The organism is Streptomyces sp. 4N124 (genome assembly GCF_052245395.1).
Taxonomy (GTDB): domain Bacteria; phylum Actinomycetota; class Actinomycetes; order Streptomycetales; family Streptomycetaceae; genus Streptomyces.
This window is the reverse complement of the sequence record NZ_JBQQBS010000022.1, coordinates 1-55,133: the sequence shown is the minus strand read 5'-3', so window position 1 is coordinate 55,133 and position 55,133 is coordinate 1. Positions and strand designations below refer to the sequence as shown.

The 55,133-nt window shown below is 68.4% G+C and carries 49 protein-coding genes and 6 pseudogenes (1 of these 55 running past the window's edge); 26 read left to right on the top strand and 29 right to left on the bottom strand.

Annotated elements, in window-relative coordinates; genetic code table 11:
* Nucleotides 1-300: the 3' portion of a type II toxin-antitoxin system PemK/MazF family toxin gene (locus tag ACTWQO_RS22765; RefSeq protein ID WP_443239181.1), read on the top strand. Its footprint begins 99 nt before the window's first position; the window shows 300 of its 399 coding nt (coding positions 100-399); the start codon falls outside the window, past its left edge; its stop codon occupies nt 298-300.
* 248 nt (nt 301-548) lie between these two features.
* On the opposite strand, the gene ACTWQO_RS22760 is transcribed toward ACTWQO_RS22765, so the two are convergent.
* Complete coding sequence (locus ACTWQO_RS22760; protein WP_443239255.1) at nt 549-1,154, bottom strand: lytic polysaccharide monooxygenase auxiliary activity family 9 protein; 606 nt, start codon at nt 1,152-1,154, stop codon at nt 549-551.
* A gap of 360 nt (nt 1,155-1,514) precedes the next feature.
* Nucleotides 1,515-1,739 carry an IS3 family transposase gene (locus tag ACTWQO_RS22755; RefSeq protein ID WP_443239180.1) on the bottom strand — a complete coding sequence of 75 codons (225 nt, stop codon included), beginning with the start codon at nt 1,737-1,739 and terminating at the stop codon, nt 1,515-1,517.
* A 167-nt stretch (nt 1,740-1,906) separates the two neighbouring features.
* Between ACTWQO_RS22755 and ACTWQO_RS22750 the strand changes: the two are divergent.
* A pseudogene (locus ACTWQO_RS22750) lies at nt 1,907-2,071 on the top strand (IS5 family transposase); the annotation flags it as partial.
* Nucleotides 2,072-2,321: 250 nt separating this feature from the next.
* Here ACTWQO_RS22750 and ACTWQO_RS22745 read toward each other — a convergent pair.
* Together ACTWQO_RS22745 and ACTWQO_RS22740 are read right to left on the bottom strand one after the other, a co-directional pair.
* Complete coding sequence (locus ACTWQO_RS22745) at nt 2,322-2,525, bottom strand: hypothetical protein (RefSeq protein WP_443239179.1); 204 nt, start codon at nt 2,523-2,525, stop codon at nt 2,322-2,324.
* The gene (locus tag ACTWQO_RS22740; protein ID WP_443239178.1) at nt 2,516-2,746 is read right to left on the bottom strand and encodes a hypothetical protein; all 231 of its coding nucleotides are present in this window, start codon (nt 2,744-2,746) and stop codon (nt 2,516-2,518) included. Before ACTWQO_RS22740 ends, ACTWQO_RS22745 begins: the two co-directional genes overlap by 10 nt.
* 44 nt (nt 2,747-2,790) lie before the next feature.
* Between ACTWQO_RS22740 and ACTWQO_RS22735 the strand changes: the two genes are divergently transcribed.
* Nucleotides 2,791-2,967, top strand: coding sequence for a hypothetical protein (locus tag ACTWQO_RS22735; protein WP_443239177.1), 177 nt, complete (start codon nt 2,791-2,793; stop codon nt 2,965-2,967).
* Between the two features lie 468 nt (nt 2,968-3,435).
* Here the strand turns inward: ACTWQO_RS22735 and ACTWQO_RS22730 are convergent, their stop codons facing one another.
* The 4 genes from ACTWQO_RS22730 to ACTWQO_RS22715 all read right to left on the bottom strand — a co-directional run bounded on the left by ACTWQO_RS22730 (nt 3,436) and on the right by ACTWQO_RS22715 (nt 6,234).
* On the bottom strand, nt 3,436-4,092 hold the full coding sequence (locus ACTWQO_RS22730) for a hypothetical protein (RefSeq protein WP_443239176.1): 657 nt from the start codon (nt 4,090-4,092) through the stop codon (nt 3,436-3,438).
* 94 nt (nt 4,093-4,186) lie between these two features.
* Nucleotides 4,187-4,972 carry an SDR family NAD(P)-dependent oxidoreductase gene (locus tag ACTWQO_RS22725; RefSeq protein WP_443239175.1) on the bottom strand — a complete coding sequence of 262 codons (786 nt, stop codon included), beginning with the start codon at nt 4,970-4,972 and terminating at the stop codon, nt 4,187-4,189.
* A gap of 160 nt (nt 4,973-5,132) precedes the next feature.
* Nucleotides 5,133-5,891 (bottom strand): SDR family NAD(P)-dependent oxidoreductase, encoded by a 759-nt coding sequence (locus ACTWQO_RS22720; RefSeq protein ID WP_443239174.1) that lies wholly within the window; start codon nt 5,889-5,891, stop codon nt 5,133-5,135.
* 76 nt (nt 5,892-5,967) lie between these two features.
* A complete protein-coding gene (locus ACTWQO_RS22715; protein WP_443239173.1) occupies nt 5,968-6,234 on the bottom strand; it encodes an Atu4866 domain-containing protein in 267 nt (88 codons plus the stop codon).
* Nucleotides 6,235-6,375: 141 nt separating this feature from the next.
* On the opposite strand from ACTWQO_RS22715, the gene ACTWQO_RS22710 reads away from it, so the two are divergent.
* Both ACTWQO_RS22710 and ACTWQO_RS22705 read left to right on the top strand, forming a co-directional pair.
* A complete protein-coding gene (locus tag ACTWQO_RS22710) occupies nt 6,376-7,224 on the top strand; it encodes a helix-turn-helix domain-containing protein (protein WP_443239172.1) in 849 nt (282 codons plus the stop codon).
* A gap of 146 nt (nt 7,225-7,370) precedes the next feature.
* Entirely contained in the window at nt 7,371-7,730 is a 360-nt protein-coding gene (locus ACTWQO_RS22705) for an NADPH-dependent FMN reductase (protein WP_443239171.1), read from the top strand.
* 126 nt (nt 7,731-7,856) lie between these two features.
* Here ACTWQO_RS22705 and ACTWQO_RS22700 read toward each other — a convergent pair.
* The 4 genes and pseudogenes from ACTWQO_RS22700 to ACTWQO_RS22685 all read right to left on the bottom strand — a co-directional run.
* A pseudogene (locus ACTWQO_RS22700) lies at nt 7,857-8,066 on the bottom strand (DUF5996 family protein); the annotation flags it as partial.
* A 176-nt stretch (nt 8,067-8,242) separates the two neighbouring features.
* Nucleotides 8,243-8,302, bottom strand: a pseudogene (locus ACTWQO_RS22695) (hypothetical protein); the annotation flags it as partial.
* 23 nt (nt 8,303-8,325) lie between these two features.
* Complete coding sequence (locus tag ACTWQO_RS22690) at nt 8,326-8,736, bottom strand: (4Fe-4S)-binding protein (RefSeq protein ID WP_443239170.1); 411 nt, start codon at nt 8,734-8,736, stop codon at nt 8,326-8,328.
* 31 nt (nt 8,737-8,767) lie between these two features.
* Nucleotides 8,768-9,076 carry a GNAT family N-acetyltransferase gene (locus ACTWQO_RS22685; protein WP_443239169.1) on the bottom strand — a complete coding sequence of 103 codons (309 nt, stop codon included), beginning with the start codon at nt 9,074-9,076 and terminating at the stop codon, nt 8,768-8,770.
* A gap of 242 nt (nt 9,077-9,318) precedes the next feature.
* Between ACTWQO_RS22685 and ACTWQO_RS22680 the strand changes: the two genes are divergently transcribed.
* Nucleotides 9,319-9,786, top strand: coding sequence for a MarR family winged helix-turn-helix transcriptional regulator (locus ACTWQO_RS22680; protein ID WP_443239168.1), 468 nt, complete (start codon nt 9,319-9,321; stop codon nt 9,784-9,786).
* Nucleotides 9,787-10,153: 367 nt separating this feature from the next.
* Here the strand turns inward: ACTWQO_RS22680 and ACTWQO_RS22675 are convergent, their stop codons facing one another.
* The gene (locus ACTWQO_RS22675; protein WP_443239167.1) at nt 10,154-10,471 is read right to left on the bottom strand and encodes a nuclear transport factor 2 family protein; all 318 of its coding nucleotides are present in this window, start codon (nt 10,469-10,471) and stop codon (nt 10,154-10,156) included.
* Between the two features lie 488 nt (nt 10,472-10,959).
* Here ACTWQO_RS22675 and ACTWQO_RS22670 point away from each other — a divergent pair, with 488 nt between their 5' ends.
* The 5 genes and pseudogenes from ACTWQO_RS22670 to ACTWQO_RS22650 form a co-directional block, all read left to right on the top strand.
* Nucleotides 10,960-12,030: an LLM class flavin-dependent oxidoreductase gene (locus ACTWQO_RS22670; protein ID WP_443239166.1), complete on the top strand. Its 1,071-nt coding sequence runs from the start codon at nt 10,960-10,962 to the stop codon at nt 12,028-12,030.
* Complete coding sequence (locus ACTWQO_RS22665; protein WP_443239165.1) at nt 12,027-12,692, top strand: NADPH-dependent F420 reductase; 666 nt, start codon at nt 12,027-12,029, stop codon at nt 12,690-12,692. Before ACTWQO_RS22670 ends, ACTWQO_RS22665 begins: the two co-directional genes overlap by 4 nt.
* Complete coding sequence (locus ACTWQO_RS22660; protein ID WP_443239164.1) at nt 12,689-13,081, top strand: GNAT family N-acetyltransferase; 393 nt, start codon at nt 12,689-12,691, stop codon at nt 13,079-13,081. Before ACTWQO_RS22665 ends, ACTWQO_RS22660 begins: the two co-directional genes overlap by 4 nt.
* A gap of 77 nt (nt 13,082-13,158) precedes the next feature.
* The gene (locus ACTWQO_RS22655; protein WP_443239163.1) at nt 13,159-14,001 is read left to right on the top strand and encodes an alpha/beta fold hydrolase; all 843 of its coding nucleotides are present in this window, start codon (nt 13,159-13,161) and stop codon (nt 13,999-14,001) included.
* Between the two features lie 244 nt (nt 14,002-14,245).
* Nucleotides 14,246-14,587 (top strand): annotated as a pseudogene (locus ACTWQO_RS22650) (GPP34 family phosphoprotein); the annotation flags it as partial.
* A 125-nt stretch (nt 14,588-14,712) separates the two neighbouring features.
* On the opposite strand, the gene ACTWQO_RS22645 reads toward ACTWQO_RS22650, so the two are convergent.
* From ACTWQO_RS22645 to ACTWQO_RS22635, 3 genes are all read right to left on the bottom strand, one after another.
* A complete protein-coding gene (locus ACTWQO_RS22645; protein ID WP_443239162.1) occupies nt 14,713-15,369 on the bottom strand; it encodes a hydrolase in 657 nt (218 codons plus the stop codon).
* A gap of 220 nt (nt 15,370-15,589) precedes the next feature.
* Nucleotides 15,590-16,897, bottom strand: coding sequence for an RICIN domain-containing protein (locus ACTWQO_RS22640; protein WP_443239254.1), 1,308 nt, complete (start codon nt 16,895-16,897; stop codon nt 15,590-15,592).
* Between the two features lie 101 nt (nt 16,898-16,998).
* Nucleotides 16,999-18,429, bottom strand: coding sequence for an endo-1,4-beta-xylanase (locus ACTWQO_RS22635; RefSeq protein ID WP_443239161.1), 1,431 nt, complete (start codon nt 18,427-18,429; stop codon nt 16,999-17,001).
* 679 nt (nt 18,430-19,108) lie between these two features.
* Here ACTWQO_RS22635 and ACTWQO_RS22630 point away from each other — a divergent pair.
* The 9 genes from ACTWQO_RS22630 (at nt 19,109) to ACTWQO_RS22590 (ending at nt 31,693) form a co-directional block, all read left to right on the top strand.
* Complete coding sequence (locus ACTWQO_RS22630) at nt 19,109-20,581, top strand: non-reducing end alpha-L-arabinofuranosidase family hydrolase (protein ID WP_443239160.1); 1,473 nt, start codon at nt 19,109-19,111, stop codon at nt 20,579-20,581.
* Nucleotides 20,582-20,806: 225 nt separating this feature from the next.
* Entirely contained in the window at nt 20,807-21,433 is a 627-nt protein-coding gene (locus ACTWQO_RS22625; RefSeq protein WP_443239159.1) for a hypothetical protein, read from the top strand.
* Nucleotides 21,434-21,465: 32 nt separating this feature from the next.
* On the top strand, nt 21,466-22,275 hold the full coding sequence (locus tag ACTWQO_RS22620) for a universal stress protein (protein WP_443239158.1): 810 nt from the start codon (nt 21,466-21,468) through the stop codon (nt 22,273-22,275).
* Nucleotides 22,276-22,542: 267 nt separating this feature from the next.
* Nucleotides 22,543-23,592 (top strand): NAD(P)-dependent alcohol dehydrogenase, encoded by a 1,050-nt coding sequence (locus tag ACTWQO_RS22615; protein WP_443239157.1) that lies wholly within the window; start codon nt 22,543-22,545, stop codon nt 23,590-23,592.
* Between the two features lie 53 nt (nt 23,593-23,645).
* A complete protein-coding gene (locus tag ACTWQO_RS22610; RefSeq protein ID WP_443239156.1) occupies nt 23,646-25,475 on the top strand; it encodes a glycoside hydrolase family 15 protein in 1,830 nt (609 codons plus the stop codon).
* Entirely contained in the window at nt 25,472-26,830 is a 1,359-nt protein-coding gene (locus tag ACTWQO_RS22605) for a glucose-6-phosphate dehydrogenase (protein WP_443239155.1), read from the top strand. The genes ACTWQO_RS22610 and ACTWQO_RS22605 overlap by 4 nt, the downstream gene beginning before the upstream one ends.
* Nucleotides 26,830-27,354 carry a gluconokinase gene (locus ACTWQO_RS22600; protein WP_443239154.1) on the top strand — a complete coding sequence of 175 codons (525 nt, stop codon included), beginning with the start codon at nt 26,830-26,832 and terminating at the stop codon, nt 27,352-27,354. Before ACTWQO_RS22605 ends, ACTWQO_RS22600 begins: the two co-directional genes overlap by 1 nt.
* Before the next feature lie 162 nt (nt 27,355-27,516).
* On the top strand, nt 27,517-27,933 hold the full coding sequence (locus ACTWQO_RS22595) for a DUF7144 family membrane protein (protein ID WP_443239153.1): 417 nt from the start codon (nt 27,517-27,519) through the stop codon (nt 27,931-27,933).
* Nucleotides 27,934-28,348: 415 nt separating this feature from the next.
* On the top strand, nt 28,349-31,693 hold the full coding sequence (locus ACTWQO_RS22590) for a S8 family peptidase (RefSeq protein WP_443239152.1): 3,345 nt from the start codon (nt 28,349-28,351) through the stop codon (nt 31,691-31,693).
* Nucleotides 31,694-31,769: 76 nt separating this feature from the next.
* Here ACTWQO_RS22590 and ACTWQO_RS22585 read toward each other — a convergent pair whose 3' ends face one another.
* From ACTWQO_RS22585 to ACTWQO_RS22565, 5 genes and pseudogenes are all read right to left on the bottom strand, one after another.
* The gene (locus tag ACTWQO_RS22585) at nt 31,770-32,537 is read right to left on the bottom strand and encodes an NPP1 family protein (protein ID WP_443239151.1); all 768 of its coding nucleotides are present in this window, start codon (nt 32,535-32,537) and stop codon (nt 31,770-31,772) included.
* 26 nt (nt 32,538-32,563) lie between these two features.
* A pseudogene (locus tag ACTWQO_RS22580) lies at nt 32,564-33,315 on the bottom strand (glycoside hydrolase family 19 protein).
* Nucleotides 33,227-33,535 (bottom strand): ricin-type beta-trefoil lectin domain protein, encoded by a 309-nt coding sequence (locus ACTWQO_RS22575; RefSeq protein WP_443239150.1) that lies wholly within the window; start codon nt 33,533-33,535, stop codon nt 33,227-33,229. Before ACTWQO_RS22575 ends, ACTWQO_RS22580 begins: the two are co-directional and overlap by 89 nt.
* 88 nt (nt 33,536-33,623) lie before the next feature.
* Nucleotides 33,624-35,837, bottom strand: coding sequence for an RICIN domain-containing protein (locus ACTWQO_RS22570; protein ID WP_443239149.1), 2,214 nt, complete (start codon nt 35,835-35,837; stop codon nt 33,624-33,626).
* Nucleotides 35,838-35,883: 46 nt separating this feature from the next.
* Complete coding sequence (locus tag ACTWQO_RS22565) at nt 35,884-37,242, bottom strand: lectin (protein WP_443239148.1); 1,359 nt, start codon at nt 37,240-37,242, stop codon at nt 35,884-35,886.
* Between the two features lie 597 nt (nt 37,243-37,839).
* Here ACTWQO_RS22565 and ACTWQO_RS22560 point away from each other — a divergent pair.
* Nucleotides 37,840-40,317 (top strand): SpoIIE family protein phosphatase, encoded by a 2,478-nt coding sequence (locus ACTWQO_RS22560; protein WP_443239147.1) that lies wholly within the window; start codon nt 37,840-37,842, stop codon nt 40,315-40,317.
* Between the two features lie 12 nt (nt 40,318-40,329).
* Here the strand turns inward: ACTWQO_RS22560 and ACTWQO_RS22555 are convergent, their stop codons facing one another.
* The 4 genes from ACTWQO_RS22555 to ACTWQO_RS22540 form a co-directional block, all read right to left on the bottom strand.
* Nucleotides 40,330-42,639, bottom strand: a complete 2,310-nt coding sequence (locus tag ACTWQO_RS22555; RefSeq protein WP_443239146.1) for a beta-L-arabinofuranosidase domain-containing protein — start codon at nt 42,637-42,639, stop codon at nt 40,330-40,332.
* 51 nt (nt 42,640-42,690) lie between these two features.
* Nucleotides 42,691-44,070: an RICIN domain-containing protein gene (locus ACTWQO_RS22550; protein WP_443239145.1), complete on the bottom strand. Its 1,380-nt coding sequence runs from the start codon at nt 44,068-44,070 to the stop codon at nt 42,691-42,693.
* A gap of 137 nt (nt 44,071-44,207) precedes the next feature.
* On the bottom strand, nt 44,208-44,483 hold the full coding sequence (locus ACTWQO_RS22545; RefSeq protein WP_443239144.1) for a hypothetical protein: 276 nt from the start codon (nt 44,481-44,483) through the stop codon (nt 44,208-44,210).
* Nucleotides 44,480-45,310: a phytanoyl-CoA dioxygenase family protein gene (locus tag ACTWQO_RS22540; protein WP_443239143.1), complete on the bottom strand. Its 831-nt coding sequence runs from the start codon at nt 45,308-45,310 to the stop codon at nt 44,480-44,482. Before ACTWQO_RS22540 ends, ACTWQO_RS22545 begins: the two co-directional genes overlap by 4 nt.
* A gap of 73 nt (nt 45,311-45,383) precedes the next feature.
* Here ACTWQO_RS22540 and ACTWQO_RS22535 point away from each other — a divergent pair, with 73 nt between their 5' ends.
* A complete protein-coding gene (locus ACTWQO_RS22535) occupies nt 45,384-46,169 on the top strand; it encodes a helix-turn-helix domain-containing protein (RefSeq protein ID WP_443239142.1) in 786 nt (261 codons plus the stop codon).
* A gap of 237 nt (nt 46,170-46,406) precedes the next feature.
* Nucleotides 46,407-46,568 (top strand): hypothetical protein, encoded by a 162-nt coding sequence (locus ACTWQO_RS22530; RefSeq protein ID WP_443239141.1) that lies wholly within the window; start codon nt 46,407-46,409, stop codon nt 46,566-46,568.
* A 157-nt stretch (nt 46,569-46,725) separates the two neighbouring features.
* Here the strand turns inward: ACTWQO_RS22530 and ACTWQO_RS22525 are convergent, their stop codons facing one another.
* Complete coding sequence (locus ACTWQO_RS22525; protein WP_443239140.1) at nt 46,726-47,952, bottom strand: DUF418 domain-containing protein; 1,227 nt, start codon at nt 47,950-47,952, stop codon at nt 46,726-46,728.
* 267 nt (nt 47,953-48,219) lie between these two features.
* Here ACTWQO_RS22525 and ACTWQO_RS22520 point away from each other — a divergent pair.
* From ACTWQO_RS22520 to ACTWQO_RS22510, 3 genes and pseudogenes are all read left to right on the top strand, one after another.
* A pseudogene (locus ACTWQO_RS22520) lies at nt 48,220-48,464 on the top strand (LuxR C-terminal-related transcriptional regulator); the annotation flags it as partial.
* Nucleotides 48,461-49,579: a sensor histidine kinase gene (locus ACTWQO_RS22515; RefSeq protein ID WP_443239139.1), complete on the top strand. Its 1,119-nt coding sequence runs from the start codon at nt 48,461-48,463 to the stop codon at nt 49,577-49,579. The pseudogene ACTWQO_RS22520 and the gene ACTWQO_RS22515, both read left to right, overlap by 4 nt.
* A gap of 92 nt (nt 49,580-49,671) precedes the next feature.
* Nucleotides 49,672-50,733, top strand: coding sequence for an AraC family transcriptional regulator (locus tag ACTWQO_RS22510; protein ID WP_443239138.1), 1,062 nt, complete (start codon nt 49,672-49,674; stop codon nt 50,731-50,733).
* Nucleotides 50,734-50,759: 26 nt separating this feature from the next.
* On the opposite strand, the gene ACTWQO_RS22505 is transcribed toward ACTWQO_RS22510, so the two are convergent.
* From ACTWQO_RS22505 to ACTWQO_RS22495, 3 genes are read right to left on the bottom strand one after another with little or no spacing between them, the layout of a single operon-like run.
* Nucleotides 50,760-52,190: an aldehyde dehydrogenase family protein gene (locus ACTWQO_RS22505; RefSeq protein WP_443239137.1), complete on the bottom strand. Its 1,431-nt coding sequence runs from the start codon at nt 52,188-52,190 to the stop codon at nt 50,760-50,762.
* Entirely contained in the window at nt 52,187-53,065 is an 879-nt protein-coding gene (locus tag ACTWQO_RS22500; protein ID WP_443239136.1) for an SDR family NAD(P)-dependent oxidoreductase, read from the bottom strand. Before ACTWQO_RS22500 ends, ACTWQO_RS22505 begins: the two co-directional genes overlap by 4 nt.
* Complete coding sequence (locus ACTWQO_RS22495; RefSeq protein WP_443239135.1) at nt 53,062-54,408, bottom strand: flavin-containing monooxygenase; 1,347 nt, start codon at nt 54,406-54,408, stop codon at nt 53,062-53,064. Before ACTWQO_RS22495 ends, ACTWQO_RS22500 begins: the two co-directional genes overlap by 4 nt.
* Between the last annotated feature and the right edge of the window lie 725 nt (nt 54,409-55,133).

Below are 55,133 nucleotides of genomic sequence, written 5' to 3'. Positions count from 1 at the left end.
GTCGCGCCGGCGGGCGTCGACATCAGCGGTCTGGGCGTCGAAGTGCAAGTGGGCGCCATGGAAGGACTGCCCTTTGAAGGCGTGCTTCGGTTCGCATTCCCGCGTCCAGGCTTCACCCCCTGCACGTGGCTGACCACCATGTCCCGGGACGACCTGATCGAGCGGGCAGCCGTCCTGTCCTCCGCGAAGCTCAGCGAGATCGAGGATGCCCTCCGCCTCGACGGACAGGCGAAAGAATGGACCCCGGCGACAACCGCGAAGCTCAGCGAGATAAAGGACGCCCTACGTACGTCTCGGTGAACTCGAGTAGGCGGACCACGCCCCCCGATGGCGTGGTCGATCTCGTCCAGATGATCGACACTGGCCACCTGTCTCCGCGGCGCTCTCACCATCGAGATCACGAACTACGGCTGGAGCACTAGGAGCGCAGTAAGGCCCCGTCGGGGCAGGGTGACCAAGTGGGCCCCCTGGCCCGACGGAGCTCGGTCACCGGACGGCGGGTTACCGGCGCCCGGCAGCGGTCGGTGCCGTGTGCGGCGCTCCCCGGCTCAGCCGAAGTTCACGTCGCTGCACCACATGTAGGCCTGGTCGAGGTGCGAGGCCTGCCAAATCACGAACAGGATGTGGTGTCCGGTGTAGCCGGAGGTCTGGACGGGGAACGTGATGTTCTGCGCCGGGGCGAAGCGGCCGGTTTGCGTGATGAAGTCGAGGTTGCTCCAGCCCAGGGTCTGGGTCTTGGGGTCGAAGCCCTGCTTGCTCACGTAGACCTTGAAGTAGTCGGCACCGTGGGACGCCTGGTCGTACAGGTGGACCGAGAAGTTGTTGCCGACGGTGGTGGTCTTCCACTGCCCGGGCTTGTCCAGGCTGGCGTTCCTCGAGAGGTTGTTGCTGCAGAGCGTCCCGTCGGGGGTCCGCGCCTGGAACTGGCCACCGAGGCCGTCGCGGAGCGCGCTCATCCAGTTCCACATAGTGTCGGGGTTGGCCTGGAAGGCCTGCCAACACATGGGGTCTTCGGTCTGCATGGCCGGGTTCGTGTGGTTGCTGCCCCACGTCTTCCAGCACTGGTACGCGCGGGAGGCGGGGTCGACGACGGTGCCGTGAGCCTGGGCGGGGGCCGACCAGGTGAGTGCGCCGGCAACCACGGCGAACAGCATGACGAGCGCCTGGAGAGGCCGACGGAGGGACGACCGCGAACGCCCGGCTAACGGACTCTGTTTGCGCATGTGGGGGGACTCCTTCCAGTTGCAAGGCTGTCATGGGAGCGCTCCCAACGGTAGGTATTCTGAGTGAGATGTCAATGAAACAAACGGAGTTGATTACAGGGGTGGGCGGCGAGCAGGGAATCTGCCGTGAGCCGGGAGTCAGTAGCGTTCCCGGGACCGGAAAGCGAGGGGGCGCCCTGGACTGGCGTGCGGGGCGATGCCAGGGAGGGCGTTCGCAGCATGGCAACGGGACCTGGTTCTGGCGTGAGGGCTGTCCAGTTTGAGGTTCCCCCGGCGTGCGGAAGGTGCTGATCAGCTGGTCAGGGCGGGGTGACGGGGTTTCAGGTTCGTTCGTTCGGCCGTTGCCGGGTCGGCGTAGTGCTTCTCCTCGAATTCGATCGGGCTGAGGTAGCCGAGCCGCTTCTGGACGCGCCGGGAGTTGTAGAAGCCGTCGATGTACTCGAACAGTGCGAGATTCGCCTCGGCCCGGTGGTGAAGACGTGGCCACGGATGCACTCTGTCTTGACGATCATCCACGGGTTCTCCGCGAGGGCCTTGTCGTAACTGCCCCCGACCGAACCCGTGAATGCTGCAACTCCCGCTCGCAGTAGTCGAGTTGTCCGCTTCGCGGATGTGTATTGGCAGCCGTGGTCCGCGTGGTGGATCAGTTTGCCCGGTTCGACTTCCCGGCCTGCGAGCGCGTACTCGTCCTGACCGCGGGACAGGCTGCTGACCACCCGAAGTTCGTCCCCGTTCTGCAGAAGGTGCGGGTCCGTCTGCCGGTCGGCCGTCCCCGGATCCGGCCCGGCGCTGTCGCTGCGGACAAGGTCTACTCATGCCGCGCCAATCGCTCTTATCTGCGCAATCGAATGCTGTTTCCCGTGTGCACCGCCCGCGCCGTGACGATCGACTACGCGCGACCCGACGGCCAGCCACTGACGGACGCCGACTTCGAGCAGATGCAGCAGCTGCCCGGGGGTTCACGAGTGTGGCTGACCCGTCACAGCTGCCCCTCTCGGAGCTCGTTTCCCGTCTGGGAGAAGATCGTTCCCCGTGGTGTTGAGGATCCGGTGGCAGTGATCGGGTAGGGCGCCGTTGCCTCAACGGACGATCAAGGGCTCAGCGGACGACCAGGGGCCGGAACGCCTCCCGTACGTCGGACTTGGACTCCTCGACGTAGTCGTCCGGATCCGGACCCGAGTCGTCGCTGTCGTAGCCGTACTCGTAGTACGAGACGGACGGAGGGCAACTGGAGCCGTCGATCTGGATTTTGCGGTTGGTGACGAGCTTGCCGGTGCGCAGTTCGTAGACCTTCACCGGCATCGCGATTTGTGGAAGGTCACGTTGGTGACGGAGCCGGAGCCGTACTCGTACGGGCAGGTCCGGACGGCGGAGCCGAAGGTGCCGTCGCCGACGCAGACCACCAGGACGGCGTCCTCGACGCCGTCGGCGCGCCAGGAAGCGGGAAGTTGGCCGGCGTACTCGTCGTCGCCGGGAAACAGCGCGCGGTTGACGCCCTTGCCGACGCGCCCGGAAGGCCCCATACCGTGCGGGCGTTTACCAAGCATCGAAAGAACTGGGCGGCGGCGTGGCGCAGGTGCAGAAGACCGTCAGCAAGGCCCAGCAGCTCATCTCCCGCGAGTTCCTCACCCGCATCTACGACGACGGCACCCCGACCGGCGTCGAGCTGTCCACCACCCGGCCCCGGCAGATAGTGGTGATCGGGAGCCTGCTTGAGTTCACCGATGGCGGCGCGGCGCCGTGAACCCGGAGAAGATCAACTCCTTCGAGCTGTACCGGACATCGATCCAGGACGTCGAGATCATCACGTTCGACGAGCTATACCAGCGGGCGTGCTTCATCGTCGAAGATCGCTGAGTCTCCCATCCGCCGGTCTGGGTTCCTATGGGCGTGTCCAGTAGACGGCTGCTGCTACCCGCGCATGCCGAGTGCGTCGCGTTCCGCGCGCCGCTCGGGCTGAGCTTGTCGGTGCGGTGCAATTGTCGACGAACAGCCCCAGTTTTGCTGTGGTCTGCGACCCGTCCGGCTCGGTGAGCTGGACGACAGCCTTAGCTTGAGTCTTAACCTCTGTGCGGGCGTTGCTCGGCATGCCGGGAGTGAAACTGGCCGGTCGGCCGTCTCACGGCCGACCGCCCAGTGAGCGGCAGCGGGTTCGGGAACACCGGGAAAGCGAAGGCCCGTCCTGCTGGTGTTGCGTAACCTCTCGGGCGGCTCAGCAGCAGAGCGAGTCGGGCTCGGGCCGCCTTCGTTGCCCCTCGGGGGTGAAGGTGAAGGCTTTGTCAAAGGGCGCGTCTCCGAAGCGGACAGCGAGCAGAACAGGTTCCTCAAGCTTGGGCCATGTGGACTCGGAGGCCGGGGTGCTGCCATTCCAGAGATGGAAGAACACCATGGGATCGTCAGGATCCTCGCCCAGGTAGCCGAGCGTCTTGCTGTACAGCGTGCTGGTCCCTCCGAACAGGATGGACGGGGGGCCGAACTCGGAGATGACATCTGCCCACGAGCGGTCCTCCTGCGCCCACGGGCGCACCCGGGCCCGCAAAGCGTGATACTCGTCAGCGGACAGAACGTGATCGGGCCTGAGCCAGCCGCGGCGACGCGCGAACTCGGCGTAGACCGAGGCGACGCAATTCTGGTCGTTGCCTCCCGGCATCAACTCCTGGAACAGGCCTGCCACACCCGTGCTGGTCCAGGCCCCTCGACTCGACCAGGCGAGCTGCTCTTCAGCCAATGCCTCGGGCCGGCATTCCACGAACAGCAGATGATCCATCAGCATCCGCAGGGCCGCGTCACCCTGCGAGAACATGCCGGGACGGCGCAGGGCAGAGTTCAACTGGCCGACGAGATAGGCGTGTATCTCATCGACACCCACAAGTGATCTAGTGGAGGACACACTCAGAGTGTGCCCTACACCCTCGCACCGGGTGCCGCAGCAGGCAGAGGCGCGAGCGCCTGGCCCACTTGGGCTAGACCGCGGTGAACCCGCCGTCAGCGGCAACCACGGCGCCTGTGATGAAGCTTGAGCGTGGTGAGGCGAGGAAGCACAGGACCTCGGCGATCTCCTCGGGCTGTGCCACTCGGCCCAGGGGTTGCGCGTCGGCGAAGGACGCCAGGTACGCCCGGCTGTCGGAACGGATCGTGTCGAGGAAATCGGTCTCGATGACGCCTGCGGCAACGATGTTGGCGCGGATGCCCAGTGGCCCGCCCTCGACGGCGAGCACCTTGGTCAGCTGGGCCAGTGCGCCCTTCGACGCGCTGTAGGCGGCGCCTTCGGGCAGGGCGACGGTGCAGGTGTAGGAGCCGGTGCTGACGATGGATCCGCCGCCGCGGGCCTTCATGGCCCGGAAGGCTTCGCGGGTGCAGAAGAAGGAGCCGCGGGCGTTGACGGCCATCACGGCGTCCCAGTCCTCGGCGGTGGTTTCGGTGACGGGCTTGTTCAGGGTGCGTCCGGCGTTGTTCACCAGGATGTCGAGTCCGCCGAAGGTGTCCACGGCGCACTGCACCGCGCGGGCGGCGGTGTCTTCCTGCGTGATGTCGCCACTCATCGCGAGGACGCCGGGAAACTCGTCCGGCAGAGTCTTGATGTCGGGGCGTAGGTCGACGGCGACGACGCGGGCGCCGCGGGCGCTGAGGAGCGCCACCGTCTCCTTGCCCACGCCGCGCGCGGCCCCGGTGACGAGGGCGACCTTTCCGGCGAACTCGGCGGCTTCGGCGGCTTCGGCGGCTTCGGCAGACGGAGTTGCAGGCGTCATGGTGCGTTCCCTGGAGAAGGTGCGTGCAGGCGCCGGTGTGGGGCGCCCTGAATTGCTGTGCGGTGGCGCGGCGACCGGGCCAGGTGGGCGAAGCCGTTGACGCGCTCACGGGGGCGCAGCCTTCACGGCAAGCCGCCTGGACGTCGCACGGTCCGGCTGCTCAGTGCGCGGTGAGCCCGCCGTCGACCACCAACTCCGAGCCGGTGACGAACGAGGAGTCGTCGCAGGCGAGGAAGAGGATCGCGGGTGCGATCTCGTCGGCGCGGCCGGCTCGGCGCATGGGCGTGCGTTGGATGTCCGGCTGCTGGTCACCCTGGTCGTCCAGGAGTTCCTGAATCATCGGCGTGGCGACCACCCCGGGATGCACCGAGTTGATCCGCACTCCCTGCCGGGCGTACTCGACCGCGGCGGTCTTGCTCAACAGGCGCACCGCGCCCTTGGACGCTTGGTAGGCCGCGGCCGCGCCGCTTCCCACCAGGCCGAGCACCGACGACGTATTGATCACCGACGCGTTGCCGCTCGCCCGCAGGAGCGGCATCGCCGTCTTCATGCCGAGCCATGTGCCCTTCTGGTTCACGTCGATGACACGGTCCCAAGCCTCCTCCCGCGTTTCCTCGATGCCCGGCCAGTCCAGGATGCCGGCGAGGTTCACGAGCACGTCCAGCGTTCCGAACCGGTGGCGTACGACGTTGATCACTTGGTCCCACTCCCGCGCGGAGGAGACGTCGAGGCGGGCAGCGACGACCTCCGCGCCGCGTGCCTCGATCCGGTCGGCCAGACCCCGCAGGGGATCTTCGGCGACATCGGTGATCACTATCCGGGCGCCTTCGCGGGCGAAGAGTTCGGCGGTCGCTGTGCCGAGGCCCCCGGCCGCGCCAGTGATCAGTGCGACCTTGCCGTCGAGTCGTTGTCCTGTCATGAAATGGTCCTTGATTCTCGTGATGCTGACTGCTGTGTCGGGACTCTTTGTTCCGTCAGCGTCGGTCACGCCCCTGTCACGGCGACTGCTGCTCCCGGTAGAGCACGAGGTGCTCGTGGTAGAGCACGCCGTCCCGGATGTCGCCCGTCGCGGTGAACCCGGTGTCGTCGATGTAGTCGAGGTGGCTGCCCGTCACCGTGTACCGGCCCGTGTACGCGCTGCGCCGCTCGCCGCGGGCCTCGTCGTAGCGGCCGTCCGGCAACAGCTCCTGGCGGATGTGACCGTCCGCGGTCACCCACATCCCGACCACGTCGACGTGGTCACCCCCAGCGGTCCCGGCCATCGCGGACTCCTCTCCTCGGTTGATGCAGGTTCTGCCCTGCTCCACCGAGTCTGGGCAGGTCAGCGGCCATCAACCAGGACGTGTGCGGCCTGGGTGCGGCACACCCAGGCAGCACACCGGGCCGCCGCCTAGCCTGAACACATGGACGACAACCACCTGGGAGACTTCCTGCGCACACGCCGCGCCGGCCTGCGCCCGGAGGACGTAGGCATGGCGAGCTACGGGGCCCGCAGAGTCGCCGGACTGCGCCGCGAGGAAGTCGCCGTCCTGGCCGGAGTGAACGCCGACTACTACACCCGCCTGGAACAAGGGCGCGAGCGCAACCCCTCACCCCAGGTACTCGAAGCGCTCAGCCGCGCGCTGCGCCTCGACGCAGATGCCCGCGCGCACCTGTACCGGCTGGCCGGGGCCACACCGAGCGACCGGCCTGCCGTCCACGCCGCCGAGCGGGTCAGTCCCGCGCTGCGCCAGTTGATGGACGGCTACCCCAACACACCGGCGTTCGTCATGAGCCGGACCCTGGACCTCCTCGCCGCCAACGCCCTGGCCGACGCCCTCTACGCGCCGTTCGAGCCGGCGGACAACCTGGCCCGCATGACCTTCCTCGACCCCGCGGGCCGCCACTTCTACTCGGACTGGAACCGGGCGGCCCAGGCCACCGTCGCCAACCTGCGCCAGGCAGCCGGCTACGACCCGGACAACCCCCGGCTGCGCGAACTCGTCCGCACCCTCACCGAGCACAGCACGGACTTCACCCGCCTCTGGAACGCCCACACCGTGCGCGGCAAGACCCAGGACGCCAAACAGTTCCTCCACCCGGACGTCGGCCCCGTCACCCTCACCTACCAGGCCTTCGACGTACGCGACGCCCCCGGCCAGCAGCTCGTCATCTACCACGCCGAACCAGGCAGCCCCAGCGCCCAGGCCCTCAATCTCCTCGGCTCCATCCACGCCACCCGGCGCCAGGCCGAATCCCGGCCCCACCGCTAGTGAGCCGACGCACATGGAGATCGGCGACAAAGGTGCCCCGGCAATCTTCACCTTGGCGCGGCTGAGGTCCTGGACAGGAGTCCGGGGCGGATGCGGATGTTGCGAGATCACGACGAACGCACGGCCGGGAAGCTGCCGGAGAGGGCATGACCCCGGCCTGCCGCTACCGCTGCTCACCGTTCCCATACTCCCCAGTCCATACAACTCCCGAGCACCAGGGTCCAACGACCCTCCACAGAAGTTCAGAAACAGGCACAAAGGCTGTCGGCTTCGTGTCGTACGGAGGTGTCGGCGGCGCCCGAGCCGTGGAACACCTGCGTCTCGTCGTCGGCGAACTTCAGATGGCCGACGTTCGCCAGCAGGTGACCCTGTCCCTGAGGACCGAGTTCGAAGACTTCAGCACCCTCAAGCCCAACGAGTACAGCGCGGAAGCCCTCAACACGCTGTTCGACCAGGTTGTCGCCTGGAGCCAGGCACTGGCGCCGCTCCGTACCGCCGCCGCCTGAGCCGTCCGGGAGTCCGGCCTGCCCCCAAGTGTCGGGTCCGGTTCCGTCGGGCCCGGCGTCACGAGCGTGGCGAAGAAGTTCCGCCCCACCGGAAGGGGTCGTCTTCCAGCGCGGAGCGGTCAGAAGGAACTGCTTGAACTCAGCGCTGAAGTAGGCGCCTTCCGGGCCGACCGGGTCATCGGCGAACCCGTCGGGTTCCGGGTAGGCATAGGCGTAGAAGGCACCTTCGTCTCCACTGCCGGGCCAGAACCCGCAGCTGGACAGTTCCCGGGAGTAGCCATCGCCGGCTCGACCTCGTTGGGGTGCGGATGGATCGGGGCGTCGATCCCGAGCCACCGCCGTCGCTGCTGCGGACTTCGAGCTGGTGGCCGACGAAGTCGAATTCGATCTCGAACGCCCCGGCGCGGTACGGGATGGTCGACGTCGTCAACACTCGGGGGCTGACGTACAAAGTCACCTGCCACCAGTGGTTGATCAGGGCCCACGATCTGGGTCCACATGTGGAGGGTGTCGCGGGTGGCGGTCCAGTCCGAGACCCGGAGGCTCGGCCAGTTCGTCGCTGGTGCGGTCATCGCTTCTCACGTCCGTGCCCGCGTCACTGACCGCAGGACCCCGCGTGGTCGCAGTACGGCTGGAGGCGGCTCTGCCCGCAGCCGCACAGCACGGCCCTGGTCTCGGCGCGAACACCGTGCGGCGTGTGCACACTCAGCTCCCCGCGCACGGTCAGCTGCCCGGTGACACTACGGGTGATCGTGGTGGGCCGGTCGGGGGCTTCCGCCCCGCCCTCCACGAGTTCGTACTGGAGTGCGCCCGAGGGGCAGCGCCGCACGACCTCCGCCAGGCGCTCGGCCGTAGCCCTGTCCGGCTGGATCCACGGCCGCTTCGTCGTGTCGAACACCTCAGGCAGGCCCTGGACGCATTCGGCGGCGTGGAGGCAGCGCCCGGCCTCGAAGGTCACCGTGATCGACTCCGTCCGGTACGCCCTCCGCTTGGATTCGTCGCTCATACCCGCCTCCGTTCCTGCCGTGCTCGACTTCTCAGTCAATGACCCTGCTGCGGGACTGATACAGCAGGTCCTGGTACTCGGGATGCCGGCCGATCCAGCCCGCGAAGAAGGGGCAGGTGGCCAGCACCCGCAGGTTCGCGGCGCGTGCCTCGTCAAGGGCGGTGCGGGCCAGCGCGGACCCGACTCCCCTGCCCTCGTACTCCGGCTCGACCTCGGTGTGCACGAACGCCACGAGTTCCGTCGTACGGATGTATTCCGCGACGCCCGCCACCTTGGACTCTCCATCGACACGAGCCTCGTAGCGCTTCGCCTCGGGCACGTCGCTCACTTCGACCGGCATGTGTCCTCCTCATGGGGTCCCGATCCCGCTCGACTCGGCGGAATCCCGTCAGCCAGGTCATCAGCCTAGCCCTATGAGGTTGATGCATCAACTTACCCATCGACGAGGGCGTCCGCAGCCCTGAGCGAGCACGGGGCGCCGGCCTCCGGGCCCGCAGGAGACACGGCTCGCGGCCTCACTCAGGGCTGCACCACCGCCACCACCAGTAGATGAGCTGTCAACGATTTCGTTAGACTGCCCTCATGGACGTACAGCCGCGCTGGCTCGACCCGGAACAGAAGGCCGCCTGGGACAACTTCATCCGAATGCAGGAGACACTCATCGGACGACTGTCGCGACGCGTCCAGGCCGACTCCGGATTGTCAGCAGCCGACTACGTCGTGCTCGTCAGCCTCACCGAACGAGCCAACGGGCGGATCCGCTTCTTGGATCTGGCCAAACTCGTGGAGTGGGAGAAGAGCCGGATGTCCCACCAGGTCACGCGGATGGCGAAACGCGGGCTCGTGGCCAGGGAGGAATGTCCCGACGACGGACGCGGAGCATTCATCGTCGCCACCCCGGCCGGCTACAAGGCGATCGAGGAGGCCGCACCCCAGCACGTCGAGCACGTCCGCCGCCTCTTCATCGACGCCCTGACCCCGAACCAGCTCACCACACTCGGCCGGATCTCCAAGCGCATCCTGGACCACATGGAGAAGCAGCCGGACTGACCAGGCGGGGGCGCGACTACCCCTCCCCCACACCAGGACGGGAAGGGCCTAGGGTCGGCCGAGCTTTCACCCGGAACCCTACGTCCACCTGGTTGACCTGTCAACCTCTAAGGGTCAGGGCACAAGTAGCCTTACGTCGGCCGCACTTGGCGGCGTCAAGGCCGACGTCGGGCGGCGCTGCCGGGTCTGCAATCCACCACCCGATGCCTCATCGATGACAGCGGTGACGCCCGTACGCCACTGCGACGTCGTCGTCCGGGTATCGCACTACGAGATCCAGCGATCAACCGTCGGGAGGACCACCCTCGACGGTCCGCACGCCGACGGCCGATCAGAGTCGGCCTGGAGCCATGACGACCGGGTCGGCTCAGCCAGGGAGGCGGGTGAACTCGTTGTGGAGATGGCTGATGAGCCCCTGAGCGTCGAGCGTGGCGTGCTCCACCCCGGAGACGGTGATGAGACTGCCGAAGTGCTTCATATCGGCGTGGGCGGCGAAGTGGGCACGGTAGAAGGCGGCGACGGCCTCACTGCCGTGCACCGGCTCCGGGCCGATCTCGACGGTCGCGTCCGCGGCGAAGAGTGCCAGCGCTTCGTCCAAAGACGCTTCGTCCAGAGCCGCTTCGTCATGGACCGCCCGGTCGGACAGCCCCATGTAACGGTCCAGCGCGGTGGAGCTCGTGGTCATGATGGTCGTCACGCTCTTCTCGTCATGTCGGGGTGGGTTCTTGAACGATCAGCCGGACGGAGCCGTGAGCACCGTCAGGTGCTCCTCGGCGCGGAAGTGTCGCGATGCCGAAGAGACCGGTCACGTTCCCCGTCACCGCCGCCATACCGGTGTCGACCGGCTCGCCGTCCGGCTCCGCAAGACAGGCCGTGCGTCCGTTGCCATCGTCAGTGACGGACCGGCGAGGGCGCGGAATGTCTCGTACGACGGCACGCCGGACCCCGACCGGCGACGTGCGGCCGCACCCACCGCGACACGATCTAGTTGACATGTAAACCACAGGGATGGCAAGGTTTACATGTCAACTAGATCGGCGGAGGTGCTGCGGTCGCGGGACCTGGCCGGTGGGGAACCCTCTCAGGTCGCCCGGGACTGACGTCCCGTCCGGTCGTCACGAACCACGCATCGCCACACCCCGACACAACGAAAGCGTTGAGCGAGTGAACACGATGGATGTTTCGCGAATCGAGTTCGGTATCGACAGCTTCGGAGACCGGCCCCGAAACGACCAGGGCGTGATCGTCTCGCACGCGCAGGCCATCCGCGCCGCGGTGGCCGAAGCGGTCCTTGCCGACCAGGTCGGTATCGACGTTGTCGCGTTGGGTGAGCACCACCGGCCCGAGTACGCGATCTCCAGCCCTGAGACAGTACTGGCGGGCATCGCCACAGCCACGAAGCGCATCCGGCTCGCCTCGGGCGTGACGGTGCTGTCCTCGGACGACCCGGTGCGGGTGTTCCAGCGGTTCGCCACGGTCGATGCGCTCTCCAACGGCCGCGCCGAGGTGATCCTCGGACGCGGTTCCTTCACCGAGTCGTTCCCCCTGTTCGGGTACGACCTCAAGGACTACGAGGTGCTGTTCGAGGAGAAGATCGACCTCTTCCATCGTCTCCTGGACGAGAAGCCGGTCACCTGGGACGGCACCACACGCGCCGCCCTGCACAATGCGGACGTGTACCCGAAGACGGATTCGGGACGTCTCAACACCTGGGTAGGGGTTGGCGGGACACCGCACTCCGTGCTCCGCACCGCCCAATACGGCTTCCGGCTCATGCTCGCGATCATCGGCGGCGCTCCCGACCGGTTCGCGCCCTACGTGGATCTGTACCGGCGTGCCAGCGACGAGTTCGGCACGACCGCACAGCCGGTCGGAACGCATTCGCCCGGCTTCGTCGCCTCCACCGACGAAGAGGCCAAGGAACTCTTCTACCCCGGGTACAAGGAGATCCGCGACCGGATCGGGGGCCAGCGCGGCTGGCCGCCGCTCCGCCGGGAGGAATTCAACGCCGAGGTGGCCCGCGGGTCGCTGTATGTCGGCTCGGTCGAGACGGTCGCGACCAGGATCGCCCATGCCATCCGGGTCCTGAACGCGGGCCGGTTCGACATGATCTACTCCGCCGCCGGCACCGTTTCAGCCTCCGCACGTCTACGCTCGGTCGAGCTGTACGGCACCCAAGTCATCCCTCGGATCCGCGAACTTCTGGCCGAGCAGCCCGCGACCACGGCGGGAGCCACGCGATGACCAACCCTGCCACCACCATCGGGATCCTGGGAGCCGGGAAAGTCGGCACCGTCCTGGCACGCCTGGCGGTCACCGCCGGCTATCGGGTTCTGATCTCAGGGTCCAGTGACCCCTCCAAGATCGCGCTTACCGCCAGAATCCTCACCCCCGGAGCGACCGCCGTGTGGCCGGCCCAGGCCGCGGACGCCGCCGACGTGGTGGTCCTGGCTCTCCCGCTCGGCAAACACCGCGACCTCCCGGTTACGAAGCTGGAGGGAAAGCTGGTCATCGACGCGATGAACCACTGGTGGGAGATCGATGGTCCCCGCGACGGGGTCCTCCCGCCTGACGCCTCTTCGAGCGAAGTCGTTCAGCGGTTCCTGACGGGCGCACGTGTCGTGAAAGCCCTCAACCACATGGGCTACCACGACCTCGAAGACGAAGCTCGTCCAGCCGGCGACCTCGGACGCAAGGCCATCGCGATCGCCGGTGACTCCCCCGAGGATCTCGCCGTCGTGTCCGCGCTGATCGACACCCTCGGATTCGACCCCCTCCCCATCGGCGACCTCGCAGCGGGCGTCCGGCTCGAACCCGGCACCCCCGCCTTCGGAGCCAATGTCGACGCCGACCAGCTTCGCGTGCTCACCGACACCCCCGCTCCGGCAAAGCAGACAGTCAGATGACTCAGGGATTGACTGGCAACACCGGCGCATCCGTGACAGTCGAGCTCGATCTCGCCGGCCCGATCAGCTCCTACACAATTGTTCGCGCCGACGAAACACCCGTCGGCACAGCCGACTTCGTCGTCGTACCTGGCGCGAGCGAGGAACGAATATTCTTCCACACCGAGGTGTGTCAGGATTTCGGTGAACGTGATCTGGTTGCGCTGCTGGTGAGCAAGGCACTCACAGACAGCATTCGCGAAAACGTCACCGTCGTGCCGTTGTGCCCGATGTTCGCTCGCCATCTGCGGGTGCATGGCGACGAATTTGTCGCGAACGGCGGGGTTTTCCGTCAGCCGATACCTGACGACATAGGAGTAATCACGCGAGCCACGCTCGGCGAAGCGTGAGACCATCTCCTAACACAAAGTTCTCACACACAGATGTGGGCCGGAAATTGTTTCGTCGGCCAGAGGGGAAATCAATCATGGGTTACATCACCGTAGGCACGGAGAACAGTACGCCGGTCGAGCTCTACTACGAGGATCAGGGTTCTGGGCAGCCGGTCGTCCTGATCCACGGCTACCCGCTGAACGGGCACAGCTGGGAACGTCAGACGCGCGAGCTGTTGGCCCAGGGCTATCGGGTCATCACCTATGACCGTCGTGGCTTCGGCCAGTCGTCGAAGGTGAACTCCGGTTACGACTACGACACCTTCGCCGCTGACCTGAACACGGTTCTTGAGACCCTCGACCTGCGAGATGTCGTCCTTGTCGGTTTCTCGATGGGCACCGGGGAACTCGCCCGCTACGTGAGTCGCCACGGTCATGAGCGTGTCGCGAAGCTCGCCTTCCTCGCCTCGCTCGAGCCGTTTCTCGTCGCCCGCGACGACAACCCCGACGGGGTGCCACAGGAGGTCTTCGACGGCATCGCCGCGACCGCGAAGGGCGACCGGTACGCGTGGTTCACGCAGTTCTACAAGGACTTCTACAACCTCGGTGAGAACCTCGGCACGCGTATCAGCCAGGAGGTCGTGACCGGCAGCTGGAACGTCGCTATCGGCAGCGCCCCGGTGGCTGCATACGCCGTGGTCCCGGCATGGATCGAGGACTTCCGCGGCGACGTCGAGGCGGTCCGCGCGAGCGGCAAGCCCGCACTGATCCTGCACGGCACGAAGGACAACATCCTCCCGATCGACGCCACGGCACGCCGATTCCGCAAGGCACTGCCCGAGGCCGACTACGTCGAGGTCGAAGGAGCGCCGCACGGCCTGCTCTGGACCCACGCCGACGAGGTCAACACCGCGCTGCGCGACTTCCTCTCGAAGTGAGAGGTATGTGGCGCCGAACTGATGGTGAGGCGCCACATACGCCCCTCGAACGCGGGAGGGGTACGACATACCGTGGAGCACTCGCCAGCTCGCAGTTCACACCACAGGAGAGGGGACCGGCACATGCCTCAGCAGCCTGACGAACCATCCGGTCCTGGCTCCCCGATCCTGCCCGAGGACCTCTTGCTCCTGCTCTTTCAACCCGAGTCCGGAGTCATCGCGGGCGAGAACACTCTCTTCTGGCGTGCAGACGGTGCTCCCCGCGATCGGTCCGAGACTCCGTCACCCCCTGTTGGAACGCCTCATCGCACGCGGCGACATTCGCAGGGACAACCGCAAGGTACTCGGCTTCTTCAAGATGACCGTCCTCAAGGACGGCCAGAACGGGCGTCGGGCCGGCCTCCTTGAAGAAATCCGTGACGTCCTCGTCGACGGTAAGGAGCCAACCGCTCGCATCGCCGCACTTGCGGCTCTGATCTGGGCCAGCGGTACGCTCCCCCAGTGCGACCCGCAGATCCCCTGGACCCCGGCGGTGATCAACCGTGCGCAGGAGCTGAAACGCGGCAACTGGGGTGCCGGAGCCACGAGCGAAGCGGCCACACGCACCACGACCGCAGTCATCGTCAATAGCGTCATCAGCACAGCCGTCGTGACGTCCCAGCTGCCGGGTCGGCCCGCTGATCGTCTCGGCGGGCCGACCCGTGGACGGTGTCAGGCGTCGTTTCCGGTGGGCGTGGCGAGAAGCTGCATCTCCCACGCGAAGGCCACACCGCTGGCACCACCGTGCTGCGCCTGGACCTCGGCAACACCCTGCACGGTCTTCTCGCGGGCCCAGTCACGCTGCCACTCGCCCAGCACGGCCATCCAGGTGATCGGGACCACGCCCGCCTGGATCATGCGCTGCACCGCCATGTCGTGGGCCTCCTTCGAGACACCGCCCGACGCGTCGGTGACGACGAAGACCTCGAAGCCCTCGCCCGCCGCCTGTATCGCCGGCATGGCCACACAGATCTCCGTCCAGAGGCCGGCAATGATCAGCTTCTTGCGTCCTGTCGCCTTGACGGCATCCACGACCCGTTCGTCCTGCCAGGTGTTGATGAAGGTCCTGTTGATCGGCTTCTGCTCCGGGAACACATCCTGCAGATCCTGGAGAAGAAGGCCGCCGCGCTCCTCCAGGACGGTTGTCAGGATGGTCGGAACGTCGAACACCTTGGCGGCCTTGGCGAGCCCGACGGCGTTGTTGATGACCATCGTCGGTTCGTGGCTGTGCAAGTTGGCGACCTGGAACGGCTGGTGGTCGATGAGGGCGAGCACGCTCTGCTCGGGCGTCAGCAGCGCGTCGAGGCCGGTCTTGTTCTCGGTACTCACGAGACTCCCCTTCTGGAACTTTGCGTCCGCGGGTCTTCGACCCGAAACGGTTTGGTTGACGCGTCATCTACGCTAGATGTCGGTGATTGATGCGTCAACTAGCGGTCCCGACAGGGCCTCGACGGCTGCCATATCCGCAGGTCAGCGGAGTACTTGCGCTGCACCACGTCGGCGGAGTGGAGCCAGGGTCATCCTGGCTCCACTCCGTGGTGCGGGCGTGTCACTGGAACTGTGCGAAGAACCTCCAGATCTCTGCTTTGGTCCAGGTGGTGACGCCGCTTTCGTTGGGGGAGCCGTCGACCGGACCGGGTATGTGGCCGCCGTCGAACGCGGCCCATTGGACCGGGTATCCGGCACGGCAGCCCGAGTAGGTGGTGGTGATGTGCGTTCGGCTGCCCGGCGCGGGCTCGCGCGGGCTTTGGGCAGTGCAGCCGTTGTTGGCGACGAACTTGTCGCGCAGGGACCGTCCTTGCCCGATGTTGAGGACGTTGTCGCTGATGCCGTGGATTCCGAAGTAGGCGATGGGCTGGGTGCCGCCGCTGCACCCGCTGATCTGGGCGCCGGAGATGACCGCGACGGCCCTGAACGCGTTCGCCCGGCTGCATGCGAGTGCGTAGCTCATACCGCCGCCCCAGCTGAATCCCGTGGCGAAACGCTGTGCCGGGTTGACACAGAGACCGGCCTCGATGCGCCGGATCATGTCGTCGACGAAGGTGACGTCCTCACCGCCCGAATTGGCCCAGCCGTTGCCGAGGCCCTGGGGAGCGACGAGGATCGCGCCGTTGTTCGACTGTTCCTGCTGGCCGTAGTAGGACCAGGCGGTCCCGCTCGTGCCGCCCGAGGCCACCTCGTTGGCGGTTCCGCCGCGCCAGTGGAACGCGAAGATCAGCCGGTAGGGGTGGCTGTTGTCGTAGTTGGCGGGAACCCTGAGGATGAAGCTGCGGCTCTTGCCGCCGCTTTGAATCGTGTGCGTACCGCTCGCCAGAGTCGGGGCGCTGCCGCATCCGCTGCCGCCACCGCCACCGGTCGACAGCTTGACCATCTGCCATTGCTGGTTGGCGCCGCCCCAGTCGGAGTACTGGACGACGTTGCCGCCGTCGGCCGTGGAGGCGCCCTGCACCTCCACCGCCTTGTTGCTGGTGCGGTTGATCAGCCGGACGTGGCCCCCGTCGGAGTCGGCCAGGCGGAACTGCTGGTTGGCCCCGTTGTGGTCGGCCCACTGCTGGATCGCGGCACCGTCTGCGGTCGAGGCACCGGCCACGTCGAGAACCTTGCCCGAATGCCGGGCCTTGAGGCGGTAGAAGCCGCCGCCGGAATCCACGAACTGCCACTGCTGGTTGGCTCCGTCGTGGCGCGTCCACTGGCTGACCCGCGCGCCGTCGGCAGTGGACGTGTCAGAGACGTCCAGCGCCTTGCCGCTGGTGCGATTGACCAGGACGTACCAGGCATTGGTGTCCACCGTCGCCGCCTCGGCGGGCGCCGGGTTCACCGCGCCGAGCATGCCGATCGCGAGCGCCGTCGCCACCACGGCGGCGACCCGGGACCACCAGCGATGTCCGCGTGGAGGGGCGGGGGAAGCCGCACCGTAGGACTTCAATCGACTCACCCTTTCGTTTGTGGCAGGCCCCATCAGGTGCGGGTCCAGCGTTGGTTGCTGCCGTTCGAGCAGGTGTAGAGCTGGATCAGGGTGCCGTTGGCGGTGCCGGATCCGACGCCGTCGAGGCAGAGGCCGGACTGGACGCCGACGATGGATCCGTCGGAGTTGAGGCGCCATTTCTGGTTGTCGCCGCCCCAGCAGCTGTAGATCTGGACTTTGGCGCCGGTGCCGGTGCCGGCGGCGTCCAGGCACTTGTTGCCGTAGACCTTGAGCTCGCCGGCGTCGGTCTGCGTCCACTGCTGATTGGTGCCGCTGTGGCAGTCCCACAGCTGGACCTGGGTGCCGTCCGTGGTGCTGGCGTTCGGCACGTCCAGGCAGCGGCCTGAACCGACACCCTTGATCTGTCCGGAACCCTCAGGGGGCGTGGAGGAGCCGCCGTTGAGTGCGTTGAGGACGGCGGTGTAAGCGGGCTTCTTGCTGCCGTCGGAGTTGAACAGCAGCGGCGTGTGCTGCGGACGCCAGGAGTCGCTGTCGCGCACACCCCAGACGGTGATGCCGAGGCAGCGCGGGACGGCCAGGCAGTCGTTGGTCACGTTGGCGTAGGTCGTGGCCGAGGCGCCCTGGATGTCGAGCTCGGTGATGGCCACATCCACACCGAGGGCGGCGAAGCTCTGCAGAGTGGTGCGGAAGTTGGCGTTGTACGGGCTGTCGTTGTTGAAGTGGGCCTGGAAGCCGACGCAGTCGATCGGGACGCCGCGCTGTTTGAAGTCGCGGACCATGTTGTACATGGCCTGGGTCTTGGCCCACGTCCAGTTCTCGACGTTGTAGTCGTTGTAGCAGAGCTTGGCGGCCGGGTCGGCGGCGCGCGCGGTGCGGAAGGCGACCTCGATCCAGTCGTTGCCGGTGCGCTGCAGGTTGGAGTCGCGCCGGGCTCCCGAACTGCCGTCGGCGAAGGCCTCGTTCACGACGTCCCACTGGGCGATCTTGCCCTTGTAGTGGGCCATCACGCCGTTGATGTGGCTGATCATCGCCTGGCGCAGGTTGCTGCCGCTGAGGCTCTGCATCCAGCCGGGCTGCTGGGAGTGCCAGGCCAGGGTGTGGCCGCGCACCTGCTTGCCGTTCTGCACCGCCCAGTTGTAGACGCGGTCACCGGCGGCGAAGTTGAACTGGCCCCGCTGCGGTTCGGTGGCGTCGATCTTCATCTCGTTCTCGGCCGTCACCGAGTTGAATTCGCGGCTCGCGATCGACGTGTACGCCGAGTCGCCCAGCCTGCCCGAGGCGATGGCGGTGCCGAAGTATCGGCCGCTCTGCGCCGCCGCGGCGCCGAGCGTGCTCTCGGCGGCGTGTGCGGGCGGCGGCGCGACCAGTGCGGCGACCGTACCGAGGACGCCGACGACCAGCGCCAACAGCAGGCCGCGCATCTTCCGGCGGATAACGGATCTGGGAAGGGCATACGAGCCCATGACTTGCCTCCAAGGTAGAAATCACGGAAGGACTGAAACGCAGGGGGACGCGTCGTCCGCTCCCACTCGGCAGACGGACGGGACGGGCAGAAACCCGGTCGGCCGTCGGGCGGCGTACGGCTGGCGGCGGGCGGCGGGCGGCGGCAGTGTTTCGACACAGGCATGGGGGTACCTCCATCGCGGCTCAGCCGGGGGACCGCCACGCGGCGTCGCGCACCTCTCCGACTGCGCGACGAGCCAGGATGCGCTGGTGCGAACCTCACCGGAACGAAACGGGGTGGCGCAGGTGCTGGTGCATTGGTGCGCGGATCTGCCGTGCAGCACAGATTGCTCAGGGCCTACGCGATTCGATATCTCGAACCATGGCCGCTTCCTCAGACACGGATGATTGAGGTGTTGACGATGAGTCGTCAATACTCCTCGCACAAGAAGTTTCGGTTCCCCGCCCGAAACTTTCCGGGCTCCCTGTCGGCGCGACAGCTGGTCAAGTCCAAAGGGGAGGCGCTGTTTGTGGACAGATCGGCGACAGGCCTTGACCCGAGGGCCCCACATTCCTAGCTTGTGGCGTCACAGCATCCGGGAATTCCTCGAAACATTCGAGATTACCTTGCCCTCCGGCACGTCCGCTCTGCGGTTCATCGGGGTCACCTCACCCCCACCCCCCAAAGGAGGCCCTCTGATGTGGTTTCGCCACCCATCCCCGGTCCGTCTCAGACGCTTACTAGCCGTCCTTGCGCCCCTGCTGCTCGTGGCTACCTTCCTCGGTGCTCAGCCGGCCAGTGCGGCGACCGTCGACCCCAACGCCTCATATGTGCTGGTCAACCGCAACAGCGGTAAGGCCCTGGACGTCTACAACCTGGCGACCGGCGACGGCGCCCGCATCACCCAGTGGACGAGGAACGATCAGAACCAGCAGCAGTGGCAGTTCGTCGACTCCGGCGGCGGTTACTACCGCATCAAGTCCCGCCACTCCGGCAAGGTGCTGGACGTCCACAACTTCTCCACCGCAAACGGCGGCTCGATCGTCCAGTGGGCCGACCTGAACGGCACCAACCAGCAGTTCCGGCTGGCCGACAGCCCGGATGGCTACGTGAGGCTCATCGCGCGCCACAGCAACAAGGCACTCGAAGTACAAGGCGGCTCCACCGCCGACAACGCGAACGTCGTCCAGTACGACGACTGGGGTGGCACCAACCAGCAGTGGCAGCTCGTCAAGGTCGGCGGCGGCGACCCCGGCCAGTGCGATCTTCCGTCGACATACCGCTGGACATCGACGGGCGCGCTGGCGCAGCCCAAGGCTGGGTGGGCCTCGCTCAAGGACTTCACCGTCGCCCCCTACAACGGCAAACACCTCGTCTATGCGACGACGCACGGCGTGGGACAGGGATCGGGCTGGGGCTCGATGAACTTCGGCCTGTTCACCAACTGGCCGGAGATGGCCTCGGCCAGCCAGAACACGATGTCGAATTCCACCGTCGCGCCCACGCTCTTCTACTTCGCGCCGAAGAACATCTGGGTGCTCGCCTATCAGTGGGGTCGGACCGCGTTCTCCTACCGGACGTCGAGCGACCCGACCAACCCCAATGGCTGGTCAGCAGAGCAGCCTCTCTTCTCCGGAAGCCTCCCCGACTCCGGAACAGGACCCATCGATCAGACGCTCATCGCTGACGGCACGAACATGTACCTGTTCTTCGCCGGTGACAACGGCAAGATCTACCGGGCCAGCATGCCGATCGGGAACTTCCCGGGCAGTTTCGGCTCGAACTACACAACGATCATGAGCGATACGAGGAACAACCTGTTCGAAGCCCCGCAGGTCTACAAGCTCCAGGGCCAGAACCGCTACCTCATGATCGTCGAGGCGATCGGCTCGCAGGGCCGCTACTTCCGCTCGTTCACGGCCACCAGTCTGAACGGCCCATGGACACCCCAGGCCGCGACCGAGAGCAACCCCTTCGCCGGCAAGGCCAACAGTGGCGCCACCTGGACCAACGACATCAGCCATGGCGAACTGATCCGCGCCAGCGCCGATCAGACCTTCACCGTCGATCCCTGCAACCTGCAGTTCCTCTACCAGGGACGCGACCCCAACTCCGGCGGCGACTACGGCCAATGGCCCTACCGGCCGGGTCTGCTGACACGGCAGCGCTGACGGCGTGACACGAGTCCGGCTCCGGTATGGAGCCGGTATGGCGGGCTCGGCGAAAGGTCGAGCCCGCCCGCGTCATGCGACAACGCCAGCGCTTGACGGGTTGGGCCCGCCCGGCTCGGCCTCCAGTCATCGCTGCCATACGAACGGCCCAAGCCGAATCGACGTGCCGCCGGTGTGACGCCGACGATGGAGGGGATCCATCCGGCCAGGCGCAAGGACGACAGGATGCTGCGAGACCACCCCGGCCGCGCGGGCAGAGCCGGCCACCGAGCCCTCGTAGCGGCACTCGGCTGTGCTCTGTCCGCCGTTGCCATCACTGGATGCGGCGACGATGAGGACAACGGCTCCTCGCCCGCGCCGACCACGAGTAGCCCCAATGCCGCGTCCTTCTCCGGACTGCCGCCGTCGGCGCTGGCCTCCGAGGCCGCTTCGGCGATCGCGTCCGCTCATGCTTCGGCTTCGGCGGCGGCCTCCTCGGCGTCTGTCCGCGCCTCTGAGTTCGAGGCATCCGTTGAGGCTGAGGCCGCCCGCGCCGGTGCCACCGCGCAGAAGGTGCTCAAGGACGTCGAGGGACGCGGCAACGCGGTGTCCGAGGTCGGCATGAAGGGCCTGCCCAGGAACGAGACGAGTGGGCTGCTCGCCGTGCTGGTCACGATCACCAACAAGACCGCCGACAGGGCCTCGTACGCCGTGCAGATCGACTTCGAGAACTCCTCCGGAAAGGTCGTCGAGACGAGATTCGTCGGCGCGGAGAACCTCGAACCGGGCGCGAAGCAACAACCCATCGCCTTCAGTCGCCAGCCTGCGGACGCACAACTCACTCCCCGTCTCGCCAAGGCACAGCGGTACTGACGTCGCAGGGGGGATCGAGCCATGGAGGAGTGATGGGCAACCTGGTGGTTGTGGGAGCGGACGGCTCGTCGTCGAGTCTCGCCGCGGTGGAGACGGCCTCCAGGGAGGCCCAGCGACGTCGTGCGGAACTGCGCGTGGTGTACGCCCTCAACTGGCCGGTCAGACCTATGTACGCGCCGCTGGACACCACGCCGCTCAATCGCCTGGTCAGCGAGGCCGCGGACCTGGCGCGGAGCGTGGCCCCGGAGGTGACGGTCACGGAGGCCATGGTGCCCGGCGACACGGTGTCCGTGCTGGAGGCCGAGTCGCAGGCGGCGGAGCTGCTGGTCGTGGGTGCCCGTGGGGTGGGGGGCTTCATCGGCATGCTGCTGGGATCGACGGCGGCGTCCTTGACGGCCCACAGCCCGTGCCCGGTGATGGTGGCCCGTGAGGAGTCGACCGACGCCGGCCCGATCGTGCTGTGTGTCGACGGCTCCCCCGCGGGAGAGGCGGCGGTCGAGTTTGCCTTTGCCGAGGCGGCGCTGCGCGGAGCCGAGATCGCCGCCGTGCACGTATGGCTCCCGGACCACGCGCCGGCCGGTACCGGAGTCGAGCCTGCGGAGCGGTTGCTGGCCCAGGCGCTCGCCGGGCACGCGGACAAGCAACCGGATGTCAGGGTCAGGCGCGAGGTGGCGAGTGGCGAAGCCCGGGAGGTGCTGATCGAGAGAAGCAGGAACGCCCAGCTCGTGGTCGTCGGCGCGCGGGGGCACGGCGGGTTCGCAGGTCTGCTCCTGGGGTCGGTGAGTCAGGCGCTGCTCCACCACGCGCACAGTTCCGTCGTCGTGGTCCGCGGCCAGACGTGATCAGACATGTCGTGAGAAACGTAGGGCGGTCGGGGCACCGGCCGGGCGATGTCATAGGCGCCGACAGACCGCTCGGCCTGATGAAACCCGGTCTGCGCCGAGCGGCCCTCTGTTTTCGCTGAAAGGCATCGCTCTCGGAGAGTGGCATCGTGATCCGTCACGACTCCCGGGAATGCCAGAGCAGAAGCCGCACGACCGGCCACCGCGCGATTCGGCCAGCGCCGCCCTCCTCGGGGTGGCGACGCACCGACAGGAGGGACAGAGAAGTTGAAGGCATTCGTGATGAAGGAAATCGGGCGTGTGGGTTTCATGGAAAAGCCCATTCCGCCGCTGGGTCCCGGCGACGCGCTCGTGCGGACGAGCCGGGCCCTCATCTGTACGTCCGACTCCCATACCGTCCAGGGCGGCATCGGTCCCAGGCAGGACCTGACGCTGGGACATGAGGCAGTGGGTGTCGTGGATGCCATTGGCAGCGAGGTAAGAGACTTCCAGCCCGGCGACCGTGTGCTGGTCGGCGCCATCACTCCCGACTGGGGCGACCGGGCTTCCCAGAACGGCTACCCCTCGCAGTCCGGCGCGCCGCTCGGAGGCTTCAAGTTCGCGAATTCCAAGGACGGAGTCTTTGCTGAGTATTTCCACGTGAACGACGCCGATGCCAACCTTGCGAAGATCCCCGACGGTATCTCCGACGCGGCGGCCGTCTACTGCGCCGACATGATCTCCACCGGATTCATGGGCGCGGAGCACGGAAACATTCCGATGGGCGGGACCGTGGCCGTCCTCGCGCAGGGGCCCGTCGGCCTGATGGCGACAGCAGGGGCCAGGCTCCGTGGCGCCGGACTCGTCATCGGGGTCGAATCGGTCCCCAGCCGGCAGAAGCTCGCGCGGATGTACGGCGCGGACGAGATCGTGGATTTCTCCAAGGAGGACGTTGCCCAGCGAATCCTTGAGCTGACCCATGGGCAGGGGGTCGACACCGCCATCGAGGCGCTCGGCGCGGACGTGACGTTCCAGACCGCCGTCAAGATCACCAAGCCCGGCGGCACGATCTCCAACACCGGCTACTTCGGCGAAGGCGAATTCGTGCGCATCCCGCGCGTCGAATGGGGCGTCGGCATGGCCGACAAGACGATCGCGACGGGACTCTGCCCCGGCGGCAGACTGCGCATGGAGCGACTACTGCAGGCGCTGGAGACAGAGCGCATCGATCCCTCGCACATGACGACCCACGAGTTCCGCTTCGATGACATGGAGCGGGCCTTCGAGGTCGCGGACAAGAAACTCGAAGACGTCGTGAAGGTGATGATCACCTTCTAGAAGTCCTCGTCCAGAAGTCCTCTTCTAGACGCCCTCCTTGGAAGCGAGGCGGCATGCACGATCCCGATCCACCGTTCCGGCCGGTCCGCAGGCGGGAGGGTTACCTGCCGCTGGAGGACCTCGGCCTCATCGGGGACGGCACCACCACCGCGCTGGTGGGCCTGGACGGCTCCATCTCGTGGCTGTGCCTGCCCCGCTTCGATGCCGAACCCCTGTTCTGCGGCTTGTTGGACCACGCACGAGGCGGGCATTTCACGCTGGCGCCGGAGGACCTGGTGGAAGCGCGGCAGCGCTACGAACCGGACACCGGCGTCCTGACAACCGAACTGCGCAGCCCCACCGGCCTGGTGCGCATCACCGACGCCCTGGCCCTGCGCACCGGCGCCGACCTCACCGATGACACACCCGCCGGCCGATCCGAACTCGTGCGCTCGGCGGTCGTGCTGGCCGGGCACGTCCGCCTGCGAGCCGACCTGGAGCCCCGCGGCGGCGCGCAGACGCGGGGCCTGTTCAGCGGACTGGAAGTGCGCCCGCTCCGGCGGCCGGACCTGCGGCTTCATCTACGCTCCAACCGTCCCCTGGCCGGCCTGCACAGCACACACGACCTGCACCAGGGCGAGCGCCTCGATCTCGTGTTGTCCTGGGGCCGCTTCCATCGTCACCACCGCCTCGACACCGACGCGACACTGCGGGCAACCGCCGACGCATGGCGCCGTTGGATGAAGCATTTCGACTACGACGGTCCCGAGGAACCCCTGGTCAGGCGTGCCGCGATCACGCTGAAACTGTGCGACGACTGGGCCAACGGCTCGCTGGTCGCCGCCCCCACCTCGTCTTTGCCCGCACCGATCGGCGGAATCCGCAACTGGGACTACCGCTACGCCTGGATCCGCGACGCCGCCTTCGCCGTGTTCGCCCTGCGCCGCATCGGCTTCCGCGGCGAGGCCGACGCCTTCCTCGGCTGGGTTCTCGACGCCTTCGAATACAGCGGACAGCCCCGGATCATGTACGACCTCCGGGGTGGTCCGGTGCCGGACGAGGTCGAGGACAGCGAGCTGGAGGGCTACCAGCGCTCAGCCCCGGTGCGCTGGGGCAACGGAGCGGCTGACCAGCGCCAGCATGACGTCTACGGCGAGATTCTGGACTGCGCCGACCAGTGGCTGCGCTCCGGCGGCGAGATCCAGACCGAGCTGTGGGCGAGCCTGGCCAACCTGGCCGACGCGGCTGAGCGGGCCTGGCGCCAGCCGGACCAGGGCATCTGGGAAGTACGCAGTGAGGGCCGGGTGTTCACGTACTCGGCCGGGCTGTGTCAGGTGGCCCTGGACCGGGCCGCGCAGATGGGTGAGCGGCTCGGCCTGCCCGGGCGGATCGCACAGTGGCGCGCCTCGGCCGACCAACTGCGTCAGCTCATCCTGGAGCAGTCCTGGGACGAGAACGGGCAGACCCTCAGCGCACACCTGGACGGCGGCGGCGTTCTCGACGCCAGCCTGCTCGCGCTCCCGCTGCGCCATGTGGTGCCGGCTGATCACCCACGGATGGTGGCGACCACCACCGCCATCGCCGAACGCCTTTCGGCGGGCGGCGGGCTGGTCTACCGATACCTGCACAAGGAGTCCCCCGATGGTCTGGCCGGCGACGAGGGCGCCTTCGTGCTCTGCAGCTTCTGGCTGGTCGACAACCTGATCGGCCAGGGCCGGATTCAAGACGCCGAAGAGCTGTATGCCTCGTTGTGCGCCCGGGTGAGCCCGCTGGGACTGCTGTCGGAGCAGATCAACCCGGTCACAGGAGAGTTCATGGGCAACTTCCCTCAGGCGTTCAGCCACATCGGGATCATCGCCAGTGGCGTGAACCTCGCCCGAGCGAAGGCGGGCGGACAAGGATGATCAACCGGCTGGCCGTATTCGGCGCGACAGGCGATCTCACCGCACGCTACCTGCTGCCGGCGCTGGCCGCCCTCCAGGCGGCAGGACACCTCGGCGACCGGCTGCAGTTGACCGGCGCAAGCAGGGAGGACTGGAGCAGCGAGCAGTACCGGGAGTGGATCGCCGCCCAGCTCGACCGTCACGGCGGACCCGGTCCGGACGATGCCAAGAAGGCGATCGCGGCCTCGGCACACTACCTGCGGTGCGATGTCACCGAACCCGCCGATGTCGCCGCGGCCATCGCCGGTGACGGCCCGGTCGCGGTCTACCTCGCCCTCCCTCCGGCACTCTTCCCCCGCGTGGTCACGGCACTGCATGGGGCAGGTCTGCCGGAGGGTAGCCGGATCGTGTTGGAGAAGCCGTTCGGCGAAGACCTGGCCGGTGCGCAGGAGCTCAACCGGCTGCTCGCGGACCTCGTGCCGGAGCAGGCGGTGTTCCGGGTCGACCACTTCCTGGCGATGACGACGGTCCAGAACGTACTCGGCAGCCGTCTGGCCAACCGGGTGCTGGAGCCCATCTGGAACAGCACCCACATCGCCGAAGTGGAGATCGTGTGGGACGAGACCCTCACGCTGGAAGGCAGGGCCGGCTACTACGACCACGTCGGGGCGCTCAAGGACATGCTCCAGAACCACCTCCTGCAGTTGCTCTGCCTGGTAGCCATGGAGCCGCCCATCACCCTCGGCGAGCGGGACCTGCGCGACCGCAAGGTCGACGTACTGCGATCCGTGCGGCCCTTGACCGAGTACGACGTCGTGCACCGCACGCGGCGCGCACGCTATCTGCCCGGCAGAATCGGCGAGCGCGACATTCCCGCCTACGTCGACGAGGAAGGCGTCAGCCCACAGCGCCGTACCGAGACCTTCGCCGAGGTGGAACTGGAACTGGACAGCTGGCGCTGGGCCGGTACCACCTTCCGGCTCCGCAGCGGCAAAGCGCTCGGGGCGGATCGCAAGGAGGTGGCGGTGCGCTTTCGCGCCGTACCTCACCTGCCCTTCGGACACAGCGGAGAAGCCCTGCCCAACGTGCTCCGCTTCGAGCTCGAACCGGAAGGGCTGGCCCTTGATCTGACCGGCATCGGTTCGCATGCCGACGAGCTGACTCCGCTCTCGCTGACCGCGGAGATGGAACCACCGGGCATGCCTGCCTACGGGCGGCTCCTGCTGGACGTCCTGAAGGGAGATCCCGCCCTGTCCATCCGCGGCGACGAGGCCGAGGAAGCGTGGCGGGTCCTCGAACCCGTACTGTCCGCCTGGGAGAGGGACCTTGTACCACTGGAGGAGTACCCGGCCGGTTCAGAAGGTCCAAGCGTGTGATGTCCCCCAGCGCCGAGCCCCGCACCGCGTGCATCGTGGTCATGGGAGTCGCCGGCACCGGCAAGTCCACGGTGGGCCGACTGCTCGCCAAGCGGCTGGGCATCCCCTTCGCGGAGGCGGACGAGTTGCACCCGCCGGCCAACATCACGAAGATGTCGGCCGGTATCCCGCTCGACGACGCGGACCGTCAGCCCTGGCTGGAGTCCATCGGCCGCCGGCTGCACGAACGGGACGCGGCCGGCACCGGCTGCGTGGTCTCCTGCTCCGCGCTGAAGCGACGCTACCGTGACACGCTGCGAGCGGCCTGTCCTCACGTGTTCTTCCTCCACCTGACAGCCAGCCCCGAGCTGCTGGCGGAGCGGATCGGCCACCGCAAGGGACACTTCATGCCCGAGGTGCTGCTCGACTCGCAGCTCGCCGACCTCGAGCCCCTCGAACCGCACGAGCGAGGAGCCGAGTTGGACGCCACAGCAGACCCGGACACCATCGTCGACATGGCTACGGCCGTACTGCCGACTTCGTGAAGTGGGTTCCCGGGCATGTCCCGGCGCGGTGTCCCTCACCCAGACGGCCTGCTGCGGTCGCCGGGGGCGGGCGGTGGGGGAAGGCTGGGACCGTCGTTACAACGCGGCCGCCCCAGCCACGGCGGTCTCCCGCGTGATCACATCGTGTGGAAGGGCCGTGACATGGCACAGGCAACCGGCGGGGTCCAGAAGCCCCAGAGCAGCGCGCGGCTACTGGGCGGGGGCCTTGCCCTCTTCGCCGGCTGGGCGCTGGAGTTGAGCGGGACGCTCAGCATCCTTCTCGGCGTCGTCGGCGTCACTCGCGACACCCTCTTCAGCTCCCCCGACTACACCTACGAGTTCAGTCTGACGGCCTGGGGCTGGATCCACATCGTCATCGGCATCGGGCTCGTCGCCGCCGGCTTGGGAGTACTGCTCGGCAAAGACTGGGGCAGAGGGGCCGGCGCGGCACTGGCAGCGGTCAGCCTGATCACCCAGTTCATGTTCATCCCCTTCTACCCTCTGTGGTCGATCAGCGTGATGACACTCGACCTCCTCACCCTCTGGGCATTGGCCAGGTCCACGGTGGTGGACGACTAGGGCCCGAAGCTCCGGGCCCGGGCGGAACTCGCTGAAGGGCGTCCTCATTTCCGGCCCGTTCGTGTCGGCTTGCCTAGGCCGGTGTACTCGGAGCCGGTGAAGTCGTACGCGTACGCCTCGCTCAGGGCGGCATCGTCCCCGGCATATCCCTCGAAGTCGTCGACCCAACAGGCAGCGGTGCGACCTCACCGAGGAGGACCACTGCCGAGTCGGTGAGCGTCTCGCCGTGCACGCGCGCACTCACGTCTCCTTTTGACATGGCGATGATCTCTCGCGCCGGGAGCCCTCGCCGTTCGGTTTGTCTGCGCCCTCTCGCCCCCACCGATGTACGAGCGCGCCGCCGAGAACCACACGCGTCCCACGCGCGTGGTAGCGGAGAACGCATTGGCATGCACAAAAAGGCGGGGGAACGCGAGTGGGATCCACAGTACGCGCGAGAACGGCGGCACTTGCCGCGCTGACGGCCGGGGCGCTGCTCACGGGGGCGGTATCCGCCGGCGGCCTGCCGGCGCGAGGCGTTGCCTCCGCCGCGAAGGAGGGACCGAAGCCACCGGCGACTGTCACGCTGGTCACCGGTGACCGCGTGGACGTCGGCTCCGACGGCCAGGTCGTTCGGCTTGCGCGCGGCAAGGGCCGCGAGGAGATCGGCTTCTCGGTGCGGCGTGAGGCCGGCCACACGTACGTCGTCCCACAGGACGCCCTGCGCCTGGTCGCCGACGGCGTGCTCGACCGGCAGCTCTTCGACGTAGCGCAGCTGGTCCGGGACGGGTACGACGACGCGCACCGCACCACGCTGCCGCTGATCGTCGGCTACCGGCAAGACCGCACCGGAGCAAGGGACTTCAGCGCAGGCGGCGACCCGTTCGCGGGTTTGGTCGTCCGGGAGCGCCGTGCGCTGCCTGCGGTCGGCGGGGAGGCCTTCGAGGCGCCCAAGGCCGGTGCGCCTGCGCTGTGGGCGGCCGTCACAGGCCGCTCTTCGGCCCGTACGTCAGGAGGTACGGCCGCCGCCGCGCGGCCCGTCGCCCATGTCTGGCTGGACGCGAAGGTCCGGGGCACCCTGGCCGAGAGCGTGCCGCAGATCGGTGCGGCCGCCATGTGGGAGTCGGGCTACACCGGCAAGGGCATCAAGGTGGCTGTCCTGGACTCGGGCGTGGACGAGACCCACCCCGACCTCGCGGGCGTCGAGGTGGCGCAGAAGAACTTCAGCGAGTCCCCCGTGGTCAAGGACCGCTTCGGGCACGGAACGCACGTGGCCTCCATCCTCGCCGGAAGCGGCGCGAAGTCCGACGGCCGCTACAAGGGCGTGGCGCCCGGCGTGAAGGTGCTGGACGGCAAGGTCCTGGGCGATGACAACTTCGGATCCACCTCGGGCATCGTCGCCGGCATGCAGTGGGCCGTCGACCAGGGCGCGCGGGTCGTCAACATGAGTCTGGGCGCCCTCGACAGCCCGGAGGTCGACCCGATGGAGGCGGCCATCGCCCGGCTCTCCGGCAAGGCCCTGTTCGTGGTGGCCGCGGGCAACTCGGGCGATGGTCCCCGTAGCATCTGGTCGCCCGGCAGCGCCCCTGCGGCGCTCACCGTGGGCGCCGTCGACAAGCAGGACCAGATCGCCGATTTCTCCAGCCGCGGCCCGAACCTCGACGGCACGCCCAAGCCGGACATCACCGGCCCCGGCGTGGACATCACAGCCGCCCTGACCACGCAGGGCGAACAGCCCCCGGGTGAGGGCTATGTGGCGCAGTCCGGCACGTCGATGGCCTCTCCGCACGTGGCGGGCGCCGCCGCCCTGGTGCTCCAGCAGCACCCGGACTGGAGCGGAGCCCGGTTGAAGGCGCTCCTGACCGGTTCGGCCAAGCCCAACCCGCTGCTGAACGCCCATCAGCAGGGCGCGGGCCGGGTGGACCTGGCACGCGCCGCCACTGCCGTGGTCGTCTCCGAGCCCGGCTCCCTCGCCTTCGGCACGCACGCCTGGCCGCACGCGGACGACAGGCCGGCTTCCAAGACCCTCACCTACCGCAACTACGGCACCCGGGCCGTCACCCTGCGGCTGAGTGCCTCCGGGGCCGGCCCGTCGGGCGGCCCCGCCCCGGCCGGCATGTTCACCATCAAGGACGCCCAGCTCACCGTTCCGGCCGGCGGCACCGCGAAGACCACGGTCACCGCCGACACGCGCAAGGGCACCGTCGACGGCGTGTTCGGCGGCACGGTGCTGGCGTCGGGAGACGGCCAGGAGGTGCGTACCGGTCTCGTGGTCGAACGGGAGGTGGAGTCGTACGACGTCACGGTGCGGCACATCGACGCCGACGGGGCGAACCCGCCCACCTACACGACGATGATCACCCCGGGCGACGGGCTCGGCGGGCCCATGGAGCTCCCCTACCGCGCGAACGGCACGGTGGTCCAGCGGCTGCCCAAGGGGTCCTACCAGCTGGAGAGCATGGTCTTCGCCCGGGACAACGAGCTGGGCTTCTTCGTCCAGCCGGTGCTGGAAGTGAACCGGAACATCACGGTCACTCTCGACTCCCGCAAGGCGAAGCCGCTCGCCGTGAAGGCCCCGGATCCGGCCGCGAAACTCGTCACCTCCACCGTCGGCTACTACGACTTGGCTGTGGGAGCGTTCAACTCCTGGTCCACCAACGGGGTGCCGCCGATCCGCACCGCCGCCCTCGGTCCGGCGTCCGACAGGATGCGGGCCCAGTTCAACGGCGTGTGGAAGAGGCCCGGCGCGGCCGGCGCGAACGTCGACTACCGGCTCGCCTTCAACCGTAAGGGGAGCTTCTTCACCGGCCTGAACCGCACCGTCACCCGGGCCGAGGTCGCCGAGGTGAAGCTCGGCTTCGGCGCCTCCGTCACCGGGGCAAAGGGCCTGGTCCACATCACGCCGCTGGACGACCTCGGGAGCGGCGTCGGCATACCGGAACCGCAGGAGCAGAAGCTGCCGCAGGCCACCACGCACTACCTCAGTACGACCGGGGTGCGCTGGTCCTGGACGGCCGCACAGCTCGACTCCCGCAGCGAGGAGGTGCGCATGCAGTACACGAAGAAGGAGGTGACCTACAAGCCGGGCTCCAGCCACGCGCTGAAGTTCAACACCGGTGTGGTCGGCCCCGATCTCGCGGCGGGCGGTCCCGACGAGCAAGGTGCCAATCGGACCGGCGACTACATCGACACCAGGATCCCGCTGTTCAACGACGGCAGCGGTAACCCTGGGTCCTCGATCGTCACGCGCGGCTTCGCCCGGCTGGAATCCGGCGGGCGGATCCTCGGGGAGGGCCCGGCCACGGACTGGCTGAGCGCCGAAGTCCCCGCCGCCTCCGCCGCGTACCGCCTGACGGTCGAGGCGAGCCGCTCCGCCGCGGACACCTCCACCAGTACGAAGGTGGCAGGGGTGTGGACGTTCACCTCGGCCCGGCCGACGTCGGACGACACGGTCAAGCTGCCGCTGTCGACGGTGCGGCTCGCGCCGAAGCTGAGCCTGCGCGGGACGGCTCCGGCGGGCAGCACGCTCAAGGTGCCGCTGAAGCTGAGCGGCGCAGCCGCCGCGGCCGGGCAGGTCGCCGCGCTGACCGTGAAGGTCTCCTACGACAGCGGCCGGACCTGGAAGCCGCTCACCGTGACGACCGACGCGCGGGGCGCGCGCTCGGTGAGCGTGAACCACCCGGCGACCGCCAAGGCCGTGTCCTTCCGGGTGGACCTCAAGGACACGGGGGGCAACACCGTACGCGAGACGATCACGAACGCTTACCGGCTCGCTCCGTGAGGTGACCCGGAGCCGGTGACCGTCACCCGCCGCCGGTGAACCCTCCGGCCTGGTCCCCGCACCTGCGGGGACCAGGTCAGGCATACGGGTCGAAGGGGATTCCGGTCGGGCTCGCGTAGTCGAGAGCCCATTGGAAGTCGCCGTCGTCGATCTTGAAGGTGGCCGAGCCGAAGTCGGCGTTGCTGAGCTTGTCGCGGTAACCGGCCGGGTAGCCCTCCCAGCCGACGAGCCGCGGGTAGAACCAGTTGCCCGTGGCGTTCTCCGCCGGCTCGTCGTTGGTGTTGGCGAAGCGGAAGCAGTGGCTGGAGATGCCGTCCTTGTGGTACACGATCTTCGGGTGGGTGCCGTCGAAGCGGATGTCCGACCGAGCGAGCGTCTGGTAGGTGTTGTGCTGGGACACCGACACGTACTGGACCTCGTTGTTGTTGATCCACACGATGACGTGTTCCCAGTCGTGGGTATGCCCGAGGGCCGCCGGGCCGAGCGTGATCTGGTCCTTCTCGAAGTAGCTGGCGTACATGACCGCGCACCAGCCGTTGTTGCACTTCTCGCGCGAGTAGGTGTTGGCGTTGTTCAGCTGGGCGGGGTCGTGGCACTTGCCGTTGACGTCGCCGCCCAGCGGCAGGCCGGGATTGATGGTGCCGTCGGCGCCGATGGCGGCGGTGGCGTAGCAGCCGTCACCGTCGTAGTCGTAGGCAGGGGCGAAGGTCTGCTCCAGGCCGTTTGCGTTCTGCGGCAGCAGGGTCAGGACGTCTGCGTGAGCGGTCGCCGGGATCGCGACGACGAGCGTCATCGCACCGAGGGTGCCGAGAAGGACGTGGGCGAGGGATCTCAACTTGCGCATGCGGGCTCCTTGTTGAGCGGCCGTCGTCAGCAGTAGAGGTTGCCGCCGGGTGAGACGCCGAGGATCGAGGTGAAGCGGTTGTAGTTGTCGACGCGGCTCTGCACCTGGGCCGGGTTCTTGCCGTCGCACTCCAGGGAGCCGTTGATGGAGCGGATGGTCTGGCCGAAGCCGGCCTGGTTGACCATGGCGTTGTGCGGGGTCATGGTGCCGGGACCGGACTGGGTGTTCCAGTACCACAGGCCGGTCTTCCAGGCCACGGCCGCGTCGTTCTGCACCAGCCAGGGGTTGCCCAGCAGGCGGCCTGGCCCGCCGGGCAGCCGTAGGGCTGGCTCCAGTCGCAGTAGTGCGGGTAGTTGGCCTGGTTCTGCTCGACGATGTGGACCAGCCCGCCGGTCTCGTGGCTGACGTTGGCGAGGAAGGCGGCGGCCTCCTGCTTCTTCACCGTGTCGCTGCCGGTGTTGGCGAAGCCGGGGTAGGCGCTCAGCGCGGCGGTCAGGCCGCTGTACGTGTAGAAGGAATTCCGGTTCGGGAACATCTGCTTGAACTGCGCCTCGCTCACCACGAATCCGGACGGGTTGCCGCCACCACCGCTCGCGGGCGCGCTCCACTTCTGGTTCGCGCCGCCGGTGCAGGTCCAGATCTGCAGCCGGGTGCCGTTGGCGCTGTTGTTGCCGGTGACGTCCAGGCACTCAGTCCCACAGCTGGACCGCCGCACCGTCGGCGGTGCTGCGGTCGACGACGTCCAGACACTTGCCGAGTGCACGCAGGGTTCCGTCACCGGAGTTGGACCAGATCTGGGCGCTGGATCCGTTGCAGTCGTAGAGCTGTACGGCGGTGCCGTTGGCGCTGCTGGCGCCAGCGACGTCGACGCACTTGCCGGCGAGCCCGGTGATCGAGCCGTCGGCTGCCTGGGCGGGCGTCACGGTGAACAAGGCGGTGAGTACGGCGGAGAGCGCGGCGAAGATCGCGAACCGGCCGAGGAGACGGGGTCTGTGCATGGCTGAGGACGCTCCTTGGGTGTAGGGGGTGGAACGGCCGTCCCTGGAGACTGGAGCGCAGGGACGGCCGTCGGCGGAGCTGGTGTGCTTAGGGGTAGCTGGTCAGATTGGCCACGTTGGTCGTGGAGTTGGACGGGCCTCCCGTGTTGTTGACGACGTGCCGGATGGTGCCCACGCCGCCGAGGGAGACCGTCACCATGCTGGTGAAGCGCACATTGGAGTTGTTCGGCGCCTCGATGGCCCGCTCGGCGGCCACGCTCGGGTTGACGTTGAAGTAGCAGTAGCTGCCGAATCCGTAGACCTGATGGCTGGTGACGGAGTCGGCGACCTTGTACGCCGCGTAGCCCTGCGTGGACCCGTTCATCCAGGACGACTGGTTCGGCGGGTCGTAGGGCATCTCGTTCTGGTAGAAGTACGTCCGGCCGCCGTTGCCGTTCCAGATCGTCTGGTACTTCTGGTAGTGCTCGACGAACAGGCCGTACATGGTGACGTTGTCGCCGTTGACGATCAGTCCGGTGTCGCCGGTGTTGGAGTTCCAGCCGATGCCGGTGCCGTGGTCGCCGCGCCAGATCCAGGTGTGGTCGCCGATGACGTTGTCGCTGTTGACGACGAGGCTGGTGGTGGCCTTGCCGACGGCGGCGCCGCCGACGCGGAAGTACACGTCGTGCAGGGACGTCGGGTTGGCGGCGTGCGAGGCGGACGAGCCGGTCGGGCCGATCTCCATCAGGGTGGGCGAGTTGGTGGTGCCGGCGTCGAAGAGGACGCCCGCGACCTTCACGCCGTCGACGTCGGCCACCTTCATCGCGGTGATGCCGTTGTCCGGGATGAACGTGGCCAGGCCCAGGCCGAGGACGACGGTGTTGGCGCGGTTCACCTGGAGCGTCTGGTTGAGGTGGTAGACGCCCGGGGTGACGAGGAGGTTCTTGCCCGCCGCCAGCGCCGCGTTGATGTCCGCGGCGGTCGCGCCCGGCTTGACGACGTAGAAGGTGTCCATGGACAGCGAGGTGCCGGAAGGTGATCCACCCGTCCAGCTGGTGCCGGTGGAGTTGGACCGTATCGACGGCACGAACACCTGGTAGGCGCCGTTCTCGTCGACGTACAGGAACGGCTTCTCACGGCTGACCGGGGTCTGCGGGACCGTGGTGTACGGCGGGCTGGGGAAGCTGGTGGCGGGGACGCCCTGGCTGCCGACGAAGACCATGTTCCAGTTGGAGCCGGTCCAGCTGCCGAGCTGGGAGTTGCGGGTCAGCCACTGCTGCTGGCTGCCGGAGTTGACCTGTCCGTCGATCTTGGTGTCGGCGAGGAGACCGCCGCTGGACCAGCCGCCGTCGTCCAGGGCGAGGTTGCCGCGCAGATGCATACGGCGATACGACGCCGCCTGTGAGACCGCCCAACGGTCGTTGCCGCCGGTCGGGTTGACGGACAGGTTCTCGGTGCCGCGCCAGAAGTTCTGGGTCGCGTTGCCCTGGAACCAGTCCGCTTCGGCGTGCACCGCGCCGTTGATCGTGACCGCGTCCGGACTCAGACCGAGGCCCGCGACCTGGGTGTAGAAGCCGACGTTGACGTCCGCGTCGTAGGAGCCCGGCTTGAACAGGACGGCGTGGCGCTGGGCGCCGAACTGGTTCGTCTCCTGCTGCTGGAAGATGGTGTTGAGCCTGCTCTGGATCGTCGACGCCGACATGGACGGGTCGAAGACGGCGACGTTCGGGCCGAGGTCCGGATTCGTGGCCGACGGCGTCACGGGGACCACCTGGAAGCGCTGGGCGGCGCTGCCGTTGCAGGTGAACTGCACGAACTGCACACTGTCCGCGGTCGAGGCGCCCGGGTCGTCCAGGCACTTGCCGCTGTTGCGGTTGACGAAGTGGTAGGCGCCGCCGCCCTCGTGAACCGGCAGCCACTGCTGGTTGGCGCCGCCGCCGTAGGCCCACAGGTGGACCGGCGCGTTGTCGGCCGTGGACGTATCGGCGACATCCACGACCTGACTGGTGTTGTTGCCGTTGTTGATCCGGACGTAGCCGTCGCTGGTGGCGGTGAAGCTCCACCGCTGAGCCGTGGTGCCGTTGCACTTGTACTGCTGCACGACGGTGCCGTTGGCGGTGCCCGCCGCATAGGCGTCCAGACACCTGCCGCTCGCGGCGTTCATGATGGTGGCGAAGCCGGTGGGCAGTGCCTCGGCGGCACTCGCCGCCGCGCTCGCGGGCGCGGGTGCGGTGGTGAGCAGGGAGGCGACGGTCGCGGTGACCAACGCGGCGGCACTGGATCTGCGGCGGCGCTTGAGTGCGGTGCGCAAAGAGGTGAGCACGGATTCTCCTTGCCGAAGGGCTCGGCGGACGGTGGGGGTGGCTGGATCAGCCGGTGTACGCGGCGAAGACGCGGGTGTAGTCCCAGTCGGACTGGCCCACACCGGAGCAGCTGTCGGCGGGGCCGCCGGTGCACGGGCGGTCCCGGTTGACGGACCAGAAGGTCAGCCGCGCCAGGTGGTGCTGCTGGGCGTAGGCGAGCATCGTCCGGAAGTCGTTCACCGTGACGGTCTCGTCCTGGTCGGTGATGCCGTTCATCGACGAGATGCCCATGGACCGGTAGGCCTGGTCGTCGCTGTAGCCGTACGCGGTCTTCAGCGCGTTCTTGAGGCCTTCGGCGGCCTGCACGGACAGGTTGCCCATGTTCTGGCCCATACCGCCGAAGTTGAACGGCATGATCGTCCAGGCGTCGACGGTCAGGCCCGAGCCGGCGGCCCGGTTGATCAGGCTGGTGTCGGGGCCGCTCTGGCCGGTGCCGATGGTGACGTACACCTTCAGGCCGGGGTTGTTGGCCTTGGCGGTCTTCAGGGCGTCGACGGTGCGCTGCTGCACGGTCGGGCTGTCATAGGCGTCGGCCTCTAGGTCGATGTCGATGGCCTTGAGCCCGAAGGCGCTGATGACCTTCTGGTAGGCCGCGGCCAGTTCACTCGCGGTGGAGCACGAACTCTCCAGTTTGTTGCCGCTCCAGCCGCCGAAGGACGGGACCACGTCGCCGCCGTTCGCCCGCACCGTGTTGATCGTCTGCTGGTCGACGCCGCCGGTCAGCGCACGGCCGCCGTCCCACTGGGGGTTGCAATAGCCGTTGCTGAGCACGAAGGCGAGCGTGAAGTACTTGACGCCGGTGGCGTTGGTGACCGTGGTGGGGCTCGGCGGGCTGCCCCAGCCGTTGTAGAGGTACGGGGCCACGGCCATCGACGCGGAGGGGGTGCCACCGTCGTCGGGGGCGGGCGCGGTCCACTTCTGGTTGGCGCCGCCGCTGCAGCTCCAGATCTGTATGCGGGTGCCGTTGGCGGAGTTATTGCCGGTGATGTCGAGGCACTTGTTCGCCTGCGGGTTGACGATGTCGCCTGCGGAGGAGACCGTCCACTTCTGGTTGGCGCCGGCGGTACAGCTCCACAGCTGCACCGTGGCGCCGTCGGCCGTCGAATTGCCGGTGACGTCGAGGCACTTGCCGAGGGCGCGGATGGTGCCGTCGCTGCCTACCGTCCACTGCTGGGCGGCGGTGCCGTTGCAGTCGTAGAGCTGGACGGCCGTGCCGTCGGCGGAGTTCGCGCCGGCGACGTCCAGGCATTTGCCGGCCAGGCCGGTGATGGTGCCGGTGGCCGCCTGCGCGGGGGACGCGGTGAGCAGGCCGGTGGCGAGGGAGAGAGCGGCGAGGGAGACAACTGCGGGGAGAGGTCTGGGCATGTGCACAGGGGCCCTTCGTGGGGGATGAGCAGGCCGAGGCGGCGTTCACCTTATGAACGGTGGATGCGTCACACGGTGCGATGCTGAGCCGTGAACCTAAAGGTCTGGACCGCTTTCGTCAAGTAGTGAAGTAAGTAGTGAAGGAAGCGAGTTATAGCTTCCGGTCAGCCTTCGTTCGCCCGTGGCGGCACGCATGCCCGGCGTTCCTCCCGCGTTGGCGCTCCCGCGAGGCAGTACTTCTTGGATCATCGTTCCGGAAGGCCGGCCTCCGAAGTCGCCCATGCCGTCCGGGAGTCGCTGTCGGCCATCGGTGCCTATCTGCTCAGCTTCGCCGTGATCCGCGCGCTCGACCGCTGCCTGCTCCACTGCTGGGGTACCGTGTCGCCCGCGCCGCCTGCCTGCTGCAGTACGCCTACCAGGGCATGAGTCCCAACTCGGGCGGCGACTACAACCTCCTCCCAAGGCAGCTCGGACCTCCTCACCCAGACCACTCGCCCCGGCACCCGGCACCGGCACCCGCACCCCGAACGCTCCGGCCGGAGCGCCATGGAGCGGGGGCCGATCTAGGCTGGAAGCAGCCGCTGGAAACCAGCCTTGATGGGCAGGGCTGTCCGGACGGAGGCGTGGCGCGTGGAGATGGCCGGCAAGCAGGACGCGCCCACTGCCGTTGTCGTGGTGGACCCGGACGGCATGGTGAGCGGCTGGAGCGAGGGGGGCCGGCTGCTGCTGGGCTGGACGGCGCAGGACACCGTCGGCCGCCCCGTGACCGACCTGCTGGTCGATCCCCCGCCACCCGGCTTCCCCGAGGGCTACGGCGTCGGCCCCGACCCCACGGGGTACATCCCCCTGCGCCACCGGGACGGTTCCACGGTGGACGCCGTGGTGACGGCTCACCCGCTGTTCGGCCCCGCCGGGCGGGCGCCGGGGCACGTGGTGACCGTCCAGCGCTGGGGACGCCGCCCGGTGATCGCCGACCGGGCCTTCGAGCAGTCTCCCTTCGCACTGGGCGTCTACGACCCTGAGCTGCGGTTCCTGTGGATCAACGCCTCCTCGGGCCGGGTGATCGCGCACTCCGAGGAGCAGGTGCTCGGCAAGAAGTACCGCGAGGTGTTGCCCGAATTCGACCGCGAGCTGTTTCCCGAAAGGGACGACAAGCCCTACACCGACAAGCTCGCCGAGGTGGCGAGGACGGGCGAGCCCGCGCGTCTCATCACCGTCTTCCGCCCGCTCGGCAGTAACTACGCCAACGCCTGGGCCACCAGCATCTGGCCCGTCCGGGATGGGGAGGGCAGGGTCCGCGCGGTCGCCAACTGGGGATTCGACATGAGCGCCGAGTACTGGGCTCGACAGCGCCTGCTCCTGCTCAACGAGGCCACCCGTGGCATCGGCCGGACACTCGACGTGATCGGCACCGCCCAGGAACTGGCCAGGACCCCCGTGCCGGGATTCGTCGACCTCGTCACCGTGGATCTCTTCGACGAGGTGCTGCGCGGAGAGGAACCGCCCTCCGCGTCCACGTTCGCCCCCGGCGAGACCATCGTGCTCAGCCGTGCCGCCCGGCACAGCGTGAGGGAGGACACCGACCGGGCTGACGGGCCCACGACTCCGGTCAGCCACACTCCCGGATCCGTCGCCGCCCGCTGCCTGGCCACCGGCAGGTCCACGGTCGAGCTCGCCGCTGAGCCCGGCCAGGGCGGCGAATGGGCTTTCGGGCCCGGGCTCGCCGCCGACCCGGCGCACTGGCCGCCGGGCAACCCGTTGACCGACGGGTCCATCGCCGCGGAGGGCCTGACCGGCCGGATCACCGTGCCGCTCCGGGCACGCGGCGCGCTGCTCGGCGTCGTCGCCTTCTCCCGCCGCGACCGGCCCGAGGCCTTCACCGCCGACGACCTGATCCTCGCCGAAGAGCTGACCGCCAAGGCAGCCGTCGCCATAGACAACGCCCGCCGGTACTCGCGCGAGCGCACGACCGCGCTGACCCTGCAACGCAGCCTGCTGCCGCAGGGGCTGCCGAACCAGGAGGCGGTCGACGTGGCATCCCGCTATCTGCCCGGTGGGACCGGCGCGGAAGTGGGTGGTGACTGGTTCGACGTCATTCCGCTGTCCGGCGCCCGGGTCGCCCTGGTCGTCGGGGATATCGTCGGCCACGGTCTGCACGCCTCGGCCGGCATGGGCCGGCTGCGCACGGCGGTCCGCACCCTCGCCGACGTCGACCTGCCGCCGGACGAACTGCTGACCCACCTGGACGACCTGGTCCTCCACCTCGCCAGCGACCTCCAGTCCGCCGGCCACTTCCAGCCGACCGGCGAGTCCGGGGCCACCTGCCTGTACACCGTCTACGACCCTGTCTCCCGGCGCTTCACACTGGCGAGCGCCGGCCATCCCCTGCCGCTGATCATCTCCCTCGACGGCACCAGGACACCGGTGCCCGCACAGCCGGGACCGCCGCTCGGCATCGGCGGTCTGCCTTTCGAGGCCACCGAGCTCGAACTGCCCGAGGGCAGCCTGCTCGCCCTCTACACCGACGGCGTGGTGCAGAGCCGCGAGCGCGACGTCGACGAGGGGATCGCCGAACTGCAGCGGGTCCTGAACCACTCGGCCACCTCACTGGAGGCGCTCTGCGACACGGTGATGGACGCCATGCTCCCCGCACGCCGCACCGACGACGCCGCCCTGCTGCTCGCTCGCACGCACGCGCTCGATCCCCACCACGTCGCCGACTGGGACGTAGAGCCCGACCCCTCGCAGGTGCCGCGCGCCAGGAAGTTCGCCGTCGACCAGGTGGACGCCTGGGGCCTGGAGGAGGCCTCATTCGTCACCGAACTGGTCGTCAGCGAGCTGGTCACCAACGCCATCAGATACGGCGAACCGCCGATCAGGCTGCGGCTGATTCGCGATACGTCCCTGATCTGCGAGGTCTCCGACGCCAGCAACACCGCTCCGCACCTGCGCCGGGCCCGCGCCTTCGACGAGGGCGGCCGGGGCCTGTTGCTCGTGGCCCAGCTCACCCAGGGGTGGGGCACCCGGCACACCACCAACGGCAAGACGATCTGGTGTGCGCAGACCCTCCCCTAGTCCCTCAAGGCGCTAGTCCCGCAAGATGCGCCACCGGTTGTCGGCTGTGCCATTGTCCGAGTCCTGGACTGCGAACGCGCCGACAGCGGTGGAGTTGTTCGCGATGGCGAGCAACTTGCCGCTGTGCACGTTGCGGATCTTGTAGGTCCCGTCTCCCTGGTCCAGCAGCGTCCATCTGTGGTCGGCGGTGCCGGTGTCCGACCACTGCAGGACGGTCGCGCCGTCGGCCGTGGACATGTCCTGGACGCCGAGCACCTTGCCGCTGTGGGCATTGCGGAAGCGGACCGCGTTTCCGTCGGTGATCAATTGCCAGTTGTGGTCGGCGGTGCCCGAGTCGTTCCACTGCAGAGCGCGGCCACCGTCGGCCGTGGACATGTCCTGGATGCCCAGCACCAGACCGCTGCCCACGTTGGCGAGACGGACGGTGGCGCCGGTGTTCCAGTAGACGGTGTAGTTGTGGCCGTGCGCGTCGTGGAACGGGCCCAGGTTGACGGTGGAGCCGTTGGCGGTGGCGGTGAAGGCGAGCGAGCTGCCACTGGTCCGTGTGATGGAGGACGTGTTCAGCGATGGGAGGGAGCTGAGCGAGGAGTTGCCGTAGTTGCCGGACAGGACCACCGGGCCGTAGGTGATCGCGGCGACGTTCGCGTTGTCGTTGGCCGCTCGCATGACGATCCGCATGGGCAGGCGGACGGTGACCGTGTCGCCGGAGGTCCAGGAGCGGCTCAGAGTGGCGTAGCTGCCGGGTGTGGTGATGATGCTCTGCGCCGTACCGTTGACGCTGATGGTGGCCCCGGTGGTCCAGCTCGGGATGCGGATGCGCATCGCCCAGGTGCCGCTGACGTTGCCGGTGACGTGCAGGGTCGTGGTGTCGCTGATCGGGTACGACGTGGTCTGGGTGACTGTGATGCCGCGCTCCGACCAGTTGAGCACCGACGGCACGAACAGGTTCACGATCAGTGTGTTGTCACTGTGGAAGTAGATGGAGTCCATCAGCCTGGTGTGCATCTCCAGGCCCGTGCCCTGGCAGCACCAGAAGGTGCCGTAGTCGGTGCTCCAGGTGCCGCCGCCCCACGCCGGGCCCACACCGCGTCGGCCGCCCGGGTTGAGCGGGGTGAAGTAGGTGACGTGGCCGTGGTCGTCGGCCGGGTTCTGCTGGCCGATCATCTGGTTGAGCCACGCCCGCTCGTAGTAGTCGAACAGCGCGGCCCGGTTCGGGTCCAGCGCGAACAACTCCCGGGTGAGGGTGAGCATGTTGAAGGTGTTGCAGCTTTCACAGGTGTCCTGGTTCAGGTAGCCGGCGATGGCGTTCGGGGCGCGGAAGTGCTCCGCCTGGCTGTTGCCGCCGATGGCATAGGTGTGCGTGTTGACGCAGATGTTCCAGGCGTTGGTGGCGATGTCCCGGTAGCGGGTGGTGCCGGTGGCCTTGTACTCCCGGGCGGCTCCGATCCACTTGGGTACCTGGGTGTTGGCGTGCAGTCCGTTGAGCTGGTCCTGGTTGGAGGCCAGCGGGTCGAACACCGCGGCGTGGTCGAACCGCCGGGCGACGGTGAGCCACCGCGCGTCGCCTGTCTGCTGGTAGAGATCGGTCAGCACGGTGTTCATGCCGCCGAACTCGGTTTGCAGCATGGTCTGCATCTGCTGGCCGCTCAGCCGGCCGGTGCGCCAGTCGACCCATCCCGCCAGGGCGAGCAGCACGTCACGGGCTTGTGTGCTGCCTATGTGGCGCCATACGTCCAGCAGGCCGACGAGGGTCTTGTGGATGGTGTAGTACGGCACGTTGCCGTTGCTCAGGGTCCGCTGTTCGAGAGCGGTGAAGTCGGACTCGGGGTAGCCGGAGAGGTACCCGGCGCTGAAACCGGCGGCGCTGTTGTTGGCCTGGCATTTGGCCAACTCGGCGACCATGTACGTTGCCTTGTCCCGGCAGGTGGTGTCTCCGGTCACGGCGTACAGCTGGGCCCATGCCGTGAGGAAGTGCCCTTGGACGTGGGTGCGGAAGGGGAAGTCCGGCGCGTCCCAACCGCCGCCCGCAGCCGCGCCGTTGGTGGACAGCCGGTGGTTGGCGCGGAAGTTGTACAGCAGCCGGTCCACATCGACGAACCGCAGGTAGTTCCGCGTACGGTTCTGGTTGTCCAGCCACCGGCTGGCGGTGAGCCGGACCTGGTCGAGTGCGAAGGGGTGCGCGGAGACCCCGATGTCGGCTCTTGCGGGTGGGATGGAAGCCGCTCGGGCGGGAGAACTGCCGATGAGGGAACCGGTGGCAGAGGCGGCGACGGTGGCCCCGGCTACTTGCAGGAGGCGCCGTCTGCTGACGGAGGAAGACATCTTGCACCTCTTTCCGTTGGGGGGAAGAGCGGTGAACGGTGGTCGGTGCCGTCACCAACCTGTCGGCAGACCGGCGATGAACGAGGTCAGCCGGTCGGCGATGAGCCGGTCGTCACGGGCCGAGTAGTGCCAGTCGCAGCCGAGGAGATCCAGGCCCGAGTCGTCGAGGAACCAGTAGCGGACCCCGCTGTCACCGGCGTCGTTGCGTGCCTTGACCACCTGCTGGACATGTCCGGCGTACTGGCCGGCGCCGACTGCCACGATGGTCGTCCCGGCCCCGTAGCGCGTACGCAGCTTCTGGAGGAACTCGCCGTAGGCGCTGCGGTAGCCGGCCGCGAGGCTGTCGGGCGTCCACGGCTCACCGGGGTTGACTGTGGTCGAGAAGTCGTTGGTGCCGAGGTTGACCACCACGACCTGGGGGCGCCAGGTGCCCGGGTTCTGCCAGACGTCGCCGGACACGTTGAGCAGGGCACGGTCGTAGAAGGTCCGGTACGTGACGTCCGGCCGGCCTCCGTTGTAGTTGCGCACCATGCCGAGGCCCGAGTAGCCGTTGATCTGGTAGTCGGCGTTCAGTTGCCGGGCGGTGAGGGCGCTGTAGCTCACATCGGAGTTGGTGTTCCGCTTGAGCTGGTCCGAGGTGCAGGTGCGGGAGGCCGAGAGGTTGCCGTAGCCCACCGTGAGGGAGTCACCGATGAACTCGATCTGTCGGCTGCGGGGAGCCGGTTTGCTCAGTACGGCACCGCCGGGCGCCGCGACGAAACCTCCGAACGTGCTGGTGTCCCCCGGGGTGTCGTTGCGCTTGACGACCCGGACGGTGTGCCTGCGGTCCTTCAGTCCGTTGATCCAGTGCGTGGTGTTGCCGGGTGTCACGAGCGTGGCGACAGTGGCTCCGTCGATCTGGACGTCGTAGTCGGCGGCCGAGTCGTTGAGCACGATGCCCACACCGGTGCCCCTGACAGTGCCCTCGAAGTACACACCGGGCCAGCTGTACTGCACCGTGTTCCCGGCGTCCTTGACCCGCCCCGCGGTGTGCGCCTGCGACAACACCCCCGACGCGCGGACCAGTTGCCACTGCTGGTTGGCGCCGCCCCCATGGCTCCACTGCGCGATGTCCGCGTGGTCGGCGGCGGAGTTGTTGCGGACGTCCAGCACCTTGCCCGAGTGCTGCGCCTTCAGCCGGTAGTAGCCACCGCCCGAGTCGACGAACTGGAACCGCTGATTGGCGCCGTCATGGAGGGTCCACTGCGACAGGCCGGCCCCGTCGGCGGTGCTCGCGCCCGCCACATCGAGCGCCTTGCCGCTGCCACGATTGAGCAGCGCGTACCACGCGCTCGTATCCACAGTGGCCGCCTGCGCCGTCCCAGCAGCGCCAAGTCCGGTCAGCAGCGCCGCCATCAAGGCGGTCACCGCGGCGAGCACCCCCGTACGCATGCCACATCGGCGCCACGGAACCCTGAGTGTCATGTACATGCCCTTCACCGGGTCTCCCACTTCCGGCGCACACCATATTGTCGAAGCGCTTCGAAGAGAACCGTGCGGACCAAGGCAGCAGCAGTTCCGGCACCGGCTCAAGCGCTGGCGCTGTCCTCCACCTTCTCGAAGAAGAACTCGTGCTTGAGGAAGGAGACGTCGTACTCGTGGCCGGGCTGCGGCGGCAGGAGTTGGGAGGCCTGGAACAGGCGCCAGCCGTCGTGCAGCGCGGCAAGGCCCGTGGGGTAGGGCGGTTCGTCACTGTCACCGGTCGTCGGACGGGTCCGGCCGGTCCCGTCGTATCGGGACCAGCCCACGACGTCGGAGTCCAGCGCCGACGTCGCGAGATAGAGGACCAGAACCTGCTGCCTCATGCGTGACTCCCCAGGGTCGGCCGGTTGGTGACGCGCGTGACCCAGTACTCGACATCGAACGAGTCGTCACCGGTCAGGGCCCGCCACAGCAGGACCCGGTTGTAGATCTCCAGTCGGGCCGCAGCCCACTCGTACCAGGGGAAATACGTGTTGAGCTCCGCGGTCACCGCAGGGTCGTGCAGATCGGAGACGTCCCACAGACGCACCTGCGGCACGGTCGGGTTGAGGCGGAGTTTGTACATGTAGCGACGGCTCGCGGTGTCGTTGCGGCGGCCACCGTGCCAGATGCCGTGGTGGACGAGAACGACCGTGCCTGCCGGGCAGGTCAGACGGGTCTGCCCCCTGAGGTTCTGGACGCGGCCGATGTCCGTCTCGTTGATCCTGCGCAGATGGCTTCCGGGCACACTGAGCGTGCCGCCCATCTCGGCGGTCACCTCGTGCGGGTAGTACATGAGCTGGATGTCGAACGCGTCCGGCCGTACGTCGATGATCGCGTCGCCGTGGAGCGGCTGCGCGTGTCCCTCATGCGGCTCGCGTACATGCACCGCCTGGTGGTCGACGGTCGGCTCGGGTCCGACCAGGCTCTCGACGGCGCCGGCGACGACCGGCAGGGCGAGCAGCTCGTGGACGAAGGTGTCCTTCGCGAACGCCCCGCCCAGCGGAGTGCCGTAGGACACTTCCGGCAGGCCCTCGTTCAAGGCCGCGATGGCCCGTTCGTTGATTTCCTGCGGCACCACCCCGTCCAGGCGCAGAAATCCCTGCGCGACGAAACGCGCCACCTGAACCGATGTCAGGAGTTGCTTGCTGGTTGACGTGCTGGTTGACATGCGACGAACGTACGTGCCCGGTCCGGATCGGTCGTGGGCTGAAATCGTCCAGTGCTGGTAATTTTCCGTCCTCGTGAAACACGCGACAGTACGGATCGACGAGGCGCCCACCGTGGTCGGTGCCGGCATCGGGGTGCACGGCGTCTCCACCGCCCACGAGGTCTTCCGGCTGCCCGACCTGTGGCAGCTGCACCTCTACAACTACGAGGGCGCTCTCTCCCTCGGGCAGTCGGTCCACCCCATCCGCCCCGGCCACGTCAGTCTGGTGCCGCCGAACACGGAGGTGCACTTCCACTACCGGGGCAGGTCGGAGCATTTCTACGTCCATCTGCGGCTGCACGACGGCGGAACCGCGCGGGTGGTGCCGGTGATGCAGGACGCCGCGGCCGAGAGCACCCACCTGGCCGACCTGCTCCGCCACGCCGTGACGGCCATGCCGACTTCTCCCCCGCGAGCCGCGGCCGAGGTCTGGACCGCTCTGTGGCGCATCGCCGAGTTGCCGAGGGGCGAGGGAGCCGGGCGCCGCCACCCCTTCGTGGCCGCCGCACAGGCCTACGTGGAGGAACACCTGGCCGACCCGTTGTCCGTACCGGACATCGCTCGTGCCGTCGGAATCTCCCACACACATCTGACGCGCGTGTTCCGAGCCGACACCGGCCGCACGGTCGTGTCGTACATCCGGCACCGACGCCTGCAACGCGCCCGCCACCTCCTGTTGTCCTCCACCCTGTCCATCACCGCCATCGCCGCGGCCGTGGGCATCGCCGATCTCCAGGCCTTCAACAAGGCCTGCCGCCGTGAACTCGGGGCGAGCCCGCGTGACGTACGCGCGGCGGCCGTGTCTGTGCCTCGCCTGTGAATGACGGCAACCTCCTGCCCGATCCCCGAAGAAACGTCGTGGGGCCGGCCCCGCACCACCAAAGCCCTGCTGGACGAGGTCCGCGCCCAGGGCTTCAGAAGCATCCGCCACCGAGCACGAGGCGGACCCGCTTCGACGCGACCTGAACACGTCCTTCCACAGCATCGTGCGCACGTCGGGAGGCAACAACAAGAACCGTCTGCTCATGCTGCCCACCGAGGTCTGCACACCGGAGGCATGGAACGCGGCGAGATGCTGAAGTACTTCGAGGCGCTCGGCCACACCGCCCGCGCCAACAAGGTCACCACCGTCCTGTGGGGCCACGGTTCCTTCTACGACCACGGCAAGCTCCGGTGGAAGGACTCCGGGAGTTCCGGGGTGATGTGCCGGCGACGATGAAGGCCGAGTACGCCGAAGGCGGCAACGCCGGTCCGACCAGCTGGACGCCGTACCAGCAGTTCAACACCGCCTTCGAGCTGGAGCGGTGCCAGCGTGACGTACCACGTGGCCCAGTCGGGAAGCACGGTGACCGGCACGACGTCCTGAGCCGCCCTGTTCAGCGGACGTGGCGCGCGATGCCGGTCGCCCTGCCCATCAGCCATTCGAGCGGCCCGCGCTGGAAGAAGCGGGACCAGATGGTGGCGAGGACGGTGATGGAGGCGATGAAGCCGAGCAGGACGTACAAGGGCTGGCCGGTCAGGGTCAGTTCTTCCGTGTCCAGAAGCCAGATGGCGACGATGTGGTAGACGTACGCCGTCAGCGACATCGAGCCGACCGCGATGACGGGCCCCGCCAGGCGGTGCAGCCGTGGGAAGGCGTCCATGGCGGACAGGCACGCGGTGATCACCAGGATCGCCACACCGGTGGCGGCCGCGATGGACAGGGTCGCCTCGCTGTGCGGGGCGGAGGCCAGCATCCCGGCGGGGGTGTCGCCGAAGATGCCGATGCTGTCGGGCGATACGGACGACATGGACGACATGCCCGATCCACTTTCGGCTTCCCGGACGGCCTCGGCGGCACCGGGTACGAGACGCACCGCCAGCCAGGAGCCGCCGTAGCCGGTGACGGCGAGGGCGACGCCGGTGAAGGCGAGGCGTATGCGTACGGCGGTGGCGGCCAGGTCGCAGCGGGCGACAGCCATACCGGCGATGACGAACGGGACCCAGGTCAGGGCGGGGTAGCCGCCGGTGAAGAACAGCGAGACGGGGCCGTCGGCCTGGCCGTAGGAGAGGAATACGCGGCCGCCGACCACCGGCTTCAGCGCGTAGAGCAGTTGCGGGCCCACCAGGGCCCAGCCCACCGCGATCAGCGCCAGCGGCTTGGCGCCCAGCCGGTACAGCGGGAGCACGAGCAGGAAGAACAGTCCGTAGAAGGCGAGGATCGGCACGACCGGGGTGCCGGTCAAGGTCAGGGCGGTACCGAGGGCGATCAGGATCACGGCCCGGATGATCACCTTGGCGACGGCCTGGCGTCCGGCCGACCCGGTTTTCGGCGTGCGAAGCCCGGTGATGAGGGCGACCGCGAAGCCGGCCAGGACGGCGAACAGGGCGGAGGAGCGGCCTTGCGCCAGCTCCATCAGGAAGCCGATGACACCGTCCTGGCCCGGGGCCGGGCCCACATGGACCGCGTACATACCGAAGACGGCCAGGCCACGGGCCAGGTCCAGCCCGACCAGCCGGCCCACGCCCGGCACGCCGGGCACACCGTTCGGGTGTTCGCCGGGCTCGCGTGCGGGAGACGGTACGTCGGCCGGAAGCAGCGGGGGGTCTGGGTGCTGTGTCATGCAACTCAGGCTGGAGACCGGGCCGTTCACGGAGTATCCGGCAGAAGGCTGCGGTGTCCCCGCCGACCGGAGGGTGATACTCCGCCGGGTGGCTGGAGCCGTCGCTTGCCGGGCCACCGGGGCCCCGCCGCGCCTTAGGGTCGAGCGGCAGGGGCTGGACGGCATGGACGAAGGTCAGGCGGAGCGCGCGTGAACCGGGTGGTGCGGGTAGCGGTGGTGGACGACGAGGCACTGGTCCGGTCGGGCTTCGCGCTCATCCTGGGCGCGTCCGGCGCGACCGGTTTCCTGCTCAAGGACACCGAACCGGACCAACTCGCCCAGCTGGTCCGCACGTTGGCGGCGGGCGGGGTGGTTCTGTCCCCCAAGGCGTCGCCGACATCGGGGCACGCATCCACCTGGGTGCCGGCACAGTGAAGGACCACGTCAGCGCGATCCTCACGAAGCTGCGGGTGACCAGCCGAGCGCAGGCCGGGCTGCTGGACGAGCGCCCGCGGTCGGAGGCCGGTCGATGAGCCGCGCACGCGAGCTGTGGCAGCGTGTGCCCGCGCCGGTCGTCGACATCGTCGTGGTGGTGGCAGCGGCCCTGGACGCGCTGCCCATTCTGTGGGACCACACGCAACGCGGCGTCGCGCCGGCCGCGCTCGGCTGTGCCGCCCTGGCTTTCCGGCGCAGGTTCCCGCTCGGCGTCTTCCTGCTCACCCTGCCGGTCGGGCTGACCCAGTATGTCTCCGTCGCTCCGCTCGTGGCCCTGTTCACCCTGGCCGCACGCTCGCGGAACCGCCCTCTCCTCACCGTGTGTGTCGCCCTGTCCGCAGTCGTGAGCAGCGTTCCGTGGCCCTTGGCAGGCATCGCCGAGTTCGCCCGGACCATGACGCTGATCGACTTCGTGTACGCCCTGGCTACGGCTGTCGCCCCGGTCCTCTTCGGGCAACTCGTCCAGGCGCATGGGGACTTGGCGCGGCGGCTGGCCGAGGTGGAGGAGGCCAGGGAGCACGAGCGGGTGCTGCACGCCCAGGCCGTACTCGCCCGCGAACGCGCCCAACTGGCCCGCGAGATGCACGACGTGGTGTCCCATCAGGTCAGTCTGATCGCCGTACGGGCCGGAGCCCTCCAGGTCGCCACCAAGGAGGCGGACGCCAAAGAGGCCGCCCGCACGATCCGTTCGCTGAGCGTCACCACGCTCGACGAACTGCGCACCATGGTCACACTGCTGCGCGCCTCCGGCGGCCACGCCACGGAGCTGACCCCGCAGCCGACCCTGGCCGACCTGCGCAAACTGGTGGAGTCAAGTGGCACTCACGCGGAGTTGACGGGTGAGCTTCCGCCCGCCGTGGGCACACCCGCCCAGCGGGCCATCTACCGCACGGTCCAGGAGGCCCTGACCAACGCCCGCAAGCACGCCCCCGGTGCCACGGCCTGCGTCGAGCTGTGGCAGGACGGCGACGACGTCGGAGTGACCGTCACCAACAGCCCGCCCACGCGCCCCTCCCTGTCCCTTCCCGGTTCACAGCAGGGCCTGGTCGGTCTGCGGGAACGGGCCGAGATCCTGCACGGCACCCTGGAGGCGGGCTCGACCACGGAGGGCGGCTATCGGGTGCGGCTGCGGATTCCCCTCAGCGCGGACTGACCGGACATGACCCGTACCCCTTCCTGGGCGGCCTCCGGAGAGAACCCTTCTACTGTGTGCGCAGCGATCAACGCCCGGCCACAAGGAACGCCATGTCCGACAGCCCTGCCCCGGCGCAGTCGCCGGGGACCAGCCGCAGCACCTCGGCGACCATCCCGCCGAACATCCTCCGCTGCCTCACCCCGGTCACGGACGGGTACGGAGTCGACCTCCGGCCCGAGTTGAGCCGGGTCGGGCTGGACGAGGCGCTCATGCGCTCGGCGGCGCTGCGGGTCTCCTACCGCCAGGGCAGTGCCGTCATCCGGCGTGCGCTGGAACTCACCGATGACGCTCACCTGGGCCTGCGGGTGGGTGCCGCGCAGCACCTGACCTCGTGGGGTCTCCTGGGGTTCGCCCAGATGGCCGCCGACACGCTGCGGGAGGCCATCGAGACGGGCGTGCGCTTCCAGAACCTGTCCGGGGCGATGGTGGTGTGGTCGGCGGGGCAGGAGCAAGCCGGCCATGTGCTGCGGGCCGAACTGCCCGATCCCGCCCTCGATCCGGCGGTCGCGGTCTTCCTGGCCGAGGAGGCGTTCGCCAGCGTCGTCACCCTCACGCGGCTGAGTTCCGGCGAGGAATTCGCCCCGCGGAGCGTCGAGTTCGCCTTCCCCGCCCCACCCGACGCCGGGCCGTTCACCGAGCTGTTCCGCTGCCCGGTACGGTTCGGCGCCGCGGGGAACCGCTTGGTGTTCCCGACGGTATGGGCCGGACGGCCGATGCCGGGCCGCGACCGGGTCACGTACACCACTGTCGTGGAGCTCCTGGAGGAGCAGGTGGCGTCGAGGCGCGATCAGCAGGACCTGCTGGAGGTACTGGAGATCTCCATCGCGCAGAGCCTGCCCGACGCCCCGTCCTTCGTCGAACAGGCCCGACGGCACGCGTCCAGCGAGCGCACGCTGCGCCGTCGGCTGGCCGAGTGCGGCACGACGTACGAGGCGGTCGTCGACGGCGTGCGCCGCGAGCGGGTCGAGCAGCTGCTGCACCGACCCGAGCTGACGCTGCGTGACATCGCCCGGCAGGCGGGCTTCTCCGACGTGCGAGCACTGCGGCGGGCAGTGCACCGCTGGCACGGGGTGTCCCCCGCCCAGCTGCGCGGAGAGGCCGCGGAACAGTGAACGAGCGCCGCCCACGCGGCACCCCGTCAACGAGTGCGGATCCAGACGGTCTTCTCCCTGGTCCACTGCGCGAAGGCATCGGTGGACTTCTCCGCGCCTCCGAACCCCGACTGCTTCCACCCGCCGAAGGGCGTGGTGATGTCGCCTTCGCTGTACGCGTTGACGGAGACCACTCCGGCTTCGACGCCCCGCGCGAGCCGGAGCGCGGCATCGAGGTCGCGGGTCCACACCGAGGCGGCGAGCCCGTACTCGGTGGCGTTCGCCATTCGCACAGCCTCGTCCTCCGAGGTGAAGGTCTGGACGGTGACGACGGGGCCGAAGAGTTCCTTGGTGAGTACGTCGCTGCCCTCCGGGGCCCGGCTGATCACGGTGGGCGGGTAGTAGGCACCGCGCGGCGGCAGACCGTGCGGCAGCCCACCGGTGTGGATGTGGGCTCCGGCGGAGCGGGCGGCGTCCACCGCCGCCGCGACCCGGTCGAAGGCGGCACGGCTGATGAGCGGCCCCACCTGGGTGCGTGCGTCGGCGGGATCGCCGATGGTGAGGCTTCTCGCGGCGGCGGTGAACCTGTCGAGCACCTCCTCGGCGATGCTGTGGTGGACCAGGACGCGGGAGCCGGCGGTGCAGTTCTGTCCCATGGTCAGGAACGCGGCCTCGATCATGTTGTCGATGAGTTCGTCGCCGTATGCGAGCGCGTCCGGCATCAGGAGCTGGGGGCTCTTGCCGCCCATCTCCAAGGAGACCCGCTTGAAGTTGGTCTCCGCCGCGTCGGTCAGGACGCGGCGTCCGGTGGCGGTGGATCCGGTGAACGACAGTGCGCGCACGAGGGGGTTGCGGGCGAGCGCCGTGCCGGTGACGGTGCCGTGGCCGGGCAGCACGGTGAGCACGCCGTCCGGCAGGCCCGCCTCGGCCGCCAGAGCGGCCAGATGCAAGGTCGAGCGCGGGGTGGCCTCGGCGGGCTTGAGCAGCAGGGAGTTGCCCGCGGCGAGGGCGGGCCCGACCTTCCAGGCGGCCATCGCCAGCGGGTAGTTCCAGGGCAGGATCGCGGCGGCCACCCCGACCGGTTCCCGGCTCACCAGGCCCAGGCTCTCGTGACCGGTGGGGGCTACGCGGCCGAAGACCTTGTCGGCCGCCTCCGCGAACCAGCGCATCGACTCGATCGCCCCGGGCACGTCGCCGGTACGGCACTCCGTGATCGGTTTGCCCGCGTCCTCGCAGTCCAGCTGGGCGAGGAACTCGGCGTCGCGCTCCATGAGTTCGGCCAGGCGCAGCAGGACAGCGGCTCGCTCCCGCGGGGACCGGCCGGCCCAGAGGCCGCTCACGAAGACCTTGTGCGCCCGCTCGGCGGCCAGCGCGACGTCCTGCTCGCTCGCCGCCACCACGGTCGTGATCAGCTCACCTGTCGCGGGATTGACGACGTCGAGCGTCCCCTCGACATCCGTGATGGCCGTCGCGCTCATGCTTCCTCCACCAGTTCCCACCGGCCACCGCCGACCTGGCGGGCCAGTCCCCTGCGGCGCAGGTCCTCCAAATAGCGGGCCATGCCCCGCTCGCCCCGCTTGCGGAACAGCGGGAAGAGCCTGGGCAGCAGATTCGGCGCCAGCATCGCGAACCGCACCAGCCAGGACTCACCGGGTCTGACGTAAGCCTCCAGGCGCGGCTTGTCCAGCAGGCTCACGACCGCCCGGACGACATCGGACGGCTGCTGCGGCGCGTCCTGGAACTGCATGGAGTTCCCGCCCTCGACGGCCTCCTGGCGGAGCATCCGCGTGTCGGTCGCCGACGGCAGCACCGAACCGGCCCTGATGCCCTTGTCCCGCAGGTCAAGGCCGATGGCGAGCATCGCGCCCCGCAGGCCGAACTTGGAGGAGGTGTAGACGGGGGTCTCACCCAGCGGGAAGATCCCGCCGAGGGACACGGTCGTGATCACCCGGGGATCGCCGGAGGCCCGCAGCAGCGGGACGGCGAGCCGGGTGGTGACCAGCGGGGAGACCAGGTTGAGGTCGATCTCCCGCTCGATGCTCTCCACGCTGCGCACGTCGAACCGTTCGGAGCTGGTCATGCCCACGTTGTTCACCAGGGCGTCGATACGGCCGTGGGTGGCCGCGACGCCGTCGAGCATCCGCTCCACCGCGGCGCGGTCCAGCAGGTCGCAGCCCACCCCGGCATGCCCGCTGCCGGGCAGTTCGGCGGCGGTCCGCTTGGCGCGCACCTCGTCGATGTCGACCACGACGAGGCGGGCACCGCCTGCCGCGAAACGGTGGCACAGGGCACTGCCGATGCCTCCGGCGCCGCCGGTCACCAGGATGACCCTGTCATGGAAGTCGTACGTCATGACGCCACCGCCTCCTGTCGCACGGACGTGGCCCGAGGGGGCAGTCCCGCGGTACGCCAGCCCATACCCTCGGCGACCTTGCCGAGGTACTTCACGAAGGCGTCGCTGTGGACGTAGCCGGTGTGGCGTGGTGAGTCGACGAACTTCAGTCCGCCGGACAGGTCCGGCCTGTCGTTGCGGACCATACGGGCGAAGCGCTCGGCGGTCGGCAGCCCTCCCCTCACGTCTCGGATGAAGGAGGCGATCAACTGGGCCTGGGAGTCGAAGAGTTGGTAGGCGCCGGAGTTGGTCTCCACGAAGCCGACGCCGAACAGGCCCTCGTGGTCGCGGGAGAAGGAGGACAGGTAGAGGTCGGGGTGCTGTTCGTCGCCGAAGTACTGCTGCGCGACGGGGACTTTGTGGACGTATCCGGTGGCCAGCAGGATCAGGTCGAAGTCGTCACTGGTGCCGTCGGTGAAGTGCACTGTCCGGCCCTCGGTGCGCGCGATGCCGGGCCTGGCCGTGATGTCCCCGTGCTGGAGGTGGTGGATCAGCAGCGAGTTGATCGCCGGGTGGGTCTCGAACAGCTTGTGGTCGGGCTTTTGCAGACCGAGCTTGCGCGGGTCGCCGTTGACGAGTCGCAGCAGACCGCCGAAGAGCTTCTGCTGCAGCCACATCGGCAGGTGCGGGCCGCCCGCGGCGATCGTGTCCACCGGCCGACCGAACAGGTGCTTGGGTATGAACCAGTAGCCCCGGCGCATACTGATCGCCGCGTGGTCGGCGGACCGCGCCGCATCGCAGGCGATGTCCAGCCCGGAGTTCCCCGCACCCACCACCAGCACCCGCTTGCCCCGCAGTTCGGCGCTGCTGCGGTAGGTGACCGTGTGGCGGACCTCGCCGGTGAACTGGCCGGGCAGGTCGGGGACGTTGGGGTGCCACTGCGACCCCGTGCACACGACGACCTGCCGGTGTTTACTGGTCCGCTCGTCGGCCCGGGTGACCGTCCAGGTGCCGTCCGGGTTCTTCTCCACGCCGCGGACCTCGGTGCCGAACTCGATCCGGTCCCTGAGCCCGTATGCCTCGGCGAACGCCGTCAGATAGGACAGGATCTGCCGGTGCGGCGGGTAGTCGGCGAAGTGGTCCGGCATCGGATAGCCGCCGAAGCCGGAGAGCGACTTGCTGGAGATGAAGTGGGCCGACTCGTACAGCGGGCTGCCCGGGTTGTCGATGTCCCACAGCCCGCCCGGTCCGGTGTGGCGCTCGATGTGCGTGTATGGCAGGTCCCGCTCGGCCAGCGCCCTCGCGACCGCCAGCCCTGCGGGTCCGGCACCGATCACACAGGTGTCGTACTGGTTCTCACTCACCAGCCCGCCTCCTTTCCCCGATCTCATGTGGTGTGGGGAACCTATGCACCGGGCTGCCGGCGGGAACTGACGTCGGCGGCCACGTAGGGGACCACAGCGGCCAGAGACGGGCCGCCGAGCTTCCCGGACACGATCGCCACGCTCGCCGGGGCACTGTGGCGCACCGTGGCGCCGGGCAAGCAGCGCGCGCACGCCCCAACTGCCTGTGACCGCTTGAGGTCAGGAACTTGATCACTCAGTCTGGCGGTCGGCCGGTGAGGAGTGATGAGCTGCCGGGTCTCGGCGAGGTGGTCGAGAACCTGCGGCTCCGGTACGTCGCCGAGCGTTGGCTTCAGCCGCTGTCCCGTGGGCGACTCGGATCATCGCCGCGGCCCTGGTCGTCGGCAGCATCAGCGTGCCGGCCGCCGCCGACGCCATGGCCAGGAAACGCGCGCGGCTGATTCTCACGTGCGCTCTCCTCCCCCTTGGTCCCCCTGGGTCGATACCAGTGTGGGAAGGGGAAGGGCGGGACGGTGTCGGCCGATGGTCCATGGCTCGACGACGAAGGTATGAGGCGGGCTAGTACTGCAACGGTGCTTGTTCTGATTGCTGGGCAGTTTTCAGGGGCTGTGTCCGCGTCGTTTGTAGTGGCTGATACGGGCTTGGTGTTGGCGTCGTCGGCGCCATGTCGACCAGTGCAGGATGTGGTCGATGGGGGTGGGGCGGCGGTCGGTGAGGCGGGTGAT

What these genes read in the sequence shown, in the direction of transcription:
- ACTWQO_RS22635 (WP_443239161.1), bottom strand. Translation starts at nt 18,429, where the DNA reads ATGGGCTCGTATGCCCTTCCCAGATCCGTTATCCGCCGGAAGATGCGC.
- ACTWQO_RS22680 (WP_443239168.1), top strand. Translation starts at nt 9,319, where the DNA reads ATGGACGTACAGCCGCGCTGGCTCGACCCGGAACAGAAGGCCGCCTGG.
- ACTWQO_RS22605 (WP_443239155.1), top strand. Translation starts at nt 25,472, where the DNA reads ATGATCAACCGGCTGGCCGTATTCGGCGCGACAGGCGATCTCACCGCA.
- ACTWQO_RS22500 (WP_443239136.1), bottom strand. Translation starts at nt 53,065, where the DNA reads ATGACGTACGACTTCCATGACAGGGTCATCCTGGTGACCGGCGGCGCC.
- ACTWQO_RS22555 (WP_443239146.1), bottom strand. Translation starts at nt 42,639, where the DNA reads ATGTCTTCCTCCGTCAGCAGACGGCGCCTCCTGCAAGTAGCCGGGGCC.
- ACTWQO_RS22575 (WP_443239150.1), bottom strand. Translation starts at nt 33,535, where the DNA reads ATGCACAGACCCCGTCTCCTCGGCCGGTTCGCGATCTTCGCCGCGCTC.
- ACTWQO_RS22565 (WP_443239148.1), bottom strand. Translation starts at nt 37,242, where the DNA reads ATGCCCAGACCTCTCCCCGCAGTTGTCTCCCTCGCCGCTCTCTCCCTC.
- ACTWQO_RS22585 (WP_443239151.1), bottom strand. Translation starts at nt 32,537, where the DNA reads ATGCGCAAGTTGAGATCCCTCGCCCACGTCCTTCTCGGCACCCTCGGT.
- ACTWQO_RS22745 (WP_443239179.1), bottom strand. Translation starts at nt 2,525, where the DNA reads ATGCCGGTGAAGGTCTACGAACTGCGCACCGGCAAGCTCGTCACCAAC.
- ACTWQO_RS22665 (WP_443239165.1), top strand. Translation starts at nt 12,027, where the DNA reads ATGACCAACCCTGCCACCACCATCGGGATCCTGGGAGCCGGGAAAGTC.
- ACTWQO_RS22675 (WP_443239167.1), bottom strand. Translation starts at nt 10,471, where the DNA reads ATGACCACGAGCTCCACCGCGCTGGACCGTTACATGGGGCTGTCCGAC.
- ACTWQO_RS22560 (WP_443239147.1), top strand. Translation starts at nt 37,840, where the DNA reads ATGGGCAGGGCTGTCCGGACGGAGGCGTGGCGCGTGGAGATGGCCGGC.
- ACTWQO_RS22540 (WP_443239143.1), bottom strand. Translation starts at nt 45,310, where the DNA reads ATGTCAACCAGCACGTCAACCAGCAAGCAACTCCTGACATCGGTTCAG.
- ACTWQO_RS22515 (WP_443239139.1), top strand. Translation starts at nt 48,461, where the DNA reads ATGAGCCGCGCACGCGAGCTGTGGCAGCGTGTGCCCGCGCCGGTCGTC.
- ACTWQO_RS22690 (WP_443239170.1), bottom strand. Translation starts at nt 8,736, where the DNA reads ATGAGCGACGAATCCAAGCGGAGGGCGTACCGGACGGAGTCGATCACG.
- ACTWQO_RS22545 (WP_443239144.1), bottom strand. Translation starts at nt 44,483, where the DNA reads ATGAGGCAGCAGGTTCTGGTCCTCTATCTCGCGACGTCGGCGCTGGAC.
- ACTWQO_RS22550 (WP_443239145.1), bottom strand. Translation starts at nt 44,070, where the DNA reads ATGCGTACGGGGGTGCTCGCCGCGGTGACCGCCTTGATGGCGGCGCTG.
- ACTWQO_RS22655 (WP_443239163.1), top strand. Translation starts at nt 13,159, where the DNA reads ATGGGTTACATCACCGTAGGCACGGAGAACAGTACGCCGGTCGAGCTC.
- ACTWQO_RS22725 (WP_443239175.1), bottom strand. Translation starts at nt 4,972, where the DNA reads ATGACGCCTGCAACTCCGTCTGCCGAAGCCGCCGAAGCCGCCGAAGCC.
- ACTWQO_RS22630 (WP_443239160.1), top strand. Translation starts at nt 19,109, where the DNA reads ATGTGGTTTCGCCACCCATCCCCGGTCCGTCTCAGACGCTTACTAGCC.
- ACTWQO_RS22620 (WP_443239158.1), top strand. Translation starts at nt 21,466, where the DNA reads ATGGGCAACCTGGTGGTTGTGGGAGCGGACGGCTCGTCGTCGAGTCTC.
- ACTWQO_RS22685 (WP_443239169.1), bottom strand. Translation starts at nt 9,076, where the DNA reads ATGCCGGTCGAAGTGAGCGACGTGCCCGAGGCGAAGCGCTACGAGGCT.
- ACTWQO_RS22715 (WP_443239173.1), bottom strand. Translation starts at nt 6,234, where the DNA reads ATGGCCGGGACCGCTGGGGGTGACCACGTCGACGTGGTCGGGATGTGG.
- ACTWQO_RS22510 (WP_443239138.1), top strand. Translation starts at nt 49,672, where the DNA reads ATGTCCGACAGCCCTGCCCCGGCGCAGTCGCCGGGGACCAGCCGCAGC.
- ACTWQO_RS22505 (WP_443239137.1), bottom strand. Translation starts at nt 52,190, where the DNA reads ATGAGCGCGACGGCCATCACGGATGTCGAGGGGACGCTCGACGTCGTC.
- ACTWQO_RS22740 (WP_443239178.1), bottom strand. Translation starts at nt 2,746, where the DNA reads ATGGGGCCTTCCGGGCGCGTCGGCAAGGGCGTCAACCGCGCGCTGTTT.
- ACTWQO_RS22705 (WP_443239171.1), top strand. Translation starts at nt 7,371, where the DNA reads ATGACCCCGGCCTGCCGCTACCGCTGCTCACCGTTCCCATACTCCCCA.
- ACTWQO_RS22710 (WP_443239172.1), top strand. Translation starts at nt 6,376, where the DNA reads ATGGACGACAACCACCTGGGAGACTTCCTGCGCACACGCCGCGCCGGC.
- ACTWQO_RS22595 (WP_443239153.1), top strand. Translation starts at nt 27,517, where the DNA reads ATGGCACAGGCAACCGGCGGGGTCCAGAAGCCCCAGAGCAGCGCGCGG.
- ACTWQO_RS22610 (WP_443239156.1), top strand. Translation starts at nt 23,646, where the DNA reads ATGCACGATCCCGATCCACCGTTCCGGCCGGTCCGCAGGCGGGAGGGT.
- ACTWQO_RS22720 (WP_443239174.1), bottom strand. Translation starts at nt 5,891, where the DNA reads ATGACAGGACAACGACTCGACGGCAAGGTCGCACTGATCACTGGCGCG.
- ACTWQO_RS22670 (WP_443239166.1), top strand. Translation starts at nt 10,960, where the DNA reads ATGGATGTTTCGCGAATCGAGTTCGGTATCGACAGCTTCGGAGACCGG.
- ACTWQO_RS22625 (WP_443239159.1), top strand. Translation starts at nt 20,807, where the DNA reads ATGCTGCGAGACCACCCCGGCCGCGCGGGCAGAGCCGGCCACCGAGCC.
- ACTWQO_RS22660 (WP_443239164.1), top strand. Translation starts at nt 12,689, where the DNA reads ATGACTCAGGGATTGACTGGCAACACCGGCGCATCCGTGACAGTCGAG.
- ACTWQO_RS22525 (WP_443239140.1), bottom strand. Translation starts at nt 47,952, where the DNA reads ATGACACAGCACCCAGACCCCCCGCTGCTTCCGGCCGACGTACCGTCT.
- ACTWQO_RS22600 (WP_443239154.1), top strand. Translation starts at nt 26,830, where the DNA reads ATGTCCCCCAGCGCCGAGCCCCGCACCGCGTGCATCGTGGTCATGGGA.
- ACTWQO_RS22760 (WP_443239255.1), bottom strand. Translation starts at nt 1,154, where the DNA reads ATGCTGTTCGCCGTGGTTGCCGGCGCACTCACCTGGTCGGCCCCCGCC.
- ACTWQO_RS22530 (WP_443239141.1), top strand. Translation starts at nt 46,407, where the DNA reads ATGGAACGCGGCGAGATGCTGAAGTACTTCGAGGCGCTCGGCCACACC.